Here is a 57,671-nt window from a genome sequence, read left to right on the forward strand (position 1 = left end):
CTCTTTGAATCCCTTTCCCAAAATGCTCGCCATCCCAAAAATCATCCTGCCAAAATCCCATTAATCCCCCAAAAACCCTTTTATTTCAATCATTTTAATAAATATTCAAATCCCTATTGACATAGTGTAGATTACTGCTAATCTCTACCGCATGAATAGATTTTTAACCGCTGCAATTGTCGGGCTGGCCTTCTCGGTCTCAGCTTTTGCCAGGGACGCCACCCTTCTCAATGTCTCCTACGATCCCACCCGCGAACTCTATCAGGATTACAACGCCGTCTTCGCCAAACATTGGAAAGACACCACCGGCGATACCGTCACCATCCGGCAATCCCACGGCGGTTCCGGCAAACAAGCCCGCGCCGTGATGGACGGTCTCGACGCCGATGTCGTCACCCTCGCGCTCGCCTATGACGTGGATGTCCTTTCCCAAAAAGTTCATTTCATCCCCGCCGATTGGCAAAAGCGCCTTCCCGACAACAGCACGCCTTACACCTCGACCATCGTTTTCCTCGTTCGCAAGGGCAACCCCAAAGGCATCAAAGATTGGTCCGACCTCATCAAGCCCGGCGTCTCCGTCGTCACGCCCAATCCCAAAACCTCCGGCGGCGCGCGCTGGAATTATCTCGCCGCTTACGGCTACGCGTTAAAACAAAACAACGGCGACGATGCCAAGGCCAAGGAATTCGTGCGCGCGCTCTTCAAAAACGTGCCCGTCCTCGATACCGGCGCGCGCGGTGCCACCACCACCTTCGTCCAACGCGGCATCGGCGATGTCCTCGTCGGCTGGGAAAACGAAGCCATCATGGCCGACAAAGAACTTGGCAAAGGACAATTTGAAATCGTCGTGCCCTCCATCAGCATCCTCGCCGAGCCGCCCGTCACCGTCGTGGATAAAGTCGCCAAACGCCACGGAACCGAAGCCCTCGCCAAAGCCTATCTGGAATACCTCTATTCACCCGAAGGCCAGGAAGTCGTCGCGCGGAATTTTTACCGCCCGCGCACCGCCTCCGTCCTCGAGAAATATCGCGCCCAGTTTCCCGACCTGAAACTCTTCACCGTCACCGACGAATTTGGCGGCTGGCAAAAAGCCCAGAAGACCCATTTCGCCGACGGCGGAACCTTCGATCAAATCTACACCCCCGACGGCCACTGATTTCCTAATCAAAACTTTCAACCACCATATATATAATATGAGCACCCTCACAAAAACCGAATCTCCCGTTGCTGTTGCCGCCGCCACGCCGCGTCTTCCCGAACGCCGTCCCTTGGAACGCCTCCTCTCGCAACTCGACCAGCTCGCCGAAAATTCCGATCATCTCCTGCGCCGTCCCTTCGGCAACTTCGAGAGCGGCGGGCAAAATTATCAGTTGCCCCGCTACCTGTATCTTGGCCCGCAGGGTGGGGGAGACATCGTCCGCCTCGGCATCTTCGCCACCATTCACGGCGATGAACCCGAAGGCGCGCTCGCGCTGACCCGCCTCGTCGCCGCGCTCGAAAAAAATCCCGCGCTCGCCAAAGGCTATTGCCTCTTCATCTACCCCGTGTGCAATCCGACCGGCTTCGAGGACAACACCCGCCACGCGCGCAGCGGCAAAGACCTCAACCGCGAATTCTGGCGCAACTCCGCCGAGCCCGAAGTCCGCCTCCTCGAAACCGAAATCTGGACGCACGCCTTCGACGGCATCATCACCCTCCACGCCGACGATACCAGCCACGGCCTCTACGGTTACGTCGCCGGTCACATTCTCGCCGAAAACTTGCTCGAACCCGCGCTCCGCGAAGCCGAAAAATTTCTCCCGCGCAACCGCGAAGTCAGCATAGACGGCTTCGACGCAAAAAACGGCGTCATCTCGCAAGGCTTCCCCGGAGTCCTGCGCGCGCCCAAAAACATGAAACAACCCCCCTTCGAGATCACCTTGGAGACACCGCAAAAAGCCTCGCTGCACCTGCAAGTCGAAGCCTTCGCCGCTGCCCTGCAAACCATCCTCGTCGAATACCAATCCCTCCAATCCATCGCCCAAAATATCTAAACCAAATCCATTCTATCGCCCGCTGCGGTGGCAACCTTCGCGTCGCCACCGCGCGGTCTTTTTTTGCCATGCACCCCCAACCTGATTTTTCCCCGCTTTGAATCCTATTCCTTATCCGTGTTTTATTCGTGTTCCATCCGCGGCTAAAATTCCCCGGTGTCCGTCCGTCCGTGCCCCGGGGAGCGCACGCGCCCTCGCGTGCAGTGGCTGGCGCCCTCGCCGGCCACATCTGAGAATTTCCGAAATTTATCCGTTCCTTGAAATTCAACCCGTCAACCGCCATCGGCGAAGGCGGAGCAGCGCCGCAGTCCCGCAGGGACGACCGAACTTAGCCCAGCCATTTATGGCTGGGTTTGCGTCCGTTACAAATCAAGTCCCGCAGGGACTAAAGAAATCCCCGCATGGAACCAACGTCCACCCACTCGCCCACCGCTTCTCATTAACCCCCAACTTTAGTTGGAGGAACCACCGGGCGCGCAAAACCGAAAACTGTTTCAACAGTTTTCCCCACCCGTGTTCATTCCGTGTTCCATCCGTGGCTAAAATTCCTCTCCCTGTAGACCTCCGCGCCTCCGCGCCTCCGCGGTTCAAATTAAATCGTCCCTTCACATGCTCGTGATTCTTTGACACCCTAACCGCCAATCGCGATGCCCAAAAAGAAATTCAACCCCCTGCCCGGATTCGGGCTGACGATGGGCTACACCTTGCTCTACCTCAGCCTCATCGTCCTGATCCCCCTCGCGGCGTTGCTCATAAAAACCTTCGAGCTTTCCTGGAGCGAATTCTGGCAACTCATCACCAACCCCCGCGCCATCGCCGCGTACAAACTCACCTTCGGCGCGTCCGCCATCGCCGCCCTCATCAACTCCCTTTTCGGCAGCCTCCTCGCGTGGATACTCGTTCGTTACGATTTTTTCGGCAAACGCTTCATTGATGCCCTCATAGATTTTCCCTTCGCGCTCCCCACCGCCGTCGCCGGCCTCACGCTCTGCGGCCTGTTTGCCGCCAACGGCTGGCTTGGGCAATTTCTGGTTCCGCTCGGCATCAAAGGAACCAACACCGCGCTCGCCGTCGTCATCGCGCTCACCTTTGTGGGCATGCCCTTCGTCGTGCGCACCTTGCAACCCGTTTTGCAAAACCTCGAACAGGAAGTTGAAGAAGCCGCCGCGACCCTCGGCGCGAGCCGTCTGCGCACCTTCCTGCAAATCCTCGCGCCCACATTATTCCCGACCGTTCTGACTGGATTCGCCCTCGCCTTCGCGCGCGCCGTCGGCGAATACGGCTCCGTCACCTTCGTCTCGGGCAACCTGCCGTTTAAAACCGAGATCGTCCCGTCCCTCATCGTCTATCAACTTGAAGAACACAACTACGCCGGCGCCACCGCCATCGCCGCCGTCCTCCTTGTCATCTCCTGCGCCATCCTCGCCGCCATCAACTGGCTCGAAGTCTGGACCAGCCGCTTCAACAAATGACCCCAAATTATTTCCAACCCAATTTCTTTTACCGCCCATTCTTAATGCAGAGGCGCAGAGACGCAAAGGCGCAGAGGGGGAAAGATTTTTTCAAAAAAGACAAATCATCAATCCAAAGCGGTTTCATAAAATCGCCAACCTTTAGACTTTCCTACGCTGCCGAACCACCAAACAAAAAATTCCCTTTTCTCCCATTCGCCGTCCGCAAGGACCTCTGCGCCTCTGCGCCTCTGCGCCTCTGCGTTAAATTGGCGAACCCACATCAACAAAACCCAACCCACAATTTTGCGCCTCGAAATCTGAGATTTCTCCTCCCTCTCCTGCAACGCAGTTGCGGGGGAGGGGTGGGGAGGGGGCACGCCCAACAAAAAACCACGACCGCACGACAGTTCCAACGCCTCTCATTAACCCTCAACTTTAGTTGGGGGAATAACCCAGCGCGAAAAAAAGAAAACTGTTTCAACAGTATATCTCACCGTGTTTATTCCGTGTTCCATCCGTGGCTAAAAACTCCTCTCCCAGTGCCCGTCCGCAAGGACCTCTGCGCCTCTGCGCCTCTGCGCCTCTGCGTCAAATCAGCCTCTTCCACGGTTCACCCAATTCCATAACCATGCCCGGCGCCGCAAAATCCCGACTCAACCTCCGCCAATCCGCCTCCCGCCGCGGCGCGGAAGAATCGCCGCTCGTCAAGTGGACCCTCATCACCATCGGCCTCGCCTTCGCGCTCGTCTTTCTGCTGCTGCCCCTCATCAGCGTATTCGTCCAGGCCTTCGCCAAAGGCCTCCATTACTGGTTCGATTCCGTCACCACCGCCGATTCCCTTTCTGCGATTCGTCTCACCCTCCTCATCGCCGCCATCAGCGTCCCGCTCAACCTCGTCTTTGGACTCGCCGCCTCCTGGGCCATCGCCAAGTTTGAATTTCGCGGCAAAAGTTTTCTCATCACCCTCATTGATTTGCCCTTCGCCGTCTCACCCGTCGTTTCCGGCCTCGTCTTCATTTTGCTGTTCGGACTCCAAGGCTATTTTGGCGCGTGGCTCGACGACCATAATATCCGCATCATCTTCGCCGTGCCCGGCATGGTCCTCGCCACCATCTTCGTGACGTTTCCCTTCGTCGCGCGCGAAATTATCCCGGTCATGCAGGCGACCGGTTCCGAGCAGGAACAAGCCGCGCTCACGCTTGGCGCGAGTGGCTGGCAAACCTTTTGGCACGTCACCTTGCCCTCCGTGAAATGGGGTTTGCTTTACGGCGTCATCCTTTGCAATGCCCGCGCGATGGGCGAATTCGGCGCCGTCTATGTCGTCTCCGCGCACATCATGGGCCAGACCGAAACCATGTCCCTGCGCGTCGAAAGTCTATATGAAGATGCCCGCGGCGAAACCGCCGCCTTCGCCGTCGCCAGCCTGCTCGCGTTGCTCGCGCTCGTCACCCTCGGTTTGAAAACGTACGTCGAATGGCGCACCCAGCGAAATTACGAACTCGCCCAGCAAGCCATCATTCCTCTACACTCCGCCCCCGTTAAAGATTCAGCCTCTTCATGAGCATCGAACTCAAACACGTCAGCAAAAAATTCGGCGAAGTCAACGCCGTCAACAATGTCACGTTTTCCGTAAAGGAAGGCGAACTCATGGCGCTGCTCGGCCCCAGCGGCGGCGGCAAGACCACCGTCCTGCGCATGATCGCCGGTCTCGAACTCCCGACCGATGGCGATATTTTCATTCGCGGCCAGCGCGTGAACGACATCCCCGTTCAGAAACGCAATATCGGTTTCGTTTTCCAAAATTACGCGCTGTTCAAAAACATGACCGTGTTCAAGAACATCGCCTTCGGCCTCAAAATTAAAAAATGGCCGCGCGCCGAAGCCGAGGCCCGCGTGATGGACCTCCTGAAACTTCTCGGCCTCGAAGGTTTTGAGAAACGCTATCCCCATCAGCTTTCCGGCGGCCAACGCCAGCGGGTCGCCATCGCCCGCGCCCTCGCGCCCAAGCCCAGCGTGCTCCTGCTCGACGAACCTTTCGGCGCCGTGGACGCCAAGATCCGCCAGGAACTTCGCGAATGGCTCGTCCACCTGCACCACGACCTCAACGTGACCACGCTATTCGTCACCCACGACCAGGAGGAAGCGATGGAAGTATCCGACCGCATCGTGATCTTTTCCAGCGGCGCGCTCGCGCAAATCGGCACCCCGCGCGAAGTGTACGAACAGCCTTCGAACGAATTCGTCGCCCGCTTTATCGGCGTGATGAATGTGCTCGAATGCAAGGTCGAAAATAAAATGGCGCGCGTTGGCGAACTCGAATTCCCCGCGCCCGGCAGTCCCGACGGCGAAAACATCCGCATCGGTTTCCGCCCCTACGCCGTGCAAATCTCCACCGACCTCGCGCAATACCGCTACCGCGCGATCCTTCGCCGCACCTATTTCCTCGGCATCATGCTTCGACTTGAAATCGAGTTACCCTCCGGCCTCACCTTGCGCTCCCGCATGACCAAGGAAGAATACGCGCAACTCCAACTCTCCGACGGCTGCGACATCTCCTTCCACATCCGCCAATACCGCACCCTCGCCCGCGAAGGCTCCGGCCTCCCCCCCGAACTCCAAACCAACTACGTCGCCCCCCCCACCATCGCCGAACACATTTAAAACCCCAAATTTGAACCGCGAAGACACCGAGAAAAACAAATCTGGGTTCCTTTCAAGGTGAATCTTCGTCCCCTTCAATCCAAGTCCCGCAGGAATAATTGATATCCTAAAGCATAGTAGGGCTGCGTTGCCGCGCAGCCGTCCGGGATCCAGCTTCGGACAACCGACAATCTAGGACACGGGTAAGGCGGAACTGCTGCTCCGCCGTCCGAAGTCCCGCAGGACGACCGAAAATCCAGCGCACGGTAGGGCTGCGCTGCTGCGCAGCCGTCAGAAGTCCCGCAGGGACGACCGACCTTAGCCCAGCAATTTATTGCTGGGTTAGAATCCCCGTTAAACCAAGTCCCGCAAGGGACGAAAGAAAACACAATAGTTCAACCGGACTTGCACCAACCAAGCGCTTCTCATTAACCCCCAACTTCAGTTGGGGGAATAGCCCGGCGCAAAAAACAGAAAACTGTTTCAACAGTTTTCCTCACCCGTGTTTAATCAGTGTTCCATCTATTAGCCGTTTAATTCCTTGTCCTCTCTGCGCCTCCGCGCCTCTGCGTCAAAAAAAGCCCAACACCAAATCGCCACCCCACCCGGCACTCTTTCCCCCAGTGCCGTCCGCAAGGACCTCCGCGCCTCCGCGGTTAAGTTTGGCTCTACATCCCAATCATCACCCGCACCGCCCGTAACATCTCCACCTGCATCCCCAAATTTTTTATCTCCGCCTCCACATTGATGTAAGGAATCCCCCGCTTCGCAAAAAACACCGACAACGACCCATCCTCAGTCACATTCGCGTTGTCCTGTAACACAACATTGAATTCCCGCTCGCGCAAAAATTCGAAATACGATTCCTCCGTCACATAAAAAAAGTCAAACTTATCGCGGCTACTGCTGATATGCGTCAACGCCGCCTCCGATTTCAAAAGCCCATTCGGCCCAAAACTCTCCACCGAAAAAGTTCCATCTATCGTATTGTGCAACGCGATAATCACCGGCTCCTTTTCCAACGCCAAAACCCGCAGATATTCCGCCGCGAACGCCTTGATCGCCGCCGCCGCTTCTGGCGCATTCACACTATGCTTCGTAAGCGTCGCCGCGATGCCTGCGTCCGAAAAAATTCGATTCGGATCAAACGAAAATGTTTGCCCGCCCAGCGAGAACGTGATCAACCGCTCCCCCGAATGCACCAGTTCGATCACACGCCCGCCGAACTCGGCAATATTCGCCTTGCCCGCCGCCACGGACACATCCTCATCGTCATGCACATTGATCATCGTCGGCAGCGGCCCCTTGTTTTGGTGAACCACCGCATCCACCGTCCCATCGCCGAGCTTCAACGAAAATATCATCGGCATTCAACTACCTGTTAGTAACTCCGCATTCAAGCTCAACTAACTGCACCCCTCCCACCGGACCGCGGGTCTATGACCCGCAGCAACATAAAAAAAGATTGCCGCTCGCGACTTATTCCATGACTCAAAAAAAAGATAATCCACATTACCCACATATGCCCGTGAATGCATCTCTCTTCAACCCGGAGGGTTGGCGGACATTAAGGGCGCTGGAAAATACGAACCATTAATCTGCTCAAGCTCAACCCGCCAGCCCTTTGAGATACGCAAATACTAACTCCGGTAAGTCATCGCTGTAACCCCCTTCTAACACGCTAAACACCGGCACGCCCAATTTTTTTATCTCCGCGCCCATCCAAAAATAATCCTCCGCCTCCAGCGTCTCCTGCGCCAGCGGATCTCGCGCGTATGCGTCAAATCCCGCCGACACCCCCACCAAATCCGGCATGAATTTCTTCACCCCCTCCAGCGCCTTCGCCAAAATTTTTCGATACTCCTCTCGCGGCGTCTTCGGCGCGACGGGAAAGTTGAAACAATTTTTCCCCACGTCCGCGCGTCCCGTTCCCGGATAACATGGCGATTGGTGAATCGAAAAAAATGCCGCGCCCGGCACATTCGCTAAAATCGCCTCCGTCCCATTCCCGTGATGCACGTCAAAATCATAAACCGCCACCCGTTTCGCCCCCGTCGCCAGCGCGTGCAACGCCGCAATCGCGATCGAATTGAAATAACAAAATCCCATCGCCTGCTCCCGCGTCGCATGATGCCCCGGCGGCCGCATCAAACTCATCGCCGTCTCGCCCGCCCGCGCCGCCATCAGCGCCGCCAGCGCGCCCCCCACCGACCGCCGCGCGTGCTCCGCGATCTTCGGATAATTCGGCGTATCCGAATCGAATTTCTCGCCCGCATCCACCCGCGCCACGTGCGCCGCCGAATGCGCCCGCAAAATAATTTCCTCCTCCACCGGCCACGGCTTGCCCCACGCAATCGGCAATTCCTTTTGCTCCCGCAATTTCGCCAGCGTCCCGCGAATCCGCGAAGGCCGTTCAGGATGTCCCGCCGCCGAATACTCCATGCACCGCTCGTCCGTGATTAGTTTCATCGCTGTCTCCGTTGGAATAACTACGCACCCGTATTAGTTTTTTATAAATGCGCCGCTGATTCTTTCATCAGTTGCCTTTTTCGCCTGCGCCGTTACAGTGGTCTAAATTTGATGATAGTTCAAACCATGAAAAAATCATTCAGCCTTTTCGCTGGAATCTTCACCGCGATCTGCCTCACTCAAAATGTTTGCCGCGCCTGGGACTACGAGGGCCATCGTTTCGTCAATCAACTCGCCCTCGCCTCGCTGCCCACGAATTTTCCCGCCTTCGTCCTGACTCCCCAAGCCCGCGAACGCATCGCCTTTCTCGCCGGCGAACCCGACCGCTGGCGCAACACCCCCGACCTCACCCATTACAACGGCCCCGATCATTACATAGACATGGACGAGTTGCCCGCTTACGGCATTGACGTAAATAAGCTCACCCATTTTCGCTACGACTTTGCCGCCGAACTCGCCGTCGCGCGCGCCATGCATCCCGACAAGTTCCCGCCCATTGATCCCGAAAGAAATTCCGACCACACCCGCCAACTCGTCGGCTTCCTCCCGTGGGCGATCATGGAAAATTTCGACAAACTCAAATCCGGTTTTTCCTACCTGAAAGCCTTTGAAAAAGGCGGCACGCCCGAGGAAATCAAAAACGCCCAGGAAAATATCATCTACATCATGGGCGTGATGGGCCATTACATCGGGGACGCCGCGCAACCGCTTCACACCACCATGCACCATCACGGTTGGGTCGGTGAAAATCCGCAGCAGTATTCAACCGACACCAAAATCCACGGCCGCGTTGACGGCTATTTCCGCGAACTAAGTCCCGCCGGCTTCAACGAACTCAAAGCCCGCATCCACACCGCTGAATTACCCGCCACCGAACTAAATATGACCACCGGCGATACCTTCAAACAAATCCTCACCTACATTGTCAACGTAAACAAAGAAGTCGTCCCGCTCTACGAACTCGACAAAGCCGGCAAACTTTTCGGCGGAGGCGTAGCCGGCGCGGACGGCAAAGCTTTTCTCGATAAACAACTCGTCCTCGGCGGCCAAATGCTCGGTGATTTCTGGTACGCCGCCTGGCAATCCGCGCCCGAAGATACCTATCTCGAAAGCTCCCTCGCCCGCCGCAAACTTCCTCCTGGCGACAGCTCAAAATAAAACGATCCTGCGCGATCCAGCGTGCGCAATCTGAACTTTCAACGCCACGGCAGCGGCCTTCCGTTGATCATCCTCCACGGCCTGTTCGGCTCGCTCGACAACTGGCAAACCGTCGGCCGCATCCTCGGCGAAAACTTTCAAGTCTTCACCATTGACCAGCGCAATCACGGACGCTCCCCGCACAGCGACGAATTTAATTACGCCGTCATGGCCGATGACCTCCGCGATTTCATGGCGGAACATCAACTCCCCCGCGCGCATGTTCTCGGCCACTCCATGGGCGGCAAAACCGCCATGCACTTCGCCTTGCGTCATCCGCAACTGGTCGAAAAATTGATCGTCGTGGACATCGCGCCCCGGGCTTATGCGCCCGCGCACCTGCATATTTTTGCCGCGCTAGCATCGCTCGACCTCACCGCCTATCGCGACCGCAATCAAATCGCCGGAGCCCTCACGCCCGCCATTCCCGACGCGCCCACGCGCCAATTCCTGCTCAAAAATATTTCGCGCGACGACACCGGCGCATTCCGTTGGAAACTCAACCTCCCCGCCATTCGCGCGAATTACGATTCCCTCAACGCCGCCCTCGAACCCGGCCCGGCCTTCGTCGGCCCCGTGTTATTTCTCAAAGGCGGACGCTCCGATTATCTTAGCGAAGCCGATGTTCCGCTCATCCACCAATTATTTCCCTGCACAACCGTCAAAACCATTTCCGAAGCCGGCCATTGGGTCCACGCCGACGCCCCCGATCAATTCATCAAACACGTGCTCCGATTTCTTCAATAAATTAAAATGCCGCAAACCGCCCACGCTGGATAAAATAATTCCGGCAAAACGCAAGAAATTTTCGACGCGCAATTCCAATCCCTTTGCGAAAAAATTAAATTCACTTTATAAAATATTTTCCCTGCTTGACTTGCCAACCTGTGATAAACTATGTGAGGGTGTAGTACAGCATGGTGACCAACGAGAAATTGAAGGCTCGAACAGCTTCAACTGCGAGCGCGGGTAAAAACGCTCCAGCCAGCGGAAAATCTGTCTCGACGTTCTTTGATTCCCACCGCTCGCCACTCCTTTGCAACAGCCGAATCATTCAGAAGTTTTTCCCATGTCACCAGCCGCCGCTAAATCATTAAACGCCGCCGTTCCTGAATCTGTCGCGATGCCGTCGCCCGCCGACATCGCCGAGAAGATCAAGGAACTCGTCCGCCTCGCGCAAGAGCAGGGCCACCTCACCTACGGCGATATCCACGACGCGCTGCCCTCCAGCATCATCGCGCCCGAAGTCCTCGACGATATTTATCAACAGCTTCGCGGTCTCGAGGTGGACATCGTGGATCAGGCCGAAGTGGATCGCGTCAAGACCGCCGAGATCGAACCGGAAGACGAAAGAGCGCGCCTCGATATTCTCGATGATCCCGTCCGCATGTATCTCAAGCAAATGGGCAACATTCCGTTGCTCACGCGCGAACAGGAAGTCGAGATCTCGCAACGCATCGAGGCAGCCGAAACCGCCGTGCGCGAAACCGTGTGCAGTTTCGGCTTCGCCGGGAAGGAACACATCGCGCTCGCCGAAAAACTTTTGTCCGAGCCGCCCAAGGAACGCTTCGACCGCGTTGTCGTAGATAAAAAAATCGAAGGCCGCGAAAAGCATCTCAAGGACCTCCGCAAACTCATCAAGCGCGCGCAAGTTCTCGATCAGGACGTGGACGAAAAATTCGCCGCCTGGCAATCGGTCACCGATGCCGCCGAACGCGAAGCGCGCCTCGAAGCTTTCCGCCAGGTTGATAAAAAACTGCGCGCCCTCTTCGTCAAATTTTATTACAAACACAAAGTCATCGAGGAGATGACGCTCGTTGCGGAAAATATCCACGACAAAATTCTTCTGAGCCTCGGCATCATCGAGACGTGGGGCCAGACCGATCATTTTGCGCAAAGCGGCGCCGCGATCCAGTTCGAGCAACAGAAACTTCGCGCGCTCGAAAATTTCATCCGTCTGCCCAGTGCGGACTATTTGCAGGCGCATGGCAATCTCCGCCGCCATGCCGCCCGCGCGCTGCAGGCCAAGACCGAAATGGTGGAAGCCAACCTCCGCCTCGTCATCTCCATCGCCAAGCGCTACACCAATCGCGGCCTCTCGTTTCTCGATCTCATCCAGGAAGGCAACATGGGCCTGATGAAAGCCGTCGAGAAATTCGAGTATCGCCGCGGCTATAAATTTTCCACCTACGCCACCTGGTGGATTCGCCAGGCCATCACCCGCGCCATAGCTGATCAGGCCCGCACCATCCGCATCCCGGTCCACATGATCGAGACCATCAATAAATTGATGCGCGTGCAGAAACGGCTCATCCAGGATTTTGGCCGCGAGCCCACCGCCGAGGAACTCGCCGAGGAAATGCAACTCCCCGCCGAACGCGTCCGCGCCGTGCTCAAGATGGCGCAACAACCCATCTCCCTCCAGTCACCCGTCGGCGATGGCGACGACGCCAGCTTCGGCGATTTCATCGAAGATAAAAGCACGGAGAATCCCTCCGAACTGACAAGCTTCACCATCTTGAAAGACAAACTCGGCAACGTCCTGTCGAGCTTGACCCAGCGCGAACGCAAAGTTTTGGAACTCCGCTTCGGCCTCGCCGATGGCTGCGCGCGCACTCTTGAAGAAGTCGGCCGCCAATTCAACGTCACCCGCGAACGCATCCGCCAGATCGAAGCCAAAGCCCTCCGAAAAATGCGCCACCCCACGCGCATCCGCCAGTTGCAGGGGTTCCTGGAATTTGAACCAGTGGAGTAGAGTGTAACCATCGCAACTTTCCCGATACGAGTAAAACGGAAGGTAAGAATTCGACGCTTCGGTGATAGCGTGCTTTTTTATTCCTGACAAATTCCGTGCCGTATTTATTTCTTTGAGCCGTGAATGCTTGATGATAACAATCCCGGCGCTGCCAGATGAAAATGTTCCAAGATTGTTTCGATAACAAAGTGCGGCTCACCGACGAGCGGCTGGGCCATATTTTGGAACACAAGGAAATGCAAGACATGGCCGCAGAAATTGGACGAATTTTGCGCCAGCCTCAATTTGTGCGAAGGTCGCGCGCGGATACTGCCGTGCGGCTATTTTATGAGTTTTACGCGCAAACAATTGTTGGTGGCAAATGGCTCTGTATTGTGGTTAAGTATGTAGAGAATGACGCATTTGTGGTAACTGCCTACCTGACGGACAAACCGAAAGCCGGAGAAGATTTATGGGCGAAAAAATAAAAGTCTGGTTCGACGCCGAAGCTGATTTTCTTGAAGTCAGGTTTTCGGATGCTGTTGGTTACATGCAGGAATCGCAACACGACGCCGTCATGGAACGCGTGGACGCTCAAGGCCACGTCATCGGCTTTAGCATTTTGGGGGTAAGCCGCTTCAAAAAAGACAAGCCTCTCGAAGCGGATCTGGCAATTACTTGACTCAAGCACTTAGTCGGAAGTAAGCGCCGTCAAGCTTCATGGACGCAAAGCCTTCGCGACACCACACTCATTCCCACAACCACAAAACCCAGCAACCCGAAAGTTCCCGTCGCATCCGGCGCGGGAATCAAGGATTCCGCATCCCACGATCCCAAAGTATCCACATCATACTGATTGTATAAGAGGCTCCGCAAACTCAGGTCGTTGCCGCCGCCCGAATTTTCCGTCACGAAAATATTTCCAAAAGGCGCTGTCGAAAGGCCCGCGATGAACATCTCCGTGATGTGATCCGGATTCCACGTGAACGTCGGGTCCGTCAGGAAAACACTTCCGGAAGAAAGATTCATGCTCAGTGGCCCGAAGCGCGGTGTGTAAATCTCAATCGAAATGATATCCGCCAAAGTGCCGTGGCTGGACTCCGGCGAATCCAAAACAATGGTCCCCGAATAACCCGGTGCGCCGCCAGTCCAGATATAAGTCGTATCCTGCGCCTGAGCCACCAAGCCCAACGCAAGCAACAACCCACAAAAAACCGCGCTATATTTATTGATCTTCACGACACCTATCGGAATTTACGCAAGGAAACATGGCAGAAAGCCCCCTTTATTACAATCTAATTCCCCGCTGGTTTTCAGCCCATGATGACGTCAAAAATGCATGATTTTGCAATAATCACAAACCAGCGCAACTGGCGGCAGGCGAACGAGAAACGCCTAATGCTTCCCATACTTCTGTATCCAAGGCGCAGGTTGTTCCCCTAAATCCTCACCCGTTTTTGCGCGAAGATGTGCGATGATTTCCTGCTCCGCGTTAGTCCTGGCACGTTCCACAACCCGATCCAGTCGCGATCCTTCCTGTTGCTTGCTGCCCGATGGATAATAATTGATTACCTCTTTGAGCCCTTCAATCGCGCCTGCGGGATCGCTTTGCATCGCATGTTTCCACGCGTCCTCAAAAATCTGCGTCTGATCATCCGCAAATGCGACACGAATGTTGAGCCATCCATAACTCCAAAAAAGGTATCCATACATCACCATCAGTACAGCGCAAAAAACACCCAAACCAATCGTCAAACGCTTATAAACTAAAGGGCTTATCATTCGGACAAAATAATTTGAGACTGACAAAGATTCTTAACGCTTTACCGCGCGATTGAAAAAATAACTTTGACCACATTAAACCGGTCATGCGCCCTGAGACCTTGCTTCCCGCCATCGCCATACGCGCTGAACACCGCCCACACCGTCGCGCCGTCCGCACTCATCCATTTCTCCGGAAATTCGCACGTGAGACCTTCACCCGCCGCGCCCATCCCGGCCCAATTATTATAATACGCCACCGTTGACCACGGACCCCACGGCTCGCGCGCTTCAAAAAGACCCAACTGCCCCGGCCCTTCGTGAAAACACGCCAGCAAATATCGCTTCAACCCCGGATCATAATTCATCCCCGCCGGCGCCGAGCCATTCGCATCCGTAAATATCGGACCAGCCATTGCGAAATCCTGGTCCCACACAGGCTGGCCTTTCGCGCCACGACCGGTAAAAAATTGAATCGCCTCGCGCTCGCGGATCTTCCCGCGCGGCGCTCGTGCCAGATAAAGATTCGTGTGAGAATTTTCCGGCCCGATCTTCACCCCGTAAAAATAAATATAATCCTTCAGCGACACCGGCACACCCGAACCATCCTTTCCAAAATTGATAAATCTTGCCGGCTGAAAACGATTCGTTCCCTTGGGAAACACCCACTCACAACGCGTCCAGGCCGCCCCCCTATTCGTGGACCACGCGAGCACATGCGTGACATCTGGCCACGTTCCGTCCTGAAGATTGACCAGCGCATAAAGAACCCCCTCGTCAAAAAGTATCCCACCGGTTTTCCCCTTTTTCGGAAAAGCCGTTGGATTCTCCGGATTCTTTCCGCCGTTGACATTGAACCCGCGGAAATCCTCCGGCGAACCTTCCAGCCGCGCAAAACCCAAACCCACGCGCCCATCCTGGTCCGAACCGCCAAACCCGCCGCCATCACCCCACGCGAGATACAAGTTATTATCCGGCCCCCAAGTGACCGGCCAAAGATCACTCCCCGGAGCCGCCCAGCGATAAGTCTCCCACTCCCACGAAACGCTTTTGATCAGCGAACTCGGCGGATACGGCAATTCCCGAACCCGCGCCTCACCCGCCCTCAATAAATTCGCCGAAGCAACCAGAACCAACGCAACAACACAAATCACGCGAGCCAAGAAAATTCGACTTAACCCAAAATAAAATATGGCCTTCATCAGCAAGAGGAGTTCAACCAAAATACTCGCCGATTTCCACAACCGCAGTCAATCGAAGTTCGTGGCCGGAAAAATTTAAATTCGCTTTGAAGAAGTGCCGCCCCGAAGTGCGAAAGAACATCCATCGCCTTGGCTTTCATGTCAGCATCAGGCAACCAGGCGTTCGCCGCTATTAACTTGCAAATCCCCGGTAAAGCTGACATATTTGTCAGCATGAAGACCGTATCAAAACGGGAATTAGTTCGCAACCCATCGCTGGCTTCTCATTTAAAGCCGGGACAATCGTTGCAACTGGAAGACGGCAAAGAACCGCTGGTGGTTTCCCGCCGCAAACGCACGCGCCTGACCGCGTCGCAAATCCACGGGGAACTCGACCGGATCTGTAAAAATGCGCCTGCCCAGGACACTCTGGCCGCCCTGCGGGATTTGCGGCAATGACCATCTATCCCGACGCCTCATTTTTGGTTTCATGGTTGTATCGGCCCGACCCCCTGAATGCCAAAGCGCGTGCTTGGTTCGTGAAACATCAGGCCGACGATTTCGTGATCTCGGACTGGAGCCGGTTTGAAACCATCAACACACTGCGCGATTTATGTCTCCGCCCGCACCCGCCGAAACCGGAATTGATTGAGGCTCTGCGACGCTATTTTTTTCTCATTTGTTAAATAACGGGCCCTTTGAATTGGCGGCGGTGAATTGGGACGAGGTGCTCAAAGACGCCCATCAAATCAGCGCCGCATTTGGGGCAAAATTTAAAGCTCGCAGTGCCGATGCGTTGCATGTTGCAATTCTGGAGCAAGTCAATCCTGATATTTTTGTGTCAGGAGATAAAGATCAGTTGGTGCTGGCAACGGCGCGCGGATTTCGGACCGCGTCCTTTTATTAGATTTTAGTGGGCCCATAGCTCAGCGGTTAGAGCAGGCGACTCATAATCGCTTGGTCGTTGGTTCAAATCCGACTGGGCCCACCATTACCCAATCCAATCTTCACAAGGCATGTTCAGGAGATAACCCCAGCGAACGCCGCCTCGGTTGGATTGGATGGCATGTTCAACCACGCCCGGCTTGCCGCCGCGCGTACGAGATCGAGTAAACCTGTGCGCGAAAAGCCGGAAGCGGGTCGTCCGACAATTCAATGCCATCCGTCAAATGCGTGGGATCATAGATCATCGCCCGCTCGGTTTCTGCGCTCTTGGAATCAATCGCATTCAATCGAATGGTCCCGAGCACGACCTTCTGGCAATCATCCGGCCAAACGAGCGTGGCGTCGTTCGTCGGATCATTGGGCCCAGCGATTTGGACTTGGAGCCGGAATTCCACCGGCGCTTTGCCGATGCGTTCCTTAAGTTCATCCATGAGAAAATTCGGGGACTTGGCCGCCGCGCTTGCCGGGTCTAAATGCTGCTCTCCCGCAAGCGGGACAATTTGATAGCGAGTGGTCTGCCGCTGCCCGGCTGCGTTCACGAATACGAACGAGTTGTTGCCGAAATAAGTGTAGGTGGCAAAGCTGGCTGGCTGCGGATTCGGCGTGGAAAGGAACCGCATCGTGTTCGGATGCGCGGCAAGAAACTTCTCGAACGGCGTCGGTTTCGGAGTATCGGGTCCGCTCGCCAAAAAGCTGCCGAGGAACGCGACAAAATCCGCCGGTGTCCCCGCCGGAAATCCATTCTGGCCGTTGGAGACGATGTCAGCGATGCCGCCGCCGGGAAGCTTGAATCGAATGGCCATGCCCTTCGGATTGGAATTGGGATCGCCGTCAGGAATCTGCGGAACTCCTGTGGCGTCCGAGAAACGGACGACGACCGGAACAGACTGGCTAAAATGCACCGCCCGGCTCACCGCTGAGGCAGTAGGAGCCGGTTCAAAAACGCCCTCGCAAACAATTCCCTTGGCGTGAGCCATCCGAAAGCCGGGATTATTTCCGAAAGCTTTGAGAAAAAGGCCGGCGGCTTCCTGCGCGAGTTGTTCAGTATCAGTTGTCATAGGTTTCGTGATGTCATTGGACATAAAAACTCCGGTTGCAATTTTAAGGGTTTAGGATTTTTCCCTGCGAACGCAAAAAATTTAGAACGACACTGATTGATACGCGAGATTTACTTTTTATGAAAATATTTTATCCCGATGATTTTTGAAACCGGGTCAGCCATGTGAGCGGATGGGAGTGGCTGGGGATGACCGTACGGTCATTCAAGAGCAGCGCGATATTCTTCTTCCGTCAATCCCTGAATGCGCCCGGTGGCAACATCCTCAATGCGGCGAATGCCTTCGGTAAGCGCTTGCGTAAGAGAATCCGGGGAGACCACGCTTTCTACAAGCCGACGCGCCAATTCAAGCCGTTCCTCAGGCGGCAGCTCGAAAGCCATTTGGCCAATATCAGAAACAGCCATATCCAACGGTTGCACAATCACTCCTTCAAAGCAACGCGGCTTCCGAACTAAGATTCTCTCTTAGACCTCGCGCAATTTTTTTATACCGGCGAATAATTCCGGAAGCGCCAGGCCCGCGGCACTCGACAAAACAAAACTTGCGTGCTTCGTCAGTGGCGTGGGCTGCGGATTGATTTCCACGAGGAGGGCCCCGTTTTGCAATGCTTCAAGTGGCAACGCAGCTGCGGGATAGACAAGCGCAGAAGTTCCGATGGAAAGGAAAACGTCACAACTGGCGCTGGCCAGATGGGCCGCGTGTATTTCGGTTTGAGGCAGCGACTCCTCGAACCACACCACATCTGGCCGCAGTGGACCCCCGCAATTCTGGCATTTCGGGGGAACATCCCCGGTGTCCGGCCACTGTGAAATAATGGTGCCTTCGTTGAAACATTTTGTGCGCGCGATGTTGCCGTGCAACTCGATCACTTTGCGGCTCCCGGCGCGTTGATGCAATCCGTCCACATTTTGAGTGATGAGATTGAACTCCGGGAAATATGTTTCCATCGCCGCGAGCGTGTCGTGCGCCGGATTCGGTTTGGCCTTCGAAACCAATTCCCGGCGCCACGCGTACCACTCCCAGACAAGTTTCGGATTGCTGCGAAACGCCCGGGGAGTTGCCAGGTCTTCCGCGCGATATTTCGCCCAGAGTCCAGTTTGTGCATCGCGGAAAGTCGGCACACCGCTTTCAGCCGATACCCCCGCGCCGGTCAAAATCGTCACGCGGCGCGCGGCGGCAAGGCACAGCAAAAGTTCCCGGGGAAAGGTCATCAACCGACTTTGCGCTCGTGAAACCGTTTCGGCAATCTCAATGGCGATTGTCCAAATGTCTCACGTCACTTCCCGCCGAAAACCTCGATCACTTTGACAGCCAGTGATTCCTCCGCGACCACTATCTGGCCGCGTGCGACTAATTTTGGCCCCGCATATATATCTACCTCCCGGCCTTCGCGCGGGTCCAACTCAACCACCGAGCCGAGTCCCAGCCCAAGCAATTCACGGGTGGTTTTGCGGCAAGAGCCGAGTTCCACGGTAAGCATCACGGGCAGGTCGAGGATATTATCCAAATTGGGAGGGCAAACGGTTGAATCGCTCATAAAATATTATTTGGTGTTTTTCTGAACCTGATGAATTTTCACCGCCCATTGCTCGCCGTGCAATCCGAGTTCCGCGGTGAACTTCGCCATTCCACTCAGGCACAACTGCACCTGGCGCACTTTCTCCGTGCGAATGGAAATGACGTCGCCCGCTTTCAAATCCGCCAGGCGGCGTGCGCTTACTTCGACGTCGGGCAATTCCGCCGTGACTCGTAATTCCATATCGTCCAGCGCGGGGTTCCACTTGACGGGTTTGGCCACAAGGGCGACAGCTGGTTTATTCCCCGCTTCCATGACGACATTCAATTTGGCAATCAACGGTTCAAGGGTGGGGTAGGGCAATCCCAGTTGCATCTGCTCAACAATCGGACCCATTTGCAATTCCATTCCCAGCACCAGCATCATCGTGGCGGGCGGACAGGTTTGCAGGAAACGTCCGTTGCTTTCGCAACCGATCAACACCGGCCTCAAGTCCAGCAAATCACTCCACACGCCGCACCACTCGCTCAGGATATTTTCCACCACTCGCGAAAGCAGGCCCGACTCCATCTTCGTCAACTCGCGCGGTTCATCCTGCCACACGCCCGTGCCACCCAGTTCCCGGTCCACGATGCACAATCCCAACCGCAGTGGAATATCCAGCAGACAATTTCCCAGCAACGGTTCCAGTTTCAAGACGGTCAGATGCGTCGGATTGGCCAGCGCATCAATGAATGCCTGGAACGGGATCGTCTCCAGCTTCGCCATTTGTAGCGACACTTCCGCGCCGAAGCGAATCGAAAGCCGCGCCGCGAGCGAATGGATAAATTCCTCGTGCCGCACGCGCAATTTTCGCAGTTCCGCCGGTGTGAAAAAGGATAGCTGGGGAAAATCATGCCGCTGCAAAAAATCGCGCGCGCCCGCGGCTTGCGGCGTGGTCGCGCCCGGTTCAACCACGGGCAGTTCGCCGCCGCTCATCTGCGCCAAAAGTTTTTCGATCTCGGATTGCGAAACCGTGTCGCCGATTGGAATAGGATTGGTGGATGCGGGCATAATTCAATGAATTCGGAATTTAAACGCGCGAGCCTTGGCGCATGTCGTCGAGATCAATTTCGCCATCGCCTTCAAGCTGCTTGACGACGTCAATAATCTGCGAGCGCGCGGCATCAATTTCGCTCAACTTGAGCGGCCCCATGAAATTGATTTCCTCCCGCACGTTGTCGGCGGCGCGTTTTGAGATGCACGAGAGCAGCTTCGCTTTGAGGCCTTCGCCGGCGGTCTTGAGCGCGACGGTCAACGTCCGCACATCCACCGTTTGCAAAATCTTTTGCAGCGCCTTGATGTCGAGTTTTTCCAGTTCCTCGAACGTGAACATTTTTTTGGAAACCGACTCCGCCAAATCCGAATTGCGTTCGCGCAATGAAACCAGGATGGATTTGCTGACGTCTTTTGGCAGCGCGTTCAGCAACTGCGCCGCCGCCTTGACGCCCCCCGTCTGGCTCAATGCGCGCGCCCGGTTATTGCCGATCTTGCGTTGCAACGCTTCGGCCACGCTTTCCACCACTTCGATCGAAGTCGAGGTCATCGTCGCCAGGCGTTCGATGACTTGCTCGCGCAATTCCGGGCGCATCAGCGTCAATAATTGCGAAGCCTTCTCCTTGCTTAGATAACTCGCCACCAACGCTGTGGTTTGCAGTTGTTCGTGACGCAGCAAATTCAACAAATGCCGCGGGTCCATCTCAACAATTTGCTGCATCGCCGCCACCGGCGCGCGCAAAGGCGAGACGCGTCCGATGATGTTCGACGCCCGCAACAGACCCACAGATTTATCGAGAAGGTTTTGGACTTGCTCCACTCCGCCGGTGATCGCCGTCGCCGCCGTCACAGCCAGTGGCGCAAATTCCCGCAGGATTTCGTTCTGCATTTCCTGGCTGATGGTGGTGACTTTCAACATCTCCGATGAAACCGCTTCGAGTTCGTCCTCCTCCAGTTGCTTCATGATGTGCGTGGCGTTGTCCGCGCTCAACATCAACAACAACCGGGCCAGTTTCTGCACTTGGCTCAATCCGGCGATTTCCTTCAAGGTATCAAAATCCGCCGGCAGTTTTGCGTTCATCGTTTCCATCATAATGTTCCAGTAGGTTCTGCGATTATTTCAAGAGCGCCAGCGCGTCGTCGAAGCTGTGGGCGAACTGCCACGATTGCGTTTCCTCATAGCCGCGGCATTGGTTCACCATCGCGTCCGAGCCAACGATGACATGGCGGATGGCGAGTTTGCTGCACGCCTGGATCGCCGAGAGCACCAACTCAATCGTTGGCAGCGTGACGGATTCCGATTGGCTCAAGTCCACGATCAGCTTATTGCCGCCGGCATCCACAGTTCCGGCGAGCTGGTCGCTCAACCGTTTCGACACTTCATGCACCACGCCCGGATGAACGTCCTTGGGCAGTGTCAGTGTCAGCCAACTGTCCTTCTGCTGAAAATATTTGTAGGAAGTTTCCAGCCGCAGTGTCCGGCACACTTTGGTCTTCAATTCCTCGGGATCAATCGGCTTGGTGATCACGCCGCCGAAGCCCGCCTGTTGCGCGCGCGTCTGCTCAGCCGCCGCGGTCTTGACGCAAAGTCCCAGCATGGGAATGGACGCCGTGTTGGTGTAGCCGCGCAAATTCTGAAACAGCATATACGCGCCGTCATTGGGCAGTGTCAGGCTCGCGAGCACGAGGTCAACGCCTTGTTCCATGCAAACGTCCAGCGCCTGCCCGGGCTGGTCGGCGCTCGTCACTTTCCACGGCATGCCTTCGAGCGCGGTTTTGATTTGCCCAGCAATGGCGGGCTTGTCATCCACCACAAGGATGTTGAGGGGATCATCATAACGCCGGGCTTTTTCCACGGCGCTGGTTTTCGATTTCAACGTCACCACCCGGCCCACGCGCTCGATCAACAACTCGCCCTTGAACGGCTTGATCAAATAATCGCGCACGCCGAGTTTGGCGATTTTCACCACCGTCTCGCGCCCCGCTTCAGCGGTGAGCATGATGACGGGTGTGGCCTTGAGATCGGGGTCGGAACGCAGGCGCGCCAGCACCTCGAACCCGTCCATCACGGGCATGGTGTAATCCAGCAGGATCACGTCCGGTTTTTCGCGGCTGGCGACTGCCAATCCCACCACGCCATTGTCTGCTTCCAGCACCATGCAATCATAGGGCTTGAAGGCCTTCGCCACGATCAGGCGAATGGTCTTGCTGTCATCCACGGTCAAAATTTTTATGCTCATATCTTTTTCCTTTACGATTCTTTCACTAAAACTTCCGCTACCAGTTGATGTTGTCCGCTGCGAAATCCAACGACTCTTCGCGACACTTGCGATGAGCCTTCCACGCTCAGTTGCTGTCCGCGCACGACCGACGGAATCGTCAGCGTGCAGGCCGAGCCCGCGTCGCACAGGCGCGATTTCACGAAGCCCACGACCATGTTGCTCAGTTCGCCAATGGCGTCGTTCACCATGTCGCCCGGGTCCACTTCCGCCTCTTCGATGCCGAGCATGCGCCCCGTGATCACCTTCGCGAACGTCACGCCCGCGTAGAGATAAATGATGCCCGTGGCCTCGCCGGTGAATCCCACCGAGCCGATGATCTGGCCCGCCGCATCCAGCGGCAAAGGCGCGGGGGCGTCTGCGCTTAATTCCATGGACAGCATGCCCAGGAAAACCTCGGGTACCGCCTGGCGCGTCCACGCTTCAATTTGTTCCGTTTGTTTGCTCATAAATTTGATGTTCGAATATTGTTGATTGCCGAATGGGTGGATTCTCTTTCAGGTATCCGCTGGTCTTCAGCCGGTGAATGGGCCGGACGCGCAAGCGCCGGGGTTTCAGAAATCATTTGTTCCACGCGCGGCGCGATCCGCTCCAGGGGCAACACCTGTTGCGCGGCGCCGAGGCGGATGGCTTCGCGCGGCATCCCAAACACCACCGAAGTCTCCTCGTCCTGCGCGATGGTTCGCGCCCCCGTTTCGCGCAATCTTAAAAGTCCCGCCGCGCCATCGGCTCCCATGCCGGTCAACACCGCCGCCACCGTTTCCGCGCCCGCGCCCGCGCGAACGGCCGAGTCGAATAAAATATCCACCGCCGGACGCTGATGGTGAACCGCTGGGCCCTGGCTCAATTCGATCTTGTAATGATTGCCCCGCCACTTCAGGAGCATGTGAAATCCTCCGGGCGCGATCAGCGCGAGCCCGGGTTTCACCACATCGCCGTCACGGGCTTCACGAACTTCCATCGGGCAAATCTGGTTTAAGCGATCGGCAAATGCCTTGGAGAAATTCGCCGGAATGTGTTGCACGATGCAGATGCCCGGCAAATCTCCGCGCATGGACATTAAAACTTTCTTTAGCGCTTCCGTTCCACCGGTCGAAGCGCCGAACAAAATAATTTTTCGCGACGAGACAACTTGCGCATCGGCTTCCACGGCGGGAGCGCGTTGTACGATTGGACGGCGGATGAAAGTGGTTTCGCCTGAAGGCACATGAATGCGCGCGTTGGCGGCGGCGGCGATTTTCTCCGCGAGCCGCGTGCCGTCCGCGTGAGCGGAATAAGCGCCACCGGGTTTTTCCATCACATCCACCGCGCCTGCTTGCAGGGCTTCAAGTGCCTTTTGCGAGCCCGCCGTCGTCAGCGAACTCATGATGATCACGGGCATAGGCCGGTGTTTCATGATGACCTTCAGGAACGTGAGGCCATCCATGCGCGGCATTTCAATGTCCAGCGTCACCACGTCGGGATTGAGCGCCAGAATTTTTTCGCGGGCGGCGTACGGGTCCATCGCCGTGCCGACAATTTCTATTTCGCGAAACGGCGCGAGACTGGTGGTGATGATTTTTCGCGCGAGCGCGGAATCGTCCACCACGAGAAGTCGAATGGGTTTCGTATTCATGGCTCCCTCGTGCTGAACCAATTTGCCGCCTTCAACGCGGTGTCGGTTTCGATAATAAAACTTTCGATTTCGCGCGGGCTGATCTCGAGAATTTCCAGCGCCTCGGCGCGTCCACGGACCGCGTGGGCCAGCAGCCCGTGGCCGTGGCCCATGAAATGCGCGATCATGTCGGCGAGATACACGCACGCTGCCAGTTGTTCGTAAGGTCGAGCCTGAACGGGATCATGGTGATGCCACACAGCTTGAACTAGATTCTCGGGAAAATTCCATTGCGCCAACAGCCGTCCGCCCACTTCCGCATGTTCGACACCAATGACTGATTTTTCCGCTTCCAGAAAAGAGTGGCCGGCAATCCCAATCGCCCGCGCCATGCCGGGATAGGAATTGGCCACCGCCGGACTGAGCACGAGCTTGCCGATGTCATGCAACAGCGCCGCTGTGAACGCGAGATTTTCATCCTGATCCAGTGCGTGCGACAAAACTTTCGCCGCCACCGCCGTCACGACCGAGTGACGCCACAATTCTCCCGTCAACATCCCGTAGCCTTGCTGCGCCGTGCCGAGCGTGCCCTTGCCGACAACGACCGCGACGAGGCGATAAATTTCGTTGAAACCCAGACGCGTGACCGCGTGAGAAAGATTATCTACCTGCTCGGGCAGGCCGACGGCGGCATTGTTGCAGCGTTGCAAAACTTTCGCCGTCAACGCCGGGTCGTAAGTGATGAGGTCCACGATGCGCTGGGAATCCACGTCATTCTCCTTGAGCAACCCGAGCAGTTGCGTGAGCACGCGCGGTGCGGGCGGCAAAGTTTTAACCTGACTGATATAATCGTCGAGCAAGCGCATGTTCAGCCTTGGAAAAGGGTTCGTTCATCGTTGCCACCGGAGGCTTTCAAACGCACTTCACCGGTTCCCAAATTTAAATGCACCGTGCGGCTCACGAGACCGCCGACATCTTCCGCCTGCACCATCAATCCATGTTCCGCCAGCAGTTCGCGCAGGCAGGAATAATTGCGCTGGCCGATGTTGAAGAAGCCGCTCTTGTCGAGAAATTGCGCACCGCCCGCCACGCAGATTTGCACGCGATGTTTTTGCGCGCGCAATTCATACGCCGCGCGAAAGAGCGCGGAGATGCCCGTGTCCACGAACATCGCGGGTTGCTCGGTGGCCTTCTGCGGATTGATGGACGAATTGGGCAACATGGCGTGCAATAATCCACCCGCGCGCGATACCGGATCGTAAATGCTGATGCCCAAACACGAGCCCAGCGAATACGTCGAGAGCACGAGGTTCTGGTTATTTGAAACTGCCAACCCGCCGACCCCCACGACGAGCTTGCGTTCAAATCCAACCAACGATGCCAAAGAGGGAGCGCCCATATTACGAGGAATTCCTTTGGTAAATGCTCGGCCGCAAACACCGCAGCGGCACATTTAAACCGTTGAGACTTTCTGAGTGCCCAATGAATAAATATCCGCCGGGCACGAGGAAGCGGCAAAGCCGGTTGACTAATTGTTCCTGGGTCGCGCGATCAAAATAGATCATCACATTGCGGCAGAAAATAATCTCGAACGGCTGCGCGTGATGATAATCCTCGATCAAATTGATCTGCTCGAAGTTCACGCGTTCGGACAGGCTGCGTTTGATGCGGTAATATCCCGCCCATTGACCGGTTCCCTTTTGAAAATATTTTCGCCGCCATTCCTGCGGCACGGCGCTGAGACGATCTTCCACATACAAACCCAATCGCGCGCGTTCGAGCACCTTCGTCGAAATATCCGAAGCCGTGATGCACCAATCCCACCCCTGCGCAAGCGTATAATGTTCAGCCAGATAGAACGCCGCCGTATAAGCCTCTTCGCCCGAAGAACTCGCCGCGCTCCAGACGTGAAATTTTTTCTCTCCCGGCCGCAACATCGCTGGTAAGGCCTTCTCCACGAGAAATTTAAAATGTTCCTCCTCGCGCATGAAGTTCGTGAAATTGGTCGTCAACGCGTCCACCACTCGCGTGAATTCTTCATCATCGCCGCGCGTCCGCAAAAAATCGCAATACTCGGCGAGCGTGGAAAAACCGAGATGCCGAATGCGCTTGCCGAGCCGCGCCTTGATCAACGCCTCTTTTCCGGCGTGAAGCCGAATGCGGCATCGCTCATAAATAAAATGAATGATGTATTTGCACGCTTCGGCTTCGGCAGTCGCCGCGCTCATGATTCGCCGCGTGTCAGTTGGTGAATGGCTAAGTTCAGAAATCATGCCGCAGCCTCCAGCACCGTCGGATGCACCAATGCCTGCGGATCAAGAATCAGTCCGACGCGCCCATCACCGAGAATCGCCGCGCCCGCGAGACAGCGGTTCCCGCGAAACGCCTCGCCCAGACTTTTGATGACGACTTCCTGTTTGCCGAGCAACTGGTCCGCGAGAATGCAGCGCGATTCCTTGCCCGCCTCGACGACGACCACGATGGATTGTGTGGCATCGGTCGTCGCCGGTTGAATTCCCAAATGCGAGTAGAGCCGCAGCAGCGGAATCAGCCGCCCGCGCACGTTGATCAGTTCGCCGCGACCATGAACCGTTTTGATCATGTCCGCGCGCGGTTGAAACGATTCGCACACGGACAACGTCGGCAGAATATAACGATGTTCGCCGACGCCGACGAGCAGGCCGTCAATAATGGCGAGCGTCAGCGGCAAATAAATACTGAAGGTCGCGCCCTGCCCGGGAGTGGATTGAATATCAATCTTGCCGCGCAGCTTGTCTATGTTGCGCCGCACGACATCCAATCCCACGCCGCGCCCGGAAAGGTCAGTGACTTTTTCCGCCGTCGAAAATCCAGCAGCGAAAATAAGATTGAAAACCTGGTTGTCCGTCAGTTGTTCGTCCGGCTTCACCAAACCTTTTTCCCGCGCCTTCGCGAGAATGCGTTCGCGGTCGAGCCCGCTGCCGTCGTCCTTGATTTCAATGACAATATTTCCGCCCTGATGAAACGCCTTGAGAAACACCGTGCCGTGCGCGGGTTTGCCGCGTTGCAAACGCACTTCCGGTTTTTCGAGTCCATGATCCACGGAGTTGCGGATCATGTGAACCAGCGGGTCGCTGATTTCTTCGACGATGGTGCGGTCGAGTTCCGTGTCCTCGCCAGTCGTGACCAGCTCAACCTGCTTGCCGACCTTGCCCATGAGGTCGCGCACCAGCCGGTGCATCTTCTGAAAGGTCGCGCGAATGGGAACCATGCGCAGGGACATCGCCGTGCGTTGCAAATCTTTGCTGATGTGGCCCAGTTGCGCGAGATCGCGGGTCAACGATTCGCTGCGAAGGGAATTCAAATCGCGGTTTTGGATGACGATGGATTGGGCAATCACCAACTCGCCGACGAGATCAATCAACGCATCGAGTTTCCGTGTATCCACCTTGATCGCGTTGGCCGGTGCGGTCAGGGCGTTGTTAGAATTGGTGGTTTTGATTTCTGTCGCAGACTTGGATGCGGACTTTTCCTGCGCCGCAGTGGAAACGGGAAACGAAATAATTTCTTCGGACGAAACCTCGGCAACGCTCGGTTTGGCGGCGAGCGGAGCAGGGGAGGGCGCTTGGGCATCTCCCGCCAAAACGGCGCGGATGCAGCCCAGCAAATGCAAAGTCGGCACGATGATCGGGCCGGGATTTTTTTTTCCGGACAAGTGCGCGCCGATTTCGCCGGTGAATTGTTTGAGCGTATCGCCGCCCGCGAGGATAAGATTGATGACTTCCGGCGTGATCGCGAGTTTGTGCTGGCGCGCGAGGTCGAGCAGTGATTCCAACTCATGCGCGAGCGTTTGAATCGCTTCGAGATTCAAAAATCCCGAACCGCCTTTGAAGGTATGAAACGCGCGAAAGATCGAGTCCAGTGTTTCCGCATCCGCCGGATTTTCCTCCAGGACCAACACGCCTTGCTCGATGTTCTGCAAATGCTCCTGCGATTCGTTGATGAATTCGCCGAGCAACTCAGCGTCTTCAGCCAGGTTCAACACCAGCGCCGGTTCTTCCGTCACCACTGGTTTCTCCACCACTTTAGTTGGAACCTCCACTTCAATGACTGTGCCCGACCACTCCGCTGGAATCGGCGGCAACGCTTGTTCATTTGTGATCGCTGACAGCGCGTTTTGCAGCCACGTCGTCCATTCACCCAGGCGCTTGAGACTCGCCGCGCTGAATGTGCCGGTGGATTCAAAAAGTCCGTCCACCCAACCGCGCGCCAGCCGCATCGCTTCCGAAAGCAGCGTCGGCGCGGGTTGCGCCGCCAGCAATTCCTCCATCTGCCCGAGCAGGCTGTTGACCGGCAGTAAGCCAAGGTCCTTGCCCGCCTCCGCGAACACCAATTCGCCGGCAATCTTTTCCGAAAGGGCTTTCAATTCGCCCAGCACAGTTGGATTCATGGTTGATTGAATGGTGGACGGTTTAATTGCCATTGAAATCGCCTTGCGCGGTGCCGGCAGTTTTGTCGCCGCTGGTTTTAAGAATCACGATTCCGTTTTTGCGGCGATCGCCGTTGTGCGCGATGGTTTCTTTCGCGCGTGAAGTTTTTATTTCAGATGTGGCGATGACTTTCGTGTTCGGCTTCAAATCCGAAGAACCCGCTTTGTGCGAATGTCCGCTCCCAACCAGGGTGAGCAATCCGCCCACCGCTTCCTTTTGGGCGGCGGCCTGCGCGCTTAATAATTCCGCCGCGCTCGCGGTTTCTTCGGCGCTGGCGGCATTGGACTGAGTGACCTTATCCATCTGCGCCACTGCGCCGTTGACCTGTTGAATTCCCTGCGCCTGTTCTTTCGAAGCCGTCGCAATCGCCGCAACCAATTCATCCACCTGCCGCGCCTTGAGCACAATTTGCTCCAGCGAGGCCGTGACCTTCACGCTGATCTGCGCGCTGCGCTGGCTTTTCTGCACCGAATTTTCGATCTTGTCGGCGGTTTCTTTCGCCGCCTGCGCGCTGCGCTGGGCCAGATTGCGAACTTCATCGGCCACAACCGCGAAGCCTAAACCCGCTTCACCGGCACGCGCCGCTTCCACGGCGGCATTCAGCGCGAGAATGTTCGTTTGAAAAGCGATCTCGTTGATCGTCTTGATGATCTTCGCAATATTGTCGGAAGCGGTTTTGACTTCGGCCATCGCGCCCGCCATCTCCTGCATATCGGCCGCGCCCGTGTCGGCTGCAGCCCGCGTTTGCGACGACAAAGTCTTGGCGGATTCAGCATGCTCGGCGTTGCCGCGCGTCATGCTCGCCATCTCTTCCAACGACGCGCTTGTTTCTTCGAGCGACGCCGCCTGTTCACCCGCGCCCTCGGCCAACGACTGGCTCGCGGAGGCAACCTGTCCCGCGGCGTCGTCCATTTGGTCAACGGTCCCGGAAAGATGTTCCGCCAACTGCTTCAAGGTCTTTTGCGTCCGCCACGAACTGAGCGTCACCAGGATCGCCACCAGCGCCGCGAAACCCACGCTGGCCGAGCCAAATCCCAGCATCCATTTGCGGATGCTGCCGAATTTTTCGACCGTCTGGTTCGCGCGGCCCAGCGCGAAGCTGTCGCAATAATCCTTGAGCGCGGCCGCCGATTCGCTGAGCTGCTTGACGCGCGGAGGAATGTCCTGATCCAGCATCTGCATCGCACCGGTAAAATCCTTGTCGAGCATCCCGCGCAACTGGCCCATCGCCTTCACGTAATCGGTCAGCGATTTGTCCAGCGCGAGCACGCGGTCGTGGCCTTCATTGTCCGGGAAGATGACGTTCAACTGCTCGATGATTTTCCGATTCGCCTGGTCGAGAGTTTCGGCCTGGCTGATTTTGACGGGGCGATCTTTCTCCTGCGCGAACATCAGCTCGAACGAGCGCAGGCGATAGAGCGCCAGGTTTTCCTGCAAGGACGCCAGGCAGCGCAAACTCGGCAGCCCATCGGTCACGAGTCCGCGCGTCACGCGGTCGCCTTCCCGGCACACTTTCCAAAGTACCACTCCCTGCACGAGCAGGAAGATGAGGAGCAATCCCACGACGGCCTGGATGATGCGAAAGGTGCGCCGCAGCGAAGTAGGTTTACGCGTTTTCATTTTGAATCCTGGTTGGGCCGGGGCCCGCAATTTGCTGGTTTTACTTCACTTCGATTTTCTTCACGCCTTTGAGTTCGGTGCCGGCAGGAACCAGGGCGATCGCGCCTTTGGTCTCGGCCACCATTGCGAGAAGTTTCTCGACGGTGTCTGCTTCCTTGGGCTGCTTGCCGCGGCCGCTGAAGGTGAGGCGTTGCCAAAACGTCTTGAACGCGCCCGCCGTCATGCCCGTGGTTTCCTGGAGCGCGGCGTCGGTCTTGTCCGCGAGCACAATGATAGTGACGGCCTGGCCGCCTTCCCAATAAGCGGTCTTGCCCAGCAAAATGTCCTTGAGCGCCGCCTTGTCCAGCGAAGCCACCGGCACACTTTCACTGGCAATAACGTCCGCGCCCGCCTGAGCGAACAGGCTCGCCGTGCCCAGCGACAGCACCATCGCGCCCAGCCATAAAGTTTTGATCAGATTATTTTTCATTTGGGTTCCTTCTATTTTTTGAATTTCCGAATCAGAAACTGACGGTGGTTTTCAACGCGAGCATGAACCAGCCGTTGCCGCTTTCCGAAGGGTTATGAATGTCGTCACGAACCAGCGCCGTGCCATTGAGGTAATGGCCTTCGACTTTGATAATCCACCAGGGCTTCGGATCGAAACGGAAGGAAAGCGCGAGGTCGCGCTGATAATTTTTTGGCCCGCCGCCGCCGAGGTCGGAAAGATCATTATAATATTCCGTGTAATAAGCGCCGGTCTGGAACCAATGATTCACTTCATAAGCCGCGCCCGCGTACCACGTCACGCTGGTGCTGTCGCTGTGGGTCGCGCTGGTGCTGTTCGCCGCCGGGAAGTTCGGAAAATTCTGGCTGGTGGTGTCTTTTTCAATCAACGTCTGGAACTTCGCTTCGCCCTGGAATGTCCATTTGTCCTTCACATATTCCACCGAGTAATGCTCAGTCGGAACATTAAGGCGGCTGTGGCGGGTCAGCATGACCGTGTTGACGGGAAATGGCTGGCCGGTGGCGAGAACGCCCGCTTCATCAATATTGAAATTAAAACCTTCCGTCAGCGCGACGCCCAAGCGCAGGCCGTCCATCGGCGTATTCCACCAGATTTGGCCGCCGACGAGCGGGCAATCGTTCACCGATGAAAGCGAGAGGCCGGTGTTGAGCAGTCCGTTTTGAACTTCCCGCGCCACGCCGCCTTGTTGCGACAAATTGATCATGCCGCCATAGACTTCGTAGGAAACACTTCCCACTTTGCCCAGGCCGACGTTGCCGTAAACCGAGCCGCCATCCACTGACGCGGAAAAATCGCGCCAGCGGGCGTCATACATTCCCTGCGGCAACAATACCGACGTGCGCGCGAGGTCAATGTCCTGGATGGAATTGTAAATGCCTTCCGGGCGGCGAATGCGTCCGGCGCGGATGCCGATTTCGTCGGCGAAATTATAATCAATGACCGCATAGTCCAAACCGATGTCGTAGTTGCCCACGTTGCCGACGTCGAACATGAACGCCTGCGCGGAAATACGCGTGCGCGCAAACGGCGAGGTCGAGGCGTTCAAACCGAATTCGTTGAATTGAAACGAACCGCCCTTCGTGTTTGCGGCGAGATAGTTGTAGGAAGTGGTGTCGAGAAAACCTTGGCTCGCGAAACCGTGAAACGTCACCGGCGGCAAAGAGCCGACGATCAAATCGTTGCCATCGAGCCGGACAAACGAATTGGCTTTGGGCGCGGCGACCGCTGCGGTGCTGGAATCTGTCGCGGGAGTGGTTGCGGTTTTGCTGGCATCAGCGGGAGCCGCAGTCTGGCCGTAAACGGAAGTGGCGATGGCCAGCACAAGTGCGCCGCCGGTAAGTTTGGGTTGCAGGGAGTTTTTAATTTTCATTTGCTATTGTTTGTTTTGGGTTTCGTTAAAAAATGCGGACGGGTTTGAAATAGTTTGCGTCGGTTAATTCTCGACGGAGTTGGGTAGCGGCACGGCGGCTTCGGCCTGGAGCAATTTGTCAATATCCAGCAGGGTTTTTACCGAGCCCTTGAGCTTGGCCATGCCCAAGATGTAGGCGGTGTCGAGGCTCGCGCCGAAATCCGGCGTCGGCTCGATGTCCGCCGCGGCGATGTTCGCGACTTCTTCCACGCCGTCCACGACGAGGCCCATCAAGGCTTCGACGCCCGCGCGCAAAACCACTTGGACGACCACGATGCACATGCGCTCCGTGTCTTTGGCTTCGGCGAGTTCGAACTTCAGCCGCAAGTCCACGATGGGAATCATCTTGCCGCGCAGGTTGATGACACCTTTCACGAACACCGGCATTTGCGGCACGAGCGTGATGTTGATCGGGCGGATGATTTCCCGCACTTTGATCACCGCGATCCCGTAGGATTCGCAACCGAGAGTGAAGGTGAGGTATTTGCCGGCGCACGCGGCGATTTTTCCGGCGGGCGCGAGAGTTGTATTGTTGGCAGCCATGGCTTTTTAAGTTGGGATTAAAAATCCTTGAAATCGCCGTCCATCGGGAGCGCGTCGCTTTCGGTCGCAGCCGTCACCAGCGCGGGCGCGGCGGTGAGCTGGCTGCCGTTGTCGCGATGATGTCCGTTATGCGCCGCCTTCGCGGACACGGTTTGTTCCGAACGCGCTTTCAATGGCCGCGCCGTTTTTTGAGGTTGTGCGGCGAACACATGGCCCGAAGCGGTTTCGGTTTTCTGCCCGATGAGACTGAGCAACTGGCCCACGGCTTCCTTCTGAACTGCCGCTTGCGCGTTCATTTCTTCGGACGCGCTCGCGCTTTCCTCGGCGCTGGCAGCGTTGCTTTGCGTGACCTTGTCCATCTGGCTCATCGCCGTATTGACCTGCGAGGTGCCTTGCGCCTGTTCGCGGCAAGCAACCGCGATTTCGCCGACGAGATCATCCACCGTGCGGGCCTTGGTGATGATTTGCTTCAAACTTTCCGCGACCTTGCCGCTGACTTGCACGCCTTGGGTGGTCTTGTTGATGGCGTCCTCGATCTTGTCGGCGGTTTCCCGCGCGGCGGTCGCGCTGCGTTGCGCGAGGTTGCGCACTTCATCAGCCACGACGGCAAACCCCGCGCCGGCTTCCCCGGCGCGCGCGGCTTCAACCGCGGCATTCAAAGCGAGGATGTTGGTTTGAAAAGCGATTTCATCAATCGTCTTCACGATGCGCGCCACGTCGTCGCTGGAGGACTTGATGGCTTCCATGGACGTCTTCATTTGTTCCATGTCAGCCGCGCCGGTATCGGCGGCCGCGCGGGTCTGGCTGGAAAGATCCTTGGCCTGTTGCGCATTGTCCGCATTGCGCCGGGTCATGCTCGCCATCTCTTCCAATGACGCGCTAGTTTCCTCAAGTGAAGCAGCCTGCTCGCTCGCGCCTTCCGCAAGCGTTTGGCTGGCGGCGGCGACTTGCGAAGCCGCTGACGCAGTTTGGTTCGCGCCTTCAGCAATCTGCGCGGCGATGGCGCTCAAAGCTTTTCCGATGCTCAAAATAATCATTGCGCTGGCCACAATTCCCGCCAGCAAACTGCCGATACCCGCAATCGTCAGGATGCGAACATCCCACGTCACCTGGTTCGTCAGCGTCTGCCCGCGCTCCTCGCCCATCCTCTGGTTGTAATCCATGAGCACATCCGCGCCTTTGGAATAAGCCTTGTACGCCGGGGTCAGCATGCTATCCGCGAACGCGGTCGCCGCGGGTTGGTTCGTTTCCACCAGCGCGAGGAATAAATCCGCCTGCTTGCGATATTCGCCGCGAGCATCGCTAAACTTTGCGAAATTCGTCCGGTCTTCCGCCGCGAAGATCGAGCCCTCATATTTTTTGCACGCGTCCTCCGTGGCCTTGTCAATGTCCGCGATTTCCGCGCGAATCGTCTGCTTCTGTTCGCGAGTGGTCGCGGTCAACAATTGGTGAAAGCGAATCTGGCTTTCCGCCTGGCCGGAATTGATGTGGCCCGCGTAAATCAATCCGGGCAGCGAATCGTCCACGATGGAATCGCTGATGTGATTCAAGCTGCGGAAGCGGCATACGGAAAAGATGTTTATGCTGACGATGATCAGACAGAGCATGCCGGTGCCCATGATGATGCGTTTGCCGATGGTGATTTTGTTCATGTTGGAGTTCTCGTTGGTCGTTTTTTTTGGGTGAATTATTTTTGTGCCGCTGGAATGCGCCAGCGCGGCATTCGCAACAAAGCGCGTGCGGCGATGGCCGTTTTTCATTCCAGGACTCTGATCGTTCATAAATATGGCGATGAGCTTGCGCTCCGCTTTTTTGGTAAAACTTTTCCCGCAAGTTGATGCGCGGGCGCGTCTCTGACTGCATCCTTATCGGCGATGTAGAACGCCTCCTTAGCGAGTAAAACTACTGAGAAAATCCTCCGGGAAATCCCTGAGCGAGTGCTAAAATCCCTTTAAACATGGGCCGAAAACGCCCTGTGGTTTTTGAAGAAAAAAGTTTTCCGAGAAAAGTAATCGTCGCGGCAAAAAAAATTGCGCAGGAAATTCCGAAGATGACGAAGAAAAGATGAGATAGGCGCAGACGTAAAAATTAACAGTCGTCCGGCCAAATTCAGAAACTCAAAGCGGAGAAATTCCCTCGCGAACTGCGTAGCGTGTAAGTTCGGCGCTGCTGCCGCACTTCAGCTTTTTCATGAGATTTGAGCGATGGGTTTCCACGGTCTTGGCGCCGATCTCTAACTGGCCCGCGATGTCTTTTATGCGGAGCCCCTGCGCGGTCAGTTTTAAAACCTCAAGCTCGCGCGGACTCAAAGTGGGGAGCGCCGGAGCCGACCTCTCAGCCAGCAGTTGCCGGTATCCGCTAAGGACCGCCTGCGAAACTTCCGCGCACAAATAAGAATCCCCCGCCATGATCGCGCGTATCGCCCGCACAAATTCATTCGCCGCTTTGGTCTTGAGAAGATAACCCTTGGCCCCGGTTTCGATGGCTTGGTTGATTAAATTTTGATCGGCGAGCGCGGACAAGATCAGGATGCGGACGCCGGGAAATTCCATGAGGATTTTCCGAGAGGTTTCAATGCCGTTGGTATTGCCAAGTTCCAGATCCATCACCACCAGGTCGGGTGAAACCTTTCGAACTTGTTGCAAAGCTTCGGCGCCGGTGCCGGCCTCAGCCACCACCTCAAAATCCGGTTCACGTTGAAGCATCAGGCGCAAGCCTTCGCGGATGATCTGATGATCGTCCACCAGGACGATTCGGCTGCGAATAGGTGACATTCTTTACGCGATGGAAGATGGTTGCAGCCAGTTTTCCGCGTCGGCGAATTCGGCGAATAGTTTGACGTTGAAGCCAGCGTTCGTGCAGAGCGCCTCGTAGAACTTAAAGGAGCCGACCCGGTGTCCGTTGACCGGAATCACCACGGCGACACGAAATCGGCGATCGGCAGTCAGCGCCGAGTAATGAGCTGGGAACCAATAAATCTTCGCCAGCGAAATTTCCACGCACCCCGCGCTGAAATCCGCCAGCACGCGATTCGTCCTGTGCAAACGCATCAACCGCGACGCCTCCTCGGCCTGTCGCTCGGCGTCTTCGTGAAAGATACGGCCGTGCGCCGTGATCACCACCGTTTCTGTCGGCGCATGGTATTCGATGGTCCAGGACCGGAAGCGTTTCGCTAATCCCGGTTCAGGCACAGCCTGAGTGCATTCGATTTCAAAGTTCATGAGATTTTACTTGGTGGAAGAATTGCCCAGGACATCATGGAGCGTGATCAGCAGCGTTTCCGTTGTGTAGGGCTTGGGTAGAAAAGCTTTCACCGCGTCATTCGGCGCCTTGGCCATGTGATTTTCCGGTGAAAGTCCGCTCGCGGCGATGACCTTGAGGTTCGGATTCAACCGGCTCAAGGCATGGATGGACGTCGGGCCATCCATCACGGGCATCATCATGTCGGTGATAATTACGGCGATGTCCGAGGAATGCTGGGCGTACATTTCGATGGCTTCCGCGCCGTTAGCCACCGTCAGCACGCGATAGCCGAATGCCTGCAAAGTCTGCCGGGTGATCGAGCGCACCGAAGCTTCGTCATCCACGAGCAGGATGAGTTCGCCATTACCGCGCGGAAATCGCACTTCCTGGATTTCAGAATTTGCCGTGCTCAACGAAATATGCGCGGGCAAATAAATTCTGAACACCGTGCCCTGGCCGGCCTCGCTGTAAAGATTGATGAAACCGCCGTGGTTTTTGACGATGGCAAGCGTCGTCGAAAGGCCCAATCCTGTGCCCTTGCCCAATTCCTTGGTGGTGAAAAACGGGTCGAATATTTTCTCGCGAATTTCCTCCGGGATGCCCGTGCCGGTATCGTGAACCTCGATCACCACGTGCGGGCAAGGTTTATCGCCGCTGGCCATCACCGTTTGCTGGCCGTTGAGCACCACGTTCTCGACCGAGATGGCGAGCGTGCCACCGTCGGGCATCGCATCCCGCGAATTGACGCAAAGATTCAGCATGACCTGATGCAACTGCGTCGGGTCTGCCAAAACCGGCCAAAGATTTTCGGCAACCTTCGGTTCAATCCGGATGGACTTGGGAAAGGTTTCGCTCAACATGTGATGCAGATCCTTGAGGACCGGCGCGAGCCGGCATTCCACCCGACGGCTTTCAACTCCGCGGCAAAACGAAAGCACCTGGTGTACGAGATCGGCGCCGCGTTGCGCGCTGGAGCGAATCATTTCCAGCAAACGGCTGCGATCAGCATCGGCAGGGCAAACCTCGATCAATTTTACCGCGAGCATGATCGGGGCAAGCACGTTGTTCAAATCATGCGCAATGCCCCCCGCGAGCGTGCCGAGGCTTTCCATGCGCTGGGCGCGGAGGAATTGTGTTTCCAGTTTTTTGCGTTCAGTGACGTCGGTGTTGATGGCAAGAATGGATTTCGGATTCCCATGCGGGTCGCGCACCAGCGTCAGGCGGGTTTCAACCCGTACTTCCTGGCCGTCTTTGGTGCGATGCTCCAATTCGCCGCTCCAATCTTCATCGCGCAAGACTGCGCGTTTGATCTCGGCGGATTTTTCGGCGCCCTGGCCGAGCAACTCGGTCGCGTTTCTGCCCAGCGCTTCCTCCATCGTCCAGCCATAGAGCCGTTCCGCGCTTTGATTCCAATAGGAAATATTGTCTTCGAGATCGCGGACGAGAATGGCGTCATGCGCCAGATCGAGCAGCCGGGCTTGCGAACGCAGTTGTTCCTCGATGTTTTTGCGTTCGGTGATGTTGATGATCGTGCCCAGCATGCGCACGGGCATGCTTCGCTCGTTCAGAAGAAACGAGCCGTGTTCCTCGACGAAAATGTAAGTTCCATCTTTGCGGCGAAAACGATACTCGACGTGATAGCGATGGCCATACTTGATGGCCTTGTCGAGCAACGACAACGCCTGCGCGCGGTCGTCGGGATGCACGTGTTCCGCCCAGCCCTGAACATGGATTCGCTGCATCTCCTCCCAGCTATAACCGACCACTTCCTCAATCGCGCCCTGCCATTGGATGCAACCCGTCGCCAGGTCATATTCGTAAAGAATCTGGCCGGTTTCTTTGACCACGGTGCGATAACGCAGTTCGCTTTCCTTGAGCGAATATTCGGTCTGGCGGTTGCGGGCCTCTTGTTCCAGCCGATCCAGGCCGCAGGAAATATTGTCCGCCACGCCTTTCAGCAGGGCCACTTCCTTTTTTCGAAACGCATTCTTCTCTTTATCATACAAACTGAACACCCCGCATATTTTGCCGCCGATGCGAATGGGAAAACTCGCCACCGAATTCACCCCCGCCGCGCGCGCGGCGTCCCGCCAATGTTCGCTCGATACCTCAGCCATGAAATCGTTGACCACACACGGGCGGCCATCCCGCAACGCCGTTCCCGAAGGTCCCTGTCCTTCCGGTCGCTTGTCCGCGAAAATGCGAAACCGGCTGTAATATTCATCCGGCCCGCCGGCTCGCGCGATGGGCACCACCGCTTGTGATTGCGGATCTAGCCAGCCAATCCAGGCGGCTTCGAATCGTCCCTGATCGACCGCGATGCGGCAGGCCTGGCCGAGAAGTTCCTCGCGGGAATTCGCCCGGATCAACGCCTGATTCACGTGGCTTAACACCGCATAGAGGCGGTTTATCCGGCGAAGTTCGCCCTCGACGTTCCGGCGCTCGGTCACATCGCGGGAAATTCCCTGGATGGCAAAGGGCAATCCGTCATTAAGAATGAGCGAGGCGCTCGTCTCGATGACGACCCCTTTGCCGGACTTATGCTGCAAATGAAATTCCGTGACCTCGCGCATGGAGCCGGTGGTGGCGACCTCGCGGATTTTTTCCAGCGCCAGGGGAAGTTGTTCGGCGCCCAGGCAGTGGGCGATGTCCAGCGAGGGCAACTCCGCGCGTTCATAACCGACGAGATCCAGCGCCGCGGCATTGGCATCCAAAAATTTGCCGTCAAAATCCAGCACGAACAATCCGTCATGCGAACTTTCGAACAGTGCGCGATAGCGCCGCTCCATTTCCTGCAACGCACGCTCGGCGTGCTTTCGCTGGCGGCGTTCTTCGGCCTCGCGCACCGCGCGGAAAACCGCGGGCCCCAGGCGTTCGAGGCGCTGCTTGAGGACGAAATCAGCCGCGCCGCGCTTGAGCGCTTCGATGGCGGTTTCTTCCCCGGGCATGCTGGACACAAAAATAAGCGGCACATCGGGAGCCAGTTTTTGCGCGAGCGCGAGGGCCGCCAGTCCGTCGAACGGCGGCTGGGAATAATCCGCGATGATCAGGTCGGGAGTGGATTCCGTCAGTTGCGCGGAAAATTCCGGTTCGGTCGTCACGTGCTTCGCCTGGAACGAAATATCGGCGCGCTGTAATTCCTGCGTCAGCCGTTGCGTATCGGCCGTCTGCCCTTCCAGGATTAAAATATTGAGAATGTTGGTCACGAGGTTGCCTTCTTGAAAAATCTTTTCGGGGAAAATTCCGCCATCGGTATTTAACCGGCGTTGGGTAATTTTCTCCGCAGTTTTGCCTGTATGTCGTTCAGCCGGGAGCCGCACTCTTCCAGCAGCGCCTCCACGCGGGCGCCCAACCGTTCCAGTTCCGTTACCGGACGCACGCGGCGCGCGGCGGTTTCGCGGCAAGTCTCGATGGCTTGCTCAATTTCGGTCAGTTTGTGGAAAAAATATTTTGCGCCCAGTTCCAGGCAGCGCTCGCGCAGTTTCGGATGGTCATAATTTGTAAGCATGATGATCAGCAGCGATTCGCGTTGCACTTTTCCCGATTGCAAAAGATCAATCCCCGTCTCGCCGGGCATGTCTATGTCCAGCAGCAGCACGTCGGGTTGGTGTTCCTGTAACAACTGCAAGCCGGCGGACACGTCCCCGGCTTGGCCGGCGACTTCCACTCCCTCCAGGCATGAAAGCGCCGATTCGACGCGCTCGCGGATTAGCGCGGAATCATCTATCAGCACTACTTTAATTTTTTTATTTGTATTCATTTTGGTGCGTCTCTAATCGGCGTCATCATCACGAACCACTTCAGGACTTAAGTCCTGCCCGCAGTTGGCTTTCGCGAAAGACGTTTGCCTATCGCGGCGTGAAGCATTGCCGTTTTGCATGACCACAAACTAAGGGAAATGCCGGAGCTGGGCTATTGAGCGCCCTGCTTTAAATGAAGTAAGTCGAAGCTATGGTTTCTGTAAGCCCAGGGCTTACAAAAAACGGGCGGGATTTTTTTGGACGCAAAAGAACTGCGGAAATTGCCCAATGATTCGCGGGTGGAAAAGAATTTTATCCCGGAACTAATTTCGTCATCGGCGATTTGAAATCACGCAGCGGGAATCTCGAATCGCAATTTTAAAATTACTTTTCTTTCGCCGCGGCCGCCGCTTCCGGATCAATTTTTTTGAGAGCAATCCCGGCCGTTTGCGCGACCAAGGCAAAAGGACTTTTCAAACTTTCGGTCAAGGCCGGCACTGCCGAAGACGCGTCTTTTCCCATTTCTCCCAAAACTGCCGCTGCTTGAAACGCAATCTGGTCATTGGGGAATTTGAGGATTTGGATCAGGATGGGAATTACATTCGCTTTAATGGCGGCCTGGATATTCATGTGAACCAGCGCTTCTGCGGCCACGAGTTGCACCCGCATTTCGGTATCGTGCAAGGCCACAACCAAAGCGGGGATCACCGTGGGTGCATCATTCGTATAAGATCCCAACGCGAGGACGGCGTTATTGCGAATGCCCCAGTTTTTATCCTGCACAGCCCGCAGAAATGCGGGCAGCCGCGCCACTTTTTCGCGCGGCCCGATTACATCCAGCAATCCACTATTATAACTGCCCACCGCGATCTCGCGCACACCTTCATCGTCGTCCTTCAAGGCGCGGCTGATGGCGGGTTCGACTGGCTTGGCATCTTTGCCAAGCCGCGAGAGCAGGGAAATCACGCACATGCGCGTCGGATGGGCATCGGCGGGATTCGGCAACTGATGGCTAAGGGTGCGGTTTAATTGGCCCGGCAGCCGTGGCATGAGCCAGCGATAACATTTTCGATAATACCTGCCTTGATCAAGTTTTCTGGCCAGCAATTTGAGGCCGTCGGGACCTAGCTCGCGCCATTGCTGAGTTTGCGCGTCGTCGCCATTGTAAGCAATGCCCTTGATCCAGTCGCTTCCGCGTTTCCCCTGAAGCATCGGATCGCGAGAACGCAGCGCCCACCATCCCGCCGTAGCCACTACGATAGCCAGCACGCAAAGAAATAGAATGCGGATGGGCCTTCGCATTGTCGCAATATCAATAGCTGGTCTTTAAGAAACAAGCCTTTTCATTGGCAAAAATGGCCTGGCCAAATCCTGCTTGCGTCCCCTTTTCGCGGCGATATGCTCGCCTCATCACGAGTGGGCATTTTCTGAAATTGCCGCCCATCGAAACGCCAGTCGCCTATGAATGTCGTGCCCACTTTTCGGGTGTGGACCGGTGCGTTCCTCCGGAGATTGGCCGTGCCTTCGGTCCCGCTGCTGCTTCTACTGGTGATGGGCCACACGGCGTCGCCCGCAGCCGAGGTGATGACCTACATTTATAATTCACCCGAATCTTCCCTCGACAAACGCTATCTCTATCACTGGGAAATTTTGCGGACCGCCCTCGAAAAAACCACGGCTAAATATGGCCCTTACCGAATGCAACCTTCCGAGTTGATGACCGAGAAGCGGCAGGCTTCCGAACTCATAAACGCCACGGGAAAACTGACGGTCATGTATTTGAGCACGCTTCCCGATTTTGAAAAAAATCTGGTGCCCATTCATATTCCAGTGGACAAAAACCTCGGCGGTTATTGCATATTCTTAATACGCAAAGAGGAACAGACCAATTTCACGCAAGTCAAAACCCTCGACGATTTGCGCAAATTCACCTTCGGCCTGGGGCTGGGCTGGATTGACGTGGATATTCTTCGCTCCAACTCGTTCAAGGTCGTGACCGGCTCGGATTACGACGGTCTATTTGAGATGCTCGAAAATAAACGCTTCGATATTTTTTTGCGGGCGTCGGTAGAGATCATTGACGAATACGAAGAACGCAAAGACCGGATGCCGGATTTGAAAATCGAGGACAACCTCTTGTTCTATTATCCGCTGCCGATGTATTTCTGGTTTTCCAAAACGCCGGAAGGCCGGCGGCTGGCGGCGCGCGCCGAAGAGGGCATGTGGATGATGATCAATGATGGCACCTACGACCGTATCTTCGATAAATATCAGCGCCATAAAATCGAGCGGCTTAAATTGAAGGAACGCAAAATTTTCAAAATCACCAATCCTTTCCTCGGCCCGGAAACGCCTTTCTCGGACCGGCGATTGTGGTTCGACCCGCAGACTTACAAATGAACACAGCATCGAAAACCCGGCCGCTCAGTCCCTGGCAAAACGTCTCCGTGGCCTTCGTCGTCAGCATAGCGATGGTTTTAATCACCACGCTGTTGCTCGGCACTTTCGGCATCCTCAATTATGTTTCCGAACGCACGCGGCTGGAGGCGGAATTGCAGAGCGATATTTCTCTCGACGGCGACCAGTTCTCAGCCGCGCTGGCTTTGCCCATCTGGAATTTCGACCGTGCGCAAATTGACAAGGTTATTGAAAGCATGATGCGAGACCAGGTCATTTCCGGCGTCATGATCCGTCTCAACGATGCCAATAAAACTGTTTTTGCGCGCGCGCGCGATAAGAACGGGCGACCTGTCACATTGAGCGGGCCATTCCCGGCGCAAGGGCTGGTGACGGACCAGCGCGACATTGATTTTAACGGGACGACGCTGGGAAATATGAAACTTTTCGGCACGCCCCGGTTTATGAATGCCGTGCTCAACCGCACCTTGCGCTCGACGTTTTTAAATATCTTCATCCTCGATGTCGTGCTGACGGTCAGCCTGTATCTGCTTTTGTGGCACCGCGTGCTCAAGCCGTTGCGGGAAATCGAAGGTTACGCCAAGGTCGTCAGTTCGGGCACTCGCTCGACGCAGGAATTCCGCTCCGGCAGATACGAAGGTGAACTCGAAAGTTTGCGCGCCTCAATCGAAAAAATGATTGCCTTGCTCGATGCGCGTTACGACGCCTTGCGGAAACATGAGGCAATGCTTTTGGAAGTGCTCAACTCCGTGCCGCAGTACATTTTTTGGAAAGATCTCAATAGCGTTTACCTGGGATGCAACAAAGTTTTTGCGGAAGCCGCGGGCTTGCCCAGTCCGCAACAAGTCATCGGCAAGACGGACTTTGATCTCCCCTGGACACCCGAGGAGGCGGAGACATGCCGCCGCCATGATCGCGAAGTGGTCACTCTGGGAAGTCCGCGCCAGCACATCATCGAACGGGCGCATTTGCCGAGCGGCGCCCGCGTGCTGCTGGACACTTCCAAAATCCTGCTCCGCGACGGGGAAGGCCAGCCTTATGGAATCCTGGGAGTGTATAATGACATCACCGAGCAAAAACGCGCGGATCTGGCGCTTGCCCGGCAAATAGCTTTTGATGAAATCATCCAGCGGCGGCTGGCGCGCTTTGCCAACAGTGTCGGTTCTGAATTGGATGATCATATTCAGGATACTTTGCGGGAGATGGCGCAATTCATCGGCGCGGACATGGCTTTCGTCCTTCAATTCGCGCCGGACTGTCTAACTTTTAGTTCCACCCATGTTTGGTATGCCCCGGGCATTCCGAGCCGCGGAGGCAGGTTTCAAAAAGTTCCAATGGATCGGAATCCCTGGGCCGTGAAAACGCTGATCGCCGAAGAAGTCATCAACGTCAGTCGCCTGGATGAACTGCCGCCGGAGGCCGCCAATGGTCGCGCCGTGTGGGAGGCGGAGGGATTCAAGTCCGTCCTTCAGGTTCCCTTGAGCGGACGAGGCGGGAGAGTCAATGGCAGCGTCGGCCTCGTCACCACAACGCGGGAGATCACCTGGGTGCAGACCGATATTCAGCGATTAAAAATCGTCAGCAACGCGATTGCCAATGCCCTTGAACGCAGCGAGGCCGAGGCCGCGCTTCGCCGAAGTGAAGTCCGCTATCGCACCTTGTTCGAGGCGGCGCAGGACGCCATTTTGATCAGCAACGGGGAATGCATCGTTGACTGCAATCCCTGTGCTTTGGAGATGTTTGGATGCACGCGTCTTGAACTCATCGGGGAAAGTCCGCTCCGGTTTTCTCCCGCTCGCCAGCCCGACGGGCACGAATCCGTCATCAAAGGGCGCGAAAAAATCCTCGCGGCACTCGCCGGAGAACCGCAGCATTTCGAGTGGCGGCATTGCCGGCGCGACGACACGCCGTTCGAAGCGGAAGTGAGCCTGAACCGCATTGACCTTGACCACCAATCGTTCATGCTCGGCATCGTGCGTAACATCACCGAGCGCAAGCGGGCGGAGGCCGCCATCCGGGAATCGGAGGCAAAATTCTCCACGGCGTTTCGCGCCAGCCCGGATCCAATGAGCATCGTCGAATTGGAAACTTCGCGCATCGTAGATACCAACGAAGTTTTTGAGCGCGCTTTTGGCTGGCGGCGGGAACAGGTGATCGGAGTTTCGACCGTTGACCTTGGTCTTTGGGCAGACCCGGAAGATCGCAACCATTTTCTCGTTAAGCTTAACCAGTGCGGCTCGGTGAAGGATTTTCCCACAATCGTGAAAACGCGTGAAGGGCGTATTTATGATTGTCTCGTCTCGGCGGAAGTGGCGGAGATCAACGGGCGAAAAAGCATGATCGTCGTTTCGCAGGACATCACCAAGCGCAAGCAGGCCGAGCAGCGGTTGGAAAAATCCCGCCTCCAGCTTCGCGCGCTTTCGGCCCGCCTCCAATCGCTTCGTGAAGAAGAACGCACGCATCTCGCGCGCGAAATCCATGATCATCTCGGCCAGTTGCTCACCGCGCTCAAGCTCGACCTTCGCTCAATCGAACGCAAACTCCCGGCGTTGGGCGATGCCACGCTGATCGCCGGTTTGAATGGCAAGCTTGCCTCCGCGCGCGAACTCACCGATGAGACCATCAAATCCATCCAGCAAATCGCCTCGGAATTGCGTCCGGCAATTCTGGATCGCCTTGGACTGGAAGCGGCGATTGAATCAGAGACGCAAGCCTTTCAATCGCGCACGGGCGTTCAATGCGAATCGCAGTTGCCCGGCGAATCCATCGCCACCGCGCCGGAATTGGCGACGGCCGTCTTTCGAATTTTTCAGGAAATACTCACGAACATCGCGCGGCACGCCCACGCCACGCATGTGCAGGTAAACCTTCACCGCGAAAATGGCAGCCTGGTCCTGAAAGTGGAGGACGACGGTGTGGGGATGCAAAATAGCGATCTCGATAATCCAAAGTCACTCGGCTTGCTGGGAATGCAGGAGCGCGCGGAAATTCTCGGCGGCCAAATGTCGTATGGGTCGGCCAACGGCAAAGGCACGCTGGTGACGATGCGCATTCCCCTGAACGGAAAGGCTGGTCATCAATCATGACACGAATACTTTTGGCCGACGATCATACGATGGTGAGGAAAGGGCTGAGAGAAACGCTCGACGAAGAACTTGGCCGGGTGACTTTTGGCGAGGCCAGCAACAGCAAGGAAGTTCTCGACCTCGTTTGGAAAAATAAATGGGACCTCGTCATCCTCGACATCAACATGGAAGGGCGCAGCGGACTGGAAGTGCTCGGGGAAATTCACACCGCATCGCCGAAACTTCCCGTGCTGGTTCTCAGCATGTATCCCGTGGCGGAATTCGCCGTGCGAGCTTTGAAACAGGGCGCGGCCGGTTACCTCAGCAAACAGAGCGCGCCCGAAGACCTGGTCACCGCTGTCAAAACCGTGCTCGCCGGACGCCGCTACATCAGCGCGCAACTGGCCGACCGGCTGGCGGCGGAGTTGGTGCGTTCATCCGATACGCCCTTGCACGAAACACTTTCCACGCGCGAAACTCAAGTCTTGCTCATGATTGCCCGCGGAAAATCACTCAAGGAAATCGCCGCCGACTTGTCCATCAGCGCCAAAACCGTCGGGACATACCACATCCGCGTGCTAAAAAAAATGAACCTCAAAAACGACATCGAACTCACGCGTTATGCCTTGCTGAACAAGCTCGTGGAATAGAACTACTTGATAATCAAAAGTTATAATTTGTAAATAAAATTGACTATCAATATTATTTACAGTATCATTCAGGCATGAATGAAGCAAAACCTTGGTATGAAGAAATTGTATTGCCCGCGTTGCTCCGGCACGCCCGCGCAGTTTATGGAATAGCCATGCGCGCCGCACTGGCCGAAGCCGGATTCGATGACATTCCCAAAAACGGTCTCTATGTGATCGGTGGCTTGGCGCTCGGCGCGGGCGACGTGCCTCTGGGCCAGCTTGTCGAGGAACTGGCCGTGTCCAAACAGGCAGCGGGTCAGCTTGTGGACACACTCGTCTTGCGCGGCTACCTCGAACGCGCTGTGGACACCGAAGACCGCCGCAAACTCACCGTCACCCTCACCGAGCGCGGCAAGGCCGCGGCCGCGACGCAGACAGTGGCGCGAGAAAAAATTGATGCTGAATTACTCGCGCGCATGGGCGGCGAAGCGATTCACCTTACCCGCCAAACTCTCGCCGTCCTAATCAACCTGGGACAGGAACAAAGGAAGAACCAACCGCCGCACTCTCATTAAGCGCAGAGTAAAAGTGCAGTGCCGTATCGGTGAATTTACGATTTATGAATTACGCGCAAAAAGATTTTTCAGCCGCGTAAATCGTAAATCGTAAACCCAAAATTACTAAATGGGTTTGCGTGGCCAAAAAAACTTCGCCACTTCCGCGTGCGCCAGCACCACGTCGGGATCGCGCTGCAAGGCATCGAAATAATGGTGCGAAAAACCTTCGCCTTCCTCCGATGTGACCAGAAGCGTGCCTGCCTGTTTGATCAAAGATTCCGCATCGGCATCCGTCCCCGGTTTCTTGGTTTCGAGCGCTTCGTCCATCGCGACGATCAGTTGCGAGATCGGCTGCAGCCACGCAAACCAAGGATCGCTCGTGAGCAATTTCAAAAAATGATTCGGCGACGTAATGGCGCCCACGGTTTTTTCATAGCTCACGCGTTCGGAATCCACGAGGGCTTTGTGCAAATCCAAAAGCGCATGGCGGCAATCCTGTAATCGTTGGCGAATATCGTTTCTCACTCGGCGAGCAACGTCGTCTCTCAAGGCAGTTAAGTCAATGCGCGGCATCAATTCTCCGTGCGAATTTTCGATGCCGATGTTATATGCCGCTTACGTTGAAAATTTCGGACTCACTCGCCCTCGTTTGGTTTGCTATGTTCAATACACTGGCATTCGTTTCCTTTGGCCTTGACAAGTGGCGGTCAACACAGACCGGGCGTCGCGTCCCCGAATCATTTCTCATTTTGCCGGCAGCCTTGGGCGGTTGGCCGGGCGGCTTGATCGGCATGAAAGTGTTTCGGCACAAAACTGCCAAATGGAGTTTCAGACTGAAGTATATGCTCGCGCTGGTTCCGTTCGCTCTCGAAGTTTACGCGTTCATTTGCTGGCGATGACGCTTGAGTTTGCCTTCGCAAAAAGTTGTTTACCGCCCCCGGCCAATATTGCTACGTTATTCGGCCACGCGAGCATTGCTAACAATCGAGCGGGAACTTTGAAACTATGACAACTACTGAAACCTATTTGGCCGACAAAGCGGAATCTCTCCTCCGCTTCAACAACCCTAAAATCAGCAAGGAACGCCTGCATCTGCCCGGTCCCGATGTCGTGGATCGTTTCTTCGCCCCGAGCAATCGCAACAACCGCGTCATGGGCAATCTCCAGCGCATGTTCGGCCACGGCCGCCTGGCGAACACCGGTTACCTCTCCATCCTCCCGGTGGACCAGGGCATCGAACATTCCGCCGGCGCGAGCTTCGCGAAAAACCCCGATTATTTCGATCCCGAAAACATCGTCAAACTTGCCATTGAAGGCGGCTGCAATGCCGTCGCTTCGACCTTCGGCGTGCTTGGCGCTGTTTCCCGCAAATACGCGCACAAGATTCCCTTTCTCGTCAAAATCAATCACAACGAACTGCTCACCTATCCGAACAAGTTCGATCAAATTATGTTCGGCACCATCAAGGATGCCGCGGACATGGGCGCAGCCGCCGTCGGCGCCACCATTTATTTCGGCTCGGACAACGCCACGCGCCAGATCGTCGAAGTCGCCCAGGCCTTTGCGATGGCCCACGAACTCGGCATGGGCACGGTTCTCTGGTGTTACCTCCGCAATAATGCCTTTAAGCAGGACAAAGATTATCACGTCTCCGCCGACCTTACCGGCCAGGCCAACCACCTCGGCTGCACCATCCAGGCCGACATCATCAAACAGAAATTGCCCGAGAACAACGGCGGCTTCAAGGCGCTCAACAGCGGCAATTCCAGTTACGGCAAACTCGACGAGCGCATCTATACCGAGCTTACCAGCGATCATCCGATTGACCTTTGCCGCTATCAGGTCGCAAATTGTTATATGGGCCGCGCCGGTCTCATCAACAGCGGCGGCGAATCCAAAGGCGCGGCGGATGTCGCCAACGCCGTGGCCACCGCCGTCATCAACAAGCGCGCGGGCGGCATGGGCCTCATCTCCGGCCGGAAGGCGTTTCAACGCCCGCTCAAGGAAGGCGCCGCGCTGCTCAATGCCGTGCAGGACGTTTATCTCGATAAATCCGTGACTGTCGCTTAACGCGCGTGGACGAGCCGCTTGCATCGGGCGCAAGTCCCGCGTCACCCAAGCCTGCGGTGGATCTTTGCAACCGCAAGCACACGCTTAATGTCTCGCGTGGGCTTGTCGGTCGCAGTCTGATCGCGTTGCAAAACGGAATCGAAAGCGGCGTCGCCAAAGTTTCGGTCAATGGCGACCCGCCGATCTACGACAGCAAAACCTTCCCGTGGGCCGCTGAAGTCGAGGCCGGTTGGAAATCTGTCCGCGCCGAATTGGATCAGGTCATGAAATATCGTGACCAGATTCCGAGCTTCCACGAGATCATGAAGGAAGTCACCACCATCACCACCGACGCGAATTGGAAAACCTATTTCCTCGCCGGCATCGGAATGGACTGTGCGGAAAACGCGCGGCGTTGTCCTGAGACAATGAAAGTGCTCGCGAAAATTCCGGGCATGAAGACCGCGTTCTTCTCCATCCTCTCGCCGCGCAAACACATTCCGGCGCATCGCGGCGCTTACAATGGCATCCTGCGCCTGCACCTCGGCCTGCTTGTGCCCGAGCCGCGCGAGCAATGCCGCATCCGCATCGGCAACGATTACCGCAGTTGGACCGAAGGCAAAACCCTCATATTCGACGACACTTTCAACCACGAAGTCTGGAATGATACCGACGGCTACCGCGTCGTCCTCTTCGTGGATTTCGCGCGCCCACTAAAATTCCCCTTCCACCAGATGAACGAAGCCCTGCTGAACGTCGGAACCCTCGCCCCCTTCCTCCGTGAAGCCGGCGCGAAACAAAAAAAGTGGGAAAAAGGTTTTTACAAGAAAAAGTGACATTCCCCAGCGCAGAAGCCCGCGCATCGGCGCTACCACGGGCGATTCTGATCGGGACGTTTTTTGCGATTGCTTGGAGCGCCGAGTTTTGGACCTGTGACGGGCGCTGCTTCGGTGGAAACCGGGCGAGCTTTTATCGCCGCCAATTCTTCGCCGATTACTTTCAATAATTCCTCCCGTCCCTTCCCGGTGGTTGCGGAAGAGGTGAATATCGTCGGCAGTTGCTCGAACCATGTCGAAATGCGTTTGGTGAATGACGCGATATTCGTTTCTGCCTCCTTGGCCGATACCTTGTCCAACTTTGTGAACACGAGGACAAATGGGAGAGACTTGTCCGTGAGCCATTGCACAAAGTCCACATCAATTTGTTGCGCTGGCAATCCAGAATCAATGAGCGCGAACACACAGAAAAGATTTGGCCGATGCTCCAGGTAATCGTTCACCGCGCGGTTGAACTGGGATTTATCGGCGCGGGCAACTTGGGCATAACCGTAGCCGGGCAGATCCACCAGCCGCCAGGTGCGGTTCACCGTGAACATATTGATCATTTTGGTGTGCCCCGGAGTGGGCGAAACCTTCGCCAGGCCGGGCTTATCCAAAAGCATGTTCAGCAGCGATGATTTGCCGACATTCGAGCGCCCGATGAAGGCGAATTCCGGCAAAGACTCATCGGGGCACGAATCCAGATCGGGAGAACTGCAATCAAAAATGGCGGATGAAATATTCACAAATGAAATTGACCGCTCATCCTCGCATCAAATCTGCCGCGCTGAAACATCTATTTCCTACTGCTGCCCAAAACTCACTGACTCCAGAATCTTTTGCAACGCGGCTTGCTGGTCGTCATCGCCGCTGCTGATGATGAAACTGAGCGCGTAACCTTTCATGATCGTGCTGTAATATTTTTGCTTGATCACAATTTTGCGAATGTGCATCTCAACGTCCATCACGTCAAAATCCACGCCGCCCACTTTTCGCACATAGGTTTCCCCGTTGTTTGGAAACTCCGCCTGGATCGCGCCGGATTCGAGCAGCGTTTTCAACTGAAACTGGTAATCCTTTCCGCGCTTGATTCCCGGAAGATGACTCACGTCCGTCGCCACGCTGGCGATGGAAGGATTGAACGTCACCGGCGAACCTTGCGGATACTCGAAGACGGAGAACAAATTTCCCGAGCTGTGCTTGCCAGCCTTGACGGTTGCCTCCAGGTTTTTGTCATCACCGACGAGCAATTTCGTCCCCATTTTTTGCAGGTGCTCGCGCTCCTCCTCATTCTGAATCACCCAATCTGGCGGCACCGTGAGCGTCATCGCAAAAAATTTATTGTGATAAACATTCTTGTCGAAGCTCCCGACATCCATCGCGCCGCCGTCTTCACCGGCCATTTTTTTGCCGCAGGAAACAAATAACAATGCCAGCAGGACGAATTGAACGGTGAATAGTAATTTATTTTTTGGCATGGTTATTTCCTTTTAATGTTAGTTATTTGTTCCCGCCAGCACTTCCTCAAAATCCACGATCTCCTTGATCTGCGTCAGGAACCACCGGTCCACTTTGCACAAGTCAAAAATCTCATCCACCGTCATGCCCGCGCGCAACGCGTGGCGAATAAAGAAAATCCGCTCTGCATTCGGCGTGCTCAATTTGCGCGTGATAACTTCGCGCGGTAAAATATCGCGGTCGCCATACACATCCGTGCCGATGCGCCAGGGTTTGCCATCGCCGCCCAAACCGCTGCGACCGATTTCCAGCGAGCGCAAACATTTTTGCAGCGATTCCTTGAACGTGCGCCCGATGGCCATCGCCTCGCCAACCGATTTCATCTGCGTGTTCAGTGTCGGGTCGGCTTGCGGAAATTTCTCGAAAGCAAACCGCGGAATTTTCGTCACCACATAATCAATCGTCGGCTCAAAGCTCGCCGGCGTTTCGCGTGTGATGTCGTTCTTGATTTCGTCGAGCAAATAACCCACCGCCAGCTTCGCCGCAATCTTCGCAATCGGAAAACCCGTCGCCTTCGACGCCAGCGCCGACGACCGCGACACGCGCGGATTCATCTCGATGATCACCATGCGCCCGTTATCTGGATTCACGCCGAACTGGATGTTCGACCCGCCCGTCTCCACGCCGATCTCGCGGATCACCGCGAACGACGCGTCGCGCATGATTTGAAATTCCTTGTCCGTCAGCGTCTGGATGGGCGCGACGGTGATGGAATCGCCGGTATGCACACCCATCGGATCAAAATTTTCAATCGAGCAAATGATGACGCAATTATCGGCGCGGTCGCGCATCACTTCCATCTCGTATTCCTTCCAGCCGAGCAGTGATTCCTCCACCAAAATTTCCGACACCGGCGAAAGCTCAATCCCGCGCTTCGCAATCTCCTCGAACTCCTCGCGATTGTAAGCGATGCCGCCGCCCGTGCCGCCCAGCGTATACGCGGGGCGAATGATCAATGGCAACCGCCCAATCCTTTCCGCCACCGCGCGCGCTTCCTCGACATTGTGCGCCGTGCCGCTGATCGGCACATCGAGCCCAATCTTGAGCATCAAGTCCTTGAAAATCTGCCGGTCCTCGCCGCGCTCAATCGCCCGTGCGTTCGCGCCGATCATTTCGACGCCGTATTTTTCCAGCGTGCCGCGGCGCGCCAGCGCCATCGCCGTGTTCAACGCCGTCTGTCCGCCCAGCGTCGGCAGCAAGACCAATTTGCCCTTCGCGCCCTGCCGCTTCAATTCTTCCACTTCGCGCGCGATGATTTTTTCCACGCACTCCGGCGTGATCGGCTCGATGTAAGTGCGGTCGGCGAATTCGGGGTCCGTCATGATCGTCGCGGGATTCGAGTTCACGAGGATGACGCGATAACCCTCTTCGCGCAGTGCCTTGCAAGCCTGCGTGCCCGAATAATCAAACTCACACGCCTGGCCAATGATGATTGGCCCCGCGCCGATGATAAGAACAGAATGAATGTCAGTACGTTTCGGCATAAAACCGGTTGAATTAAAGCGATTCCTCGAGAGTTGTCATTGTTTTATTTTTGTGCGAATGTTTTGCCCGTGAACGAGCGGACGGAACTCCAATTAAACGCAATGGAAATACCCACGACGCCGCTGGATCTTCATTATAACAATAACGGTCTAGTTCCGCATATCGGATTGCATCGCCACGGAAAATTGTACGTTCAGGAATCATCATATTCCGCTTTTTGGCTATCCGGTATAATATTGATTGTTGCGATCGTCGTGGCCGCGCTTCCCTGGGAAACGAAGGCTGTTGCTGGCACGAAATTAAAAGATTGGGTCGTCGGCGGATGTATCTTTTGGATTCTATGCACCGTGCTTCCGTACTTCATCCGTAATGCGTTCGGACAGAGCATCATCATTGATCCAGAGAAACAGACATTGCGCATCTGGAGCCGCAACCCCGAGAAAACAATTTTGTGGAGACAAATTATTGGGCTGCAGATTTGTCATGAGAAAGTGGAACGCGACTCAGAGTTGACCGGACATCAACTAAATCTTGTATGGATAAATGAAGGCGGAATTGTTCGGCGTCATTGCCTATTAAAGCATGGCAGCAGACGATTCGTGGCGGCTCTTGGAAAACGCTACCAAGCCCTCTTCGCCTTCAAACTGCTCGACGGATTTTAGGCGGCAGACGCACTTCAATTTGTGGAAAGGAACTCGCGAAGAGACGAAAACTGCTTCAGCAATTTTTACAATCATTGCTCATACCCATCCGCCTTGGCCGGCCACGCGATAATAAATAAAATCGTTCCGCACACCGCACAACCAATCATCACTCCAAAGCCGGCGTTCCAGCCAAACTCCTGCACGAGCTTGCCGAATCCCCAGCCCGACAGCACCGTGCTCGCGTAGCCAAAAATACTCGTCAATCCGACTGCCGTCGCCGCCGCGCGCCGCGTCGCCAGATTCGCGCACGCAATCGCCAGCAAACATTGTGGTCCATAAACAAAAAATCCCGTCGCGCACAATAACCCCGTGATCAGCAATTCCGATTGCGTTTGGATTTTCCAAAAGGCGAAAACCGATACTCCCGCCATCGCCATATAAAACACACACGCCCGCACCGCGCGCCCGCCGAGAAACCGGTCCGTGATCCATCCGCCGATCAGCGCGCCGAGCAATCCGAACACCTCAAAACCCGCGATCATCCACGCCGCATGCAAAATTTTTATGTGCTTTGCCTCCGTCAACAAAGTTGGACCCCAATCAAAAACCGCATAACGAATCGCATACACAAAAAAATTCGCGCTCGATAGAATCCAGATGTAGGGATTCCCAAAAACCTTCCGCCCCACGAACGCCTTGAAATCTTTGTCTGACTCCGCCTTCGCCATGCCTTTGCCGTGCGTCCCTTCAACCTCCGGCAAACCAACCGAGGGCGGCGTGTCCGGCATCAGGAAAAAGATTAGGATTGCCGCGCCCCCCGCGATCAGCGCCGGAATAAAAAAGCACAACCGCCAATTATGCGCGCCAACCGGGTCCGCGCTCGCGCCGCCCAGATTCAAATTTTTCAGCTTGCCCAAATGCGGCGACACCAAAACCCCACACAACAGCACAATCAAAATGCTCCCGATGTTATGCGAGGAATTCCAAATCGAAAATTTCGTTGCGAGTTCCTTCGGCGGAAACCAATTCGCCATCAGCCGCGCGCATGGTGGAAAACCCATTCCCTGAAACCAGCCATTGAGCATCCAGATAATTCCGAACGCCACCACCGTCGAACTAAACCCAAACCAGATATTCAGCAGCGCCGATGCCAGTAATGCTGTGGACATGAACACGCACGCGTTCGACCGGTCCGCGAGAAAGCCATTCAGAAATTTTGATACGCCATAAATCACCCCGTGCAACGTGAGAAAGAGCCCAAGATTTTCCTTCGTGATCCCGAGGTCGCGCCCCATGAACGGCATGGCGATGCCCAAATTCTTGCGCACGAAATAAAACATTGCGTAACCAAGCGTGGCGTAAATCAAAACACGCAACTGCCAGAAACGATATTTTGCTCGGATTTCGGCCGGGTCCGTCAGCATTACTTTCGCCGGCGGCATTGGCCGAAAAAATCGCAACCATCCGCCCGAGACGGCAGGGTGGGGTGGGATTGGATTATTCGGTTCAGCGCCCATCAGTGGAAAAAGGTGATGCTACTTAACCCCACTGGTCTTAAAATGTCAGGCGAATTCATTCTATTTCTCGCCGTGATTTCGCGCGGCTTCGCCAATTTTTAATTTTACCTTTTTAATTTTTAATTACCTCGGTATCTTCGCTCCCCTTTATGGCTACGATAAAACCATTCGCCGCACTGCGTCCGCGACCCGAACTCGCCGCGCAAATTTGTGAACTTCCTTACGATGTGATGTCTTCCACCGAAGCGCGCTCGATGGCCGCCGGCAATCCGCTCAGTTTCCTCCACGTGAGCAAGCCGGAGATTGATCTCGCGCCCGACGTGGATATTTATTCGCCGCAAGTTTATGCCCAAGGCAAAAAGAATTTCGAGAAACTAATCGCCGAAGGTTCGCTGCGGCAGGACGCGCAACCCAGCTTTTATCTCTATCGCCAGATCATGGGCAAGCACGCGCAGATCGGCCTGGTCGCCGCCGCGAGTTGCGAAGATTATCTGCACAACATCATCAAGAAACACGAATTCACACGCCCCGATAAAGAAGACGACCGCGTGCGCCACATCGAAACACTTAATTCGCAAACCGGCCCCGTGTTCCTGACTTACCGCGCCCAACCCACGCTCGACGAACTGTTCCAAAAGAAAATTGCCGAAACGCCCAACATTGATTTCACCGCGAAAGACGGCGTTCGCCACACCGCATGGGTCATCAGCGACGCGCCGACGGTGGAACGCATCGCGTCCGAGTTCGCGCGCATTCCCTTTCTTTACATCGCCGACGGCCACCATCGCAGCGCCGCCGCCGCGCGCGTTTATCAGAGCCGCAAGGGCGCGGGACAGAGCGGCTTTTTTCTCAGCGTGATTTTTCCGCACAACCAAATGCAGATCCTTCCGTACAATCGCGTACTGAAAGATTTGAATGGCCGCACCCACGCGCAACTGCTTGAGCAACTCGACACCCTGTTCAGCATCAAGCCGGGTGGCGCCGCGCAACCCACGCGCAAACACGAACTCGGTTTTTATATCAACGGCCAATGGCACACGCTGAATTTCCGCCCGCAACTCACCGCGACCAGCGATCCCATCGAGCAGCTCGACGTCACGCTCCTGCAAAAAAATGTGCTTGCGCCGATGTTCGGCATAGATGATCCGCGCACCAGCAAGCGCATCAATTTTGTCGGCGGCATCCGCGGCACGGGCGAACTGGAGAAGCTCGTTAATTCCGGTGAATACGCTTGCGCTTTTTCCATGTTCCCGACGAGCATTGAAGATCTCATGACCATCGCCGATGCCGGTGGAATCATGCCGCCCAAAAGCACGTGGTTCGAGCCCAAGCTGCGCGACGCCATGTTCTGTCACATGATCTAGCGAAGCTTTTCAACTGTAGTCGCGGTCTATGACCGTCGAATCCTCCTGTAGGACTTTGCGAAGAATTCTTTTCGCAAAACTCCGATTTTTCATTTTTGCGAATCCGCCGATGCTATCCCTGTATATGAAAGTTTTAATTCAAGATAGCCAAAGCAAAAAGTTTTTCGCACCGAATCGCGCGTGGGTCCGAGACGCGCAATCCGGCCAGGATTTTGAATCGCACAATCGCGCATTCAAAATAGCTCAAGCGGCAAAAGTGCCGCAATTTAACATCGTGCTGCTTTCCACCAGCGGCCGCTACGCCTTTCGCATTGACGAAGGCATCACCCAATCATGCAACTAATCCTGCTAATCAACTATATTTTTCAATGGGGATTCGCCCTGATGCTTGGGGCTTCCCTTTTGGTTTGGGTTTTCGAATTCAAACTGTCGCCACGTTGAGCGCGCGAGGCATGCGCCCGCCCGTTCTTGACGCTCCGCGGAATTTCCCGCAGGCTCACGTGAAATTCGATGAGCCAAAATAAATTTCTCGCCGCCGCGTTCGGTCTCTCCTTGCTTACATTTTTCGCGCCGGTCACGAGCGCGCAAAACAGTAAGGATTTCACGCCCAGCGAATGTTTTGTCTATGTCGGCACCTATACCGGTGGCACGAGCAAAGGCATTTATCTTTATCGCATGGACATGGAGACCGGCGTATTGACTTCCGAAGGGCTCGCGGCGGAAACGCCCAATCCAACTTTCTTCGATCTCACTACCAACGGAAAATTTCTCTACGCCGCTGATGAGGTTAATAATTTTCAGGGCAAACATGCCGGCTCGGTGGGCGCTTATTCCGTTGAACGCGGCACGGGCAAACTGACTCTGCTCGACGAACGCTCCACGGTCGGCGATGGCCCCTGCCATATATTAATAGACCACAGCGGCAAGGATGCCCTGATCGCCAATTACGGCGGCGGCAGCGTCGCCGTTCTTCCCATTGAAGCCGATGGCAAAGTTGACGATGCCTCCACGTTTATCCAGCACCACGGCAAAAGCATCAATCCCGACCGCCAGCAAAAGCCCCATGCTCATTTTATAACGGTTGATCCCGCCAACCGTTTCGCGTTCGTCTGCGATCTCGGCCTCGACAAGATCATGAGCTATCGTTTCGCCGCCGCCGCCGGGAAGTTGACGCCGAACGACCCACCCTTCACCGAGATCAAACCCGGCTCCGGTCCGCGGCATTTGGCCTTCAGCGCGAACGGACGCTTCGCCTATCTGATCAACGAAATGGCCTCCACCATAAACGTCTTCAACTACGATGCTACGCACGGCGTGTTGGCCGAAATGCAAACCATCAGCACGCTTCCCGCTGATTTCAAAGGTTCGAGCACCGGTGCGGAAATCGCCATTCATCCGTCGGGAAAATATCTCTACGCCTCCAATCGCGGTGACGATAGCATCGCCTTCTTTGCCATCAATCCTGCGAACGGCACTTTGTCATTCGTCCAGCGCCAATCCGTCCAGGGAAAAACCCCGCGTTATTTCGGCATTGATCCCACTGGCAAATACATCCTCGATGCCAATCAGGATTCCAACAATCTCGTCCTCTTCGTCATCAATCCCGAGAATGGCCAGTTGACTTTCACCGGCAAAACGTGGGAACTGGGCTCGCCGGTTTGCGTTAAATTTTTGCCAATCCGCCCGAAATAAATTTGCCTTTGGCGCGGCAAAATCCGCCGGGTATTTTTCTTCGCGCCGGTTCATTTATGCCTAGACCGGCGGTTCGCAGATCGCGAAAAATTTCACCATAGTCGTGTAATCGGCCATTTCCGGGCGTTTTTGCCTCAATTCAGGGCGCCCGCGCCCGTGGCACATCCCGTGCTCATCCCTCCTGACGAAACATCGAAAACGATGAACCTATAACGCAGTCGCGCAAAAAAATTATGAAAGTCGCCGCATTTCTTCCGGCCAAAGGCACCAGCAACCGCGTGCCCAATAAAAATACCATGCTGCTCGACGGCGACCCGATGTTTCTTCGCAGTTTGCGCAAGCTCATCGCCTGCTCGGGCATTGATGAAGTCTGGCTCGATACCGAGTCGCACGAAATCGCCGATCTGGCCAGCGACCTCAAGTGCAAATGGCTTCGCCGCGACCCTGTCCTCGCCAATAATAAAACCGATGGCAACCAGCTTTTC

56 protein-coding genes, 1 tRNA gene and 1 pseudogene (1 of these 58 only partly in view) are annotated in these 57,671 nt (G+C 55.8%); 25 read left to right on the plus strand and 33 right to left on the minus strand.

From position 1 onward, the window contains the following. Nucleotides 1-151 precede the first annotated feature (151 nt). From VH413_12820 to VH413_12840, 5 genes are all read left to right on the plus strand, one after another. Nucleotides 152-1,156 carry a sulfate ABC transporter substrate-binding protein gene (locus VH413_12820; GenBank protein ID HEX3799574.1) on the plus strand — a complete coding sequence of 335 codons (1,005 nt, stop codon included), beginning with the start codon at nucleotides 152-154 and terminating at the stop codon, nucleotides 1,154-1,156. Between the two features lie 37 nt (nucleotides 1,157-1,193). Further along, complete coding sequence (locus VH413_12825; GenBank protein HEX3799575.1) at nucleotides 1,194-2,033, plus strand: M14 family metallocarboxypeptidase; 840 nt, start codon at nucleotides 1,194-1,196, stop codon at nucleotides 2,031-2,033. Nucleotides 2,034-2,680: 647 nt separating this feature from the next. Continuing rightward, complete coding sequence (cysT, locus tag VH413_12830; GenBank protein HEX3799576.1) at nucleotides 2,681-3,505, plus strand: sulfate ABC transporter permease subunit CysT; 825 nt, start codon at nucleotides 2,681-2,683, stop codon at nucleotides 3,503-3,505. A gap of 610 nt (nucleotides 3,506-4,115) precedes the next feature. Beyond that, the gene (cysW, locus tag VH413_12835) at nucleotides 4,116-5,048 is read left to right on the plus strand and encodes a sulfate ABC transporter permease subunit CysW (GenBank protein HEX3799577.1); all 933 of its coding nucleotides are present in this window, start codon (nucleotides 4,116-4,118) and stop codon (nucleotides 5,046-5,048) included. Then, nucleotides 5,045-6,148, plus strand: a complete 1,104-nt coding sequence (locus VH413_12840; protein HEX3799578.1) for an ABC transporter ATP-binding protein — start codon at nucleotides 5,045-5,047, stop codon at nucleotides 6,146-6,148. Before cysW ends, VH413_12840 begins: the two co-directional genes overlap by 4 nt. A gap of 647 nt (nucleotides 6,149-6,795) precedes the next feature. Here VH413_12840 and VH413_12845 read toward each other — a convergent pair. After that, entirely contained in the window at nucleotides 6,796-7,497 is a 702-nt protein-coding gene (locus VH413_12845) for a hypothetical protein (protein HEX3799579.1), read from the minus strand. Nucleotides 7,498-7,735: 238 nt separating this feature from the next. Beyond that, a complete protein-coding gene (locus VH413_12850; protein ID HEX3799580.1) occupies nucleotides 7,736-8,596 on the minus strand; it encodes a histone deacetylase in 861 nt (286 codons plus the stop codon). A gap of 126 nt (nucleotides 8,597-8,722) precedes the next feature. On the opposite strand from VH413_12850, the gene VH413_12855 reads away from it, so the two are divergent. The 5 genes from VH413_12855 to VH413_12875 all read left to right on the plus strand — a co-directional run bounded on the left by VH413_12855 (nucleotide 8,723) and on the right by VH413_12875 (nucleotide 13,209). Further along, nucleotides 8,723-9,754 carry a hypothetical protein gene (locus tag VH413_12855; GenBank protein HEX3799581.1) on the plus strand — a complete coding sequence of 344 codons (1,032 nt, stop codon included), beginning with the start codon at nucleotides 8,723-8,725 and terminating at the stop codon, nucleotides 9,752-9,754. 21 nt (nucleotides 9,755-9,775) lie between these two features. Continuing rightward, nucleotides 9,776-10,540 carry an alpha/beta fold hydrolase gene (locus tag VH413_12860; GenBank protein ID HEX3799582.1) on the plus strand — a complete coding sequence of 255 codons (765 nt, stop codon included), beginning with the start codon at nucleotides 9,776-9,778 and terminating at the stop codon, nucleotides 10,538-10,540. A 322-nt stretch (nucleotides 10,541-10,862) separates the two neighbouring features. After that, on the plus strand, nucleotides 10,863-12,548 hold the full coding sequence (rpoD, locus tag VH413_12865) for an RNA polymerase sigma factor RpoD (protein HEX3799583.1): 1,686 nt from the start codon (nucleotides 10,863-10,865) through the stop codon (nucleotides 12,546-12,548). Nucleotides 12,549-12,736: 188 nt separating this feature from the next. Beyond that, a complete protein-coding gene (locus tag VH413_12870; GenBank protein ID HEX3799584.1) occupies nucleotides 12,737-13,015 on the plus strand; it encodes a hypothetical protein in 279 nt (92 codons plus the stop codon). Then, the gene (locus tag VH413_12875) at nucleotides 13,000-13,209 is read left to right on the plus strand and encodes a DUF2283 domain-containing protein (GenBank protein HEX3799585.1); all 210 of its coding nucleotides are present in this window, start codon (nucleotides 13,000-13,002) and stop codon (nucleotides 13,207-13,209) included. The genes VH413_12870 and VH413_12875 overlap by 16 nt, the downstream gene beginning before the upstream one ends. A 29-nt stretch (nucleotides 13,210-13,238) precedes the next feature. Here VH413_12875 and VH413_12880 read toward each other — a convergent pair whose 3' ends face one another. The 3 genes from VH413_12880 to VH413_12890 all read right to left on the minus strand — a co-directional run bounded on the left by VH413_12880 (nucleotide 13,239) and on the right by VH413_12890 (nucleotide 15,442). Further along, a complete protein-coding gene (locus VH413_12880; protein HEX3799586.1) occupies nucleotides 13,239-13,766 on the minus strand; it encodes a hypothetical protein in 528 nt (175 codons plus the stop codon). A gap of 156 nt (nucleotides 13,767-13,922) precedes the next feature. After that, nucleotides 13,923-14,282: a hypothetical protein gene (locus VH413_12885; protein HEX3799587.1), complete on the minus strand. Its 360-nt coding sequence runs from the start codon at nucleotides 14,280-14,282 to the stop codon at nucleotides 13,923-13,925. Nucleotides 14,283-14,350: 68 nt separating this feature from the next. Further along, nucleotides 14,351-15,442 (minus strand): DUF4185 domain-containing protein, encoded by a 1,092-nt coding sequence (locus VH413_12890; protein ID HEX3799588.1) that lies wholly within the window; start codon nucleotides 15,440-15,442, stop codon nucleotides 14,351-14,353. Nucleotides 15,443-15,703: 261 nt separating this feature from the next. On the opposite strand from VH413_12890, the gene VH413_12895 reads away from it, so the two are divergent. From VH413_12895 to VH413_12905, 3 genes are all read left to right on the plus strand, one after another. Further along, entirely contained in the window at nucleotides 15,704-15,928 is a 225-nt protein-coding gene (locus VH413_12895; protein HEX3799589.1) for a hypothetical protein, read from the plus strand. 253 nt (nucleotides 15,929-16,181) lie between these two features. Next, complete coding sequence (locus tag VH413_12900) at nucleotides 16,182-16,376, plus strand: hypothetical protein (protein HEX3799590.1); 195 nt, start codon at nucleotides 16,182-16,184, stop codon at nucleotides 16,374-16,376. A gap of 8 nt (nucleotides 16,377-16,384) precedes the next feature. After that, a tRNA-Ile gene (locus VH413_12905) sits at nucleotides 16,385-16,460 on the plus strand. Between the two features lie 79 nt (nucleotides 16,461-16,539). Here the strand turns inward: VH413_12905 and VH413_12910 are convergent. From VH413_12910 to VH413_13020, 23 genes are all read right to left on the minus strand, one after another. Further along, nucleotides 16,540-17,472 (minus strand): catalase family peroxidase, encoded by a 933-nt coding sequence (locus VH413_12910; protein ID HEX3799591.1) that lies wholly within the window; start codon nucleotides 17,470-17,472, stop codon nucleotides 16,540-16,542. Between the two features lie 200 nt (nucleotides 17,473-17,672). Then, on the minus strand, nucleotides 17,673-17,876 hold the full coding sequence (locus VH413_12915) for an addiction module protein (GenBank protein HEX3799592.1): 204 nt from the start codon (nucleotides 17,874-17,876) through the stop codon (nucleotides 17,673-17,675). A gap of 60 nt (nucleotides 17,877-17,936) precedes the next feature. Next, nucleotides 17,937-18,683 carry an NAD-dependent deacylase gene (locus tag VH413_12920; GenBank protein HEX3799593.1) on the minus strand — a complete coding sequence of 249 codons (747 nt, stop codon included), beginning with the start codon at nucleotides 18,681-18,683 and terminating at the stop codon, nucleotides 17,937-17,939. A gap of 65 nt (nucleotides 18,684-18,748) precedes the next feature. Next, nucleotides 18,749-19,009 (minus strand): FliM/FliN family flagellar motor switch protein, encoded by a 261-nt coding sequence (locus tag VH413_12925; GenBank protein ID HEX3799594.1) that lies wholly within the window; start codon nucleotides 19,007-19,009, stop codon nucleotides 18,749-18,751. Between the two features lie 6 nt (nucleotides 19,010-19,015). After that, nucleotides 19,016-20,041 (minus strand): flagellar motor switch protein FliM, encoded by a 1,026-nt coding sequence (locus tag VH413_12930; protein HEX3799595.1) that lies wholly within the window; start codon nucleotides 20,039-20,041, stop codon nucleotides 19,016-19,018. A gap of 19 nt (nucleotides 20,042-20,060) precedes the next feature. Beyond that, complete coding sequence (gene fliG / locus VH413_12935) at nucleotides 20,061-21,116, minus strand: flagellar motor switch protein FliG (protein HEX3799596.1); 1,056 nt, start codon at nucleotides 21,114-21,116, stop codon at nucleotides 20,061-20,063. Nucleotides 21,117-21,138: 22 nt separating this feature from the next. Then, on the minus strand, nucleotides 21,139-22,263 hold the full coding sequence (locus VH413_12940; GenBank protein HEX3799597.1) for a response regulator: 1,125 nt from the start codon (nucleotides 22,261-22,263) through the stop codon (nucleotides 21,139-21,141). Between the two features lie 11 nt (nucleotides 22,264-22,274). Continuing rightward, nucleotides 22,275-22,751, minus strand: coding sequence for a chemotaxis protein CheX (locus tag VH413_12945; GenBank protein HEX3799598.1), 477 nt, complete (start codon nucleotides 22,749-22,751; stop codon nucleotides 22,275-22,277). After that, nucleotides 22,748-23,917, minus strand: coding sequence for a chemotaxis response regulator protein-glutamate methylesterase (locus tag VH413_12950; protein HEX3799599.1), 1,170 nt, complete (start codon nucleotides 23,915-23,917; stop codon nucleotides 22,748-22,750). Before VH413_12950 ends, VH413_12945 begins: the two co-directional genes overlap by 4 nt. Then, entirely contained in the window at nucleotides 23,914-24,762 is an 849-nt protein-coding gene (locus VH413_12955; protein HEX3799600.1) for an HDOD domain-containing protein, read from the minus strand. The genes VH413_12950 and VH413_12955 overlap by 4 nt, the downstream gene beginning before the upstream one ends. 2 nt (nucleotides 24,763-24,764) lie before the next feature. After that, nucleotides 24,765-25,295: a chemotaxis protein CheD gene (locus VH413_12960; GenBank protein HEX3799601.1), complete on the minus strand. Its 531-nt coding sequence runs from the start codon at nucleotides 25,293-25,295 to the stop codon at nucleotides 24,765-24,767. Nucleotide 25,296: 1 nt separating this feature from the next. Beyond that, a complete protein-coding gene (locus VH413_12965; protein HEX3799602.1) occupies nucleotides 25,297-26,124 on the minus strand; it encodes a protein-glutamate O-methyltransferase CheR in 828 nt (275 codons plus the stop codon). A gap of 41 nt (nucleotides 26,125-26,165) precedes the next feature. Then, entirely contained in the window at nucleotides 26,166-28,325 is a 2,160-nt protein-coding gene (locus VH413_12970) for a chemotaxis protein CheA (GenBank protein ID HEX3799603.1), read from the minus strand. A 22-nt stretch (nucleotides 28,326-28,347) separates the two neighbouring features. Then, nucleotides 28,348-29,985 carry a methyl-accepting chemotaxis protein gene (locus VH413_12975; GenBank protein HEX3799604.1) on the minus strand — a complete coding sequence of 546 codons (1,638 nt, stop codon included), beginning with the start codon at nucleotides 29,983-29,985 and terminating at the stop codon, nucleotides 28,348-28,350. Between the two features lie 40 nt (nucleotides 29,986-30,025). Next, complete coding sequence (locus tag VH413_12980; protein ID HEX3799605.1) at nucleotides 30,026-30,454, minus strand: hypothetical protein; 429 nt, start codon at nucleotides 30,452-30,454, stop codon at nucleotides 30,026-30,028. A 31-nt stretch (nucleotides 30,455-30,485) separates the two neighbouring features. Further along, nucleotides 30,486-31,862, minus strand: coding sequence for a hypothetical protein (locus tag VH413_12985; GenBank protein ID HEX3799606.1), 1,377 nt, complete (start codon nucleotides 31,860-31,862; stop codon nucleotides 30,486-30,488). 63 nt (nucleotides 31,863-31,925) lie between these two features. Further along, nucleotides 31,926-32,444 carry a chemotaxis protein CheW gene (locus tag VH413_12990; GenBank protein ID HEX3799607.1) on the minus strand — a complete coding sequence of 173 codons (519 nt, stop codon included), beginning with the start codon at nucleotides 32,442-32,444 and terminating at the stop codon, nucleotides 31,926-31,928. 17 nt (nucleotides 32,445-32,461) lie between these two features. Beyond that, complete coding sequence (locus tag VH413_12995) at nucleotides 32,462-34,225, minus strand: methyl-accepting chemotaxis protein (protein ID HEX3799608.1); 1,764 nt, start codon at nucleotides 34,223-34,225, stop codon at nucleotides 32,462-32,464. A 336-nt stretch (nucleotides 34,226-34,561) separates the two neighbouring features. After that, on the minus strand, nucleotides 34,562-35,218 hold the full coding sequence (locus tag VH413_13000; protein ID HEX3799609.1) for a response regulator transcription factor: 657 nt from the start codon (nucleotides 35,216-35,218) through the stop codon (nucleotides 34,562-34,564). Nucleotides 35,219-35,221: 3 nt separating this feature from the next. Continuing rightward, nucleotides 35,222-35,665, minus strand: a complete 444-nt coding sequence (locus VH413_13005) for a hypothetical protein (GenBank protein ID HEX3799610.1) — start codon at nucleotides 35,663-35,665, stop codon at nucleotides 35,222-35,224. Between the two features lie 6 nt (nucleotides 35,666-35,671). Continuing rightward, nucleotides 35,672-38,893 (minus strand): PAS domain S-box protein, encoded by a 3,222-nt coding sequence (locus VH413_13010; protein HEX3799611.1) that lies wholly within the window; start codon nucleotides 38,891-38,893, stop codon nucleotides 35,672-35,674. A gap of 50 nt (nucleotides 38,894-38,943) precedes the next feature. Then, nucleotides 38,944-39,447: a response regulator transcription factor gene (locus VH413_13015; protein ID HEX3799612.1), complete on the minus strand. Its 504-nt coding sequence runs from the start codon at nucleotides 39,445-39,447 to the stop codon at nucleotides 38,944-38,946. Nucleotides 39,448-39,811: 364 nt separating this feature from the next. Beyond that, entirely contained in the window at nucleotides 39,812-40,729 is a 918-nt protein-coding gene (locus VH413_13020; protein HEX3799613.1) for a HEAT repeat domain-containing protein, read from the minus strand. Nucleotides 40,730-40,945: 216 nt separating this feature from the next. Here VH413_13020 and VH413_13025 point away from each other — a divergent pair, with 216 nt between their 5' ends. The 4 genes from VH413_13025 to VH413_13040 all read left to right on the plus strand — a co-directional run bounded on the left by VH413_13025 (nucleotide 40,946) and on the right by VH413_13040 (nucleotide 46,117). After that, a complete protein-coding gene (locus VH413_13025; GenBank protein ID HEX3799614.1) occupies nucleotides 40,946-41,827 on the plus strand; it encodes a hypothetical protein in 882 nt (293 codons plus the stop codon). Then, nucleotides 41,824-44,931: a PAS domain S-box protein gene (locus tag VH413_13030; GenBank protein HEX3799615.1), complete on the plus strand. Its 3,108-nt coding sequence runs from the start codon at nucleotides 41,824-41,826 to the stop codon at nucleotides 44,929-44,931. Before VH413_13025 ends, VH413_13030 begins: the two co-directional genes overlap by 4 nt. Beyond that, nucleotides 44,928-45,560: a response regulator transcription factor gene (locus VH413_13035; GenBank protein HEX3799616.1), complete on the plus strand. Its 633-nt coding sequence runs from the start codon at nucleotides 44,928-44,930 to the stop codon at nucleotides 45,558-45,560. Before VH413_13030 ends, VH413_13035 begins: the two co-directional genes overlap by 4 nt. Before the next feature lie 74 nt (nucleotides 45,561-45,634). After that, on the plus strand, nucleotides 45,635-46,117 hold the full coding sequence (locus tag VH413_13040; GenBank protein HEX3799617.1) for a MarR family transcriptional regulator: 483 nt from the start codon (nucleotides 45,635-45,637) through the stop codon (nucleotides 46,115-46,117). A 105-nt stretch (nucleotides 46,118-46,222) separates the two neighbouring features. On the opposite strand, the gene VH413_13045 is transcribed toward VH413_13040, so the two are convergent. Then, entirely contained in the window at nucleotides 46,223-46,624 is a 402-nt protein-coding gene (locus VH413_13045; protein ID HEX3799618.1) for a hypothetical protein, read from the minus strand. Between the two features lie 134 nt (nucleotides 46,625-46,758). Here VH413_13045 and VH413_13050 point away from each other — a divergent pair, with 134 nt between their 5' ends. The 3 genes from VH413_13050 to VH413_13060 all read left to right on the plus strand — a co-directional run bounded on the left by VH413_13050 (nucleotide 46,759) and on the right by VH413_13060 (nucleotide 48,984). Next, entirely contained in the window at nucleotides 46,759-46,998 is a 240-nt protein-coding gene (locus VH413_13050) for a DUF1294 domain-containing protein (GenBank protein HEX3799619.1), read from the plus strand. A 106-nt stretch (nucleotides 46,999-47,104) separates the two neighbouring features. Beyond that, on the plus strand, nucleotides 47,105-48,169 hold the full coding sequence (locus VH413_13055) for a class I fructose-bisphosphate aldolase (protein ID HEX3799620.1): 1,065 nt from the start codon (nucleotides 47,105-47,107) through the stop codon (nucleotides 48,167-48,169). A gap of 5 nt (nucleotides 48,170-48,174) precedes the next feature. After that, a complete protein-coding gene (locus VH413_13060; protein HEX3799621.1) occupies nucleotides 48,175-48,984 on the plus strand; it encodes an aspartyl/asparaginyl beta-hydroxylase domain-containing protein in 810 nt (269 codons plus the stop codon). A 32-nt stretch (nucleotides 48,985-49,016) separates the two neighbouring features. Here the strand turns inward: VH413_13060 and yihA are convergent, their stop codons facing one another. The 3 genes and pseudogenes from yihA to carB form a co-directional block, all read right to left on the minus strand. After that, the gene (gene yihA, locus VH413_13065) at nucleotides 49,017-49,712 is read right to left on the minus strand and encodes a ribosome biogenesis GTP-binding protein YihA/YsxC (GenBank protein ID HEX3799622.1); all 696 of its coding nucleotides are present in this window, start codon (nucleotides 49,710-49,712) and stop codon (nucleotides 49,017-49,019) included. A 57-nt stretch (nucleotides 49,713-49,769) separates the two neighbouring features. Continuing rightward, nucleotides 49,770-50,444, minus strand: a complete 675-nt coding sequence (locus VH413_13070; GenBank protein ID HEX3799623.1) for a hypothetical protein — start codon at nucleotides 50,442-50,444, stop codon at nucleotides 49,770-49,772. A gap of 36 nt (nucleotides 50,445-50,480) precedes the next feature. Then, nucleotides 50,481-51,968: pseudogene (gene carB / locus VH413_13075) on the minus strand (carbamoyl-phosphate synthase large subunit). 69 nt (nucleotides 51,969-52,037) lie between these two features. Here carB and VH413_13080 point away from each other — a divergent pair. Beyond that, nucleotides 52,038-52,631, plus strand: coding sequence for a hypothetical protein (locus VH413_13080; GenBank protein HEX3799624.1), 594 nt, complete (start codon nucleotides 52,038-52,040; stop codon nucleotides 52,629-52,631). A gap of 71 nt (nucleotides 52,632-52,702) precedes the next feature. Here the strand turns inward: VH413_13080 and VH413_13085 are convergent, their stop codons facing one another. After that, nucleotides 52,703-54,055: an MFS transporter gene (locus tag VH413_13085; GenBank protein ID HEX3799625.1), complete on the minus strand. Its 1,353-nt coding sequence runs from the start codon at nucleotides 54,053-54,055 to the stop codon at nucleotides 52,703-52,705. 224 nt (nucleotides 54,056-54,279) lie between these two features. On the opposite strand from VH413_13085, the gene VH413_13090 reads away from it, so the two are divergent. From VH413_13090 to VH413_13105, 4 genes are all read left to right on the plus strand, one after another. Next, a complete protein-coding gene (locus VH413_13090) occupies nucleotides 54,280-55,494 on the plus strand; it encodes a DUF1015 family protein (protein ID HEX3799626.1) in 1,215 nt (404 codons plus the stop codon). A gap of 124 nt (nucleotides 55,495-55,618) precedes the next feature. Next, on the plus strand, nucleotides 55,619-55,837 hold the full coding sequence (locus VH413_13095) for a hypothetical protein (protein ID HEX3799627.1): 219 nt from the start codon (nucleotides 55,619-55,621) through the stop codon (nucleotides 55,835-55,837). Nucleotides 55,838-56,004: 167 nt separating this feature from the next. After that, nucleotides 56,005-57,186: a lactonase family protein gene (locus VH413_13100; GenBank protein HEX3799628.1), complete on the plus strand. Its 1,182-nt coding sequence runs from the start codon at nucleotides 56,005-56,007 to the stop codon at nucleotides 57,184-57,186. A gap of 233 nt (nucleotides 57,187-57,419) precedes the next feature. Continuing rightward, on the plus strand, nucleotides 57,420-57,671 hold the start of the coding sequence (locus VH413_13105) for an NTP transferase domain-containing protein (protein HEX3799629.1). 1,047 nt of this gene lie beyond the right edge of the window; 252 of the gene's 1,299 nt are visible here — the first part of the coding sequence; its start codon is at nucleotides 57,420-57,422; its stop codon lies off the right edge, out of view.

It is taken from the genome of Verrucomicrobiia bacterium (assembly GCA_036268055.1).
Taxonomy (GTDB): Bacteria; Verrucomicrobiota; Verrucomicrobiia; order Limisphaerales; family Pedosphaeraceae; genus DATAUW01.

Bases quoted from the DNA above. Each gene is read 5' to 3' on its own strand.
- VH413_12820 (HEX3799574.1), top strand. From the start codon at position 152: ATGAATAGATTTTTAACCGCTGCAATTGTCGGGCTGGCCTTCTCGGTC.
- VH413_12825 (HEX3799575.1), top strand. From the start codon at position 1,194: ATGAGCACCCTCACAAAAACCGAATCTCCCGTTGCTGTTGCCGCCGCC.
- cysT (HEX3799576.1), top strand. From the start codon at position 2,681: ATGCCCAAAAAGAAATTCAACCCCCTGCCCGGATTCGGGCTGACGATG.
- cysW (HEX3799577.1), top strand. From the start codon at position 4,116: ATGCCCGGCGCCGCAAAATCCCGACTCAACCTCCGCCAATCCGCCTCC.
- VH413_12840 (HEX3799578.1), top strand. From the start codon at position 5,045: ATGAGCATCGAACTCAAACACGTCAGCAAAAAATTCGGCGAAGTCAAC.
- VH413_12845 (HEX3799579.1), bottom strand. From the start codon at position 7,497: ATGCCGATGATATTTTCGTTGAAGCTCGGCGATGGGACGGTGGATGCG.
- VH413_12850 (HEX3799580.1), bottom strand. From the start codon at position 8,596: ATGAAACTAATCACGGACGAGCGGTGCATGGAGTATTCGGCGGCGGGA.
- VH413_12855 (HEX3799581.1), top strand. From the start codon at position 8,723: ATGAAAAAATCATTCAGCCTTTTCGCTGGAATCTTCACCGCGATCTGC.
- rpoD (HEX3799583.1), top strand. From the start codon at position 10,863: ATGTCACCAGCCGCCGCTAAATCATTAAACGCCGCCGTTCCTGAATCT.
- VH413_12875 (HEX3799585.1), top strand. From the start codon at position 13,000: ATGGGCGAAAAAATAAAAGTCTGGTTCGACGCCGAAGCTGATTTTCTT.
- VH413_12895 (HEX3799589.1), top strand. From the start codon at position 15,704: ATGAAGACCGTATCAAAACGGGAATTAGTTCGCAACCCATCGCTGGCT.
- VH413_12910 (HEX3799591.1), bottom strand. From the start codon at position 17,472: ATGACAACTGATACTGAACAACTCGCGCAGGAAGCCGCCGGCCTTTTT.
- VH413_12915 (HEX3799592.1), bottom strand. From the start codon at position 17,876: ATGGCTGTTTCTGATATTGGCCAAATGGCTTTCGAGCTGCCGCCTGAG.
- VH413_12920 (HEX3799593.1), bottom strand. From the start codon at position 18,683: ATGACCTTTCCCCGGGAACTTTTGCTGTGCCTTGCCGCCGCGCGCCGC.
- VH413_12925 (HEX3799594.1), bottom strand. From the start codon at position 19,009: ATGAGCGATTCAACCGTTTGCCCTCCCAATTTGGATAATATCCTCGAC.
- VH413_12930 (HEX3799595.1), bottom strand. From the start codon at position 20,041: ATGCCCGCATCCACCAATCCTATTCCAATCGGCGACACGGTTTCGCAA.
- fliG (HEX3799596.1), bottom strand. From the start codon at position 21,116: ATGATGGAAACGATGAACGCAAAACTGCCGGCGGATTTTGATACCTTG.
- VH413_12940 (HEX3799597.1), bottom strand. From the start codon at position 22,263: ATGAGCATAAAAATTTTGACCGTGGATGACAGCAAGACCATTCGCCTG.
- VH413_12945 (HEX3799598.1), bottom strand. From the start codon at position 22,751: ATGAGCAAACAAACGGAACAAATTGAAGCGTGGACGCGCCAGGCGGTA.
- VH413_12950 (HEX3799599.1), bottom strand. From the start codon at position 23,917: ATGAATACGAAACCCATTCGACTTCTCGTGGTGGACGATTCCGCGCTC.
- VH413_12955 (HEX3799600.1), bottom strand. From the start codon at position 24,762: ATGCGCTTGCTCGACGATTATATCAGTCAGGTTAAAACTTTGCCGCCC.
- VH413_12960 (HEX3799601.1), bottom strand. From the start codon at position 25,295: ATGGGCGCTCCCTCTTTGGCATCGTTGGTTGGATTTGAACGCAAGCTC.
- VH413_12965 (HEX3799602.1), bottom strand. From the start codon at position 26,124: ATGAGCGCGGCGACTGCCGAAGCCGAAGCGTGCAAATACATCATTCAT.
- VH413_12970 (HEX3799603.1), bottom strand. From the start codon at position 28,325: ATGAATCCAACTGTGCTGGGCGAATTGAAAGCCCTTTCGGAAAAGATT.
- VH413_12975 (HEX3799604.1), bottom strand. From the start codon at position 29,985: ATGAAAACGCGTAAACCTACTTCGCTGCGGCGCACCTTTCGCATCATC.
- VH413_12980 (HEX3799605.1), bottom strand. From the start codon at position 30,454: ATGAAAAATAATCTGATCAAAACTTTATGGCTGGGCGCGATGGTGCTG.
- VH413_12985 (HEX3799606.1), bottom strand. From the start codon at position 31,862: ATGAAAATTAAAAACTCCCTGCAACCCAAACTTACCGGCGGCGCACTT.
- VH413_12990 (HEX3799607.1), bottom strand. From the start codon at position 32,444: ATGGCTGCCAACAATACAACTCTCGCGCCCGCCGGAAAAATCGCCGCG.
- VH413_12995 (HEX3799608.1), bottom strand. From the start codon at position 34,225: ATGAACGATCAGAGTCCTGGAATGAAAAACGGCCATCGCCGCACGCGC.
- VH413_13000 (HEX3799609.1), bottom strand. From the start codon at position 35,218: ATGTCACCTATTCGCAGCCGAATCGTCCTGGTGGACGATCATCAGATC.
- VH413_13005 (HEX3799610.1), bottom strand. From the start codon at position 35,665: ATGAACTTTGAAATCGAATGCACTCAGGCTGTGCCTGAACCGGGATTA.
- VH413_13015 (HEX3799612.1), bottom strand. From the start codon at position 39,447: ATGAATACAAATAAAAAAATTAAAGTAGTGCTGATAGATGATTCCGCG.
- VH413_13020 (HEX3799613.1), bottom strand. From the start codon at position 40,729: ATGCGAAGGCCCATCCGCATTCTATTTCTTTGCGTGCTGGCTATCGTA.
- VH413_13030 (HEX3799615.1), top strand. From the start codon at position 41,824: ATGAACACAGCATCGAAAACCCGGCCGCTCAGTCCCTGGCAAAACGTC.
- VH413_13035 (HEX3799616.1), top strand. From the start codon at position 44,928: ATGACACGAATACTTTTGGCCGACGATCATACGATGGTGAGGAAAGGG.
- VH413_13040 (HEX3799617.1), top strand. From the start codon at position 45,635: ATGAATGAAGCAAAACCTTGGTATGAAGAAATTGTATTGCCCGCGTTG.
- VH413_13050 (HEX3799619.1), top strand. From the start codon at position 46,759: ATGTTCAATACACTGGCATTCGTTTCCTTTGGCCTTGACAAGTGGCGG.
- VH413_13055 (HEX3799620.1), top strand. From the start codon at position 47,105: ATGACAACTACTGAAACCTATTTGGCCGACAAAGCGGAATCTCTCCTC.
- VH413_13070 (HEX3799623.1), bottom strand. From the start codon at position 50,444: ATGCCAAAAAATAAATTACTATTCACCGTTCAATTCGTCCTGCTGGCA.
- VH413_13085 (HEX3799625.1), bottom strand. From the start codon at position 54,055: ATGCCGCCGGCGAAAGTAATGCTGACGGACCCGGCCGAAATCCGAGCA.
- VH413_13090 (HEX3799626.1), top strand. From the start codon at position 54,280: ATGGCTACGATAAAACCATTCGCCGCACTGCGTCCGCGACCCGAACTC.
- VH413_13095 (HEX3799627.1), top strand. From the start codon at position 55,619: ATGAAAGTTTTAATTCAAGATAGCCAAAGCAAAAAGTTTTTCGCACCG.
- VH413_13100 (HEX3799628.1), top strand. From the start codon at position 56,005: ATGAGCCAAAATAAATTTCTCGCCGCCGCGTTCGGTCTCTCCTTGCTT.